Consider the following 57,671-nt stretch of genomic DNA (forward strand, 5'->3'; position numbering starts at 1 on the left):
AAAAATAAGCATGAAAATAACTTACTAAATAACCTAAAAATAATTTTATTAGAAAAGTACTTTTGAAATGTTAAATTATCATTTATCTGATCATTTTCCTCAATTTTTTTAAAAATCGGATTCAGTTTCTGAACTATTTCCTTTTGTTCTTTTAATTCCGGTATGTCGACTGTAAAATTAGACATTTCTTTCCCAGAAATTTCTTTAAAAGTAGACCCAGATGCTATTTGCTCTAATTTATCCTTACTTTTTAACATTAAATAATAGAGATATTCAGGCATTACTTTTGAAGTATTTGGTACAATGCTTTTAAAGCCTTGACTCGTAGCTAAATCTGTACCTGCCATTGCAACGTAACCAATAGGAGCTCTGGAGCTTACTAATATGCTATCAACAGGCAATAATTTAGCACTAGAATTTTTTAATCCTTCTTCAGAAATATCTTTTGCACCATGCCCAATATATTTTTTATGATAGTCACTCAGGTCTTTAGGCGTAATCCAAGCTATTCCATTTTTTGAATAATATTCAGCATGCTTAGTGGATGGAGTTCCTCCACCGACAACTTTGCCTATTTCTGATATTTTATATTTCATATCCAAGCTCCTTTAAAACGTCTTTTATTTGAGCTTGAAGTTTATCACTTTCAGCAAATTCCTTTTTTAATTCGCCAGTAAGGCGTACCATTTTAACTTCATAAGGTTCACCATCATCTTCTTGTTTGGCTAAACCAACATAACGCCCCGGAGTCAAAACATAATCGTTTTTTGCAATCTCATCTAAAGAAGCTATTTTGCAAAAGCCTGCAACATCTTCATACTTCTGCTTGTTAGTTCCACGATAGGCATGATAAGTGTCAGCTACCTTAGCAATATCCTCTTTAGAAAATTCTCGATGAGTTCGATCGACCATTTCACCAAGATTACGTGCATCGATAAATAAAGTTTCCCCTTTACGAACCCGTTCTCCTTGAGAAGCTTTATCCATGTCGATAAACCATAATGAAACTGGAATTCCTGTAGAATAGAACATCTTATCAGGCAAAGCTACAATAGCATCAATTTTATCATCTTCTAAAATTGCTTTACGAATAGCATATTCGTCCTTTGTAGAAGTCGATAGTGCGCCGTTTGCCAAAACAAAGCCAGCCTTGCCATTAGGTGCTAATTTACTAATTATGTGCTCTATCCATGCATAATTAGCATTACCGATTGGAGGTACTCCATATTTCCAACGTGCATCTTCTCTTAGCTTTTCTCCATTCCAGTTTTTAACATTGAATGGTGGATTAGCCAGAATAAAATCAAATCTTTCACCTTTATGTAGATCGTTGAGAAAAGTATCACCCTGATGAGGTCCAAGATTATTATCAATACCACGAATAGCTAAATTCATCTTAGCTAATTTCCAAGTGGTCGGGTTTGATTCTTCTCCATATACCGAAAGATCATTAATCTTTCCTTGATGTTCCTGCACAAATTTATCAGATTGAACAAACATCCCACCAGAACCACAACAAGGATCATAAATTCTACCTTTATATGGTTCAATCATTTCTACTAGTATTCGTACAATAGACCGAGGAGTATAAAACTCTCCCCCTTTTTTTCCTTCCTGCGAAGCAAACTCATTTAAAAAATACTCATAGACACGTCCCAGCACATCAGATTGCTTAGCTTTTTCGTTTCCTAAACTGATATCGGAGATTAAATCAACGACTTCGCCCAACCGGGTTTTATCTAAGTCAGGCGAGGCGTAATTCTTACTCAATACACCGCGCAAAGAATCATTATTTTTTTCTAAAGCATCCATGGCATTATCAATAATTTCACCTATTTTAGGTGATTTAGCAGAATCTTTAATCAATTCCCAACGTGCTTTTTTCGGTACCCAAAAAATATTTTCAGAAAGATACATATCAGGATCTTCTGCATCTTCTGGAAATTCCGTTTTTAATAATTCATTTCGTCTAGTTTCGAAAGCATCGGAAACATATTTTAAAAAAATCAATCCTAAAACCACATTACGATATTCAGAGGCATCCATACTTCCTCTTAGTGCGTTTGCAGTTTCCCACAGTTTATTTTCTATATTTAGTTCTTTTGTATTTGCTGCCATATAATAAATTTCCTTTTGTCTTCAACTTTAATCATTATGTTAAAAACCTTAATTAAATTATACACTTTGAATATATATGTGTGTGATGATTATTTTAATTTTATAAATTAGTAGGTATACTATAATAGTTTTTTTGATCTAATTTATATTTTTATTATTTGTATCCGCTTAATTATTTATAGTATTAAGCTTTTTAAAACTAAACATCTTAATTTTAAAATATTCAAATTTGCTTTTCTAAATACAATTAAATACTATTTCGTATTTATTAAGTCATAAAAAAAGAGCAGATGATTAATATCATTGCTCTAAATATAGTTTTTATTTTCTTAAAAATTATATTTTCCTATCTTCCCATACTAAAGCAATGGAAAAAATAATTTCAATTCCCATCATTGTCAAAGCCAAAATTGCTGGCTCAAAGTTTAGTCCAACGATTAAGGCTAAAAAGGGTATTAAAATCGACAAGACTAAATAAACCCGAGACCTATAAAGCCAACTATATGGTAATAAATGTGCGCCAAAAATAATTGCTAAAATCATAAGCATTTTTTCTGGTATAGTTGGATAAATCCACATCGCAATTAGCAAATACAGTGCTTGGTTAACAGAAAACAGTATTCCCAACTCAGTTAATGGATTACTTTTGTTTTGAAAATCAACATTAATTAGCTTAGAAACAAAATAAGATAAAGGCAATAAAACTGCAGCACAAATAAAAGTAAAAAGATTTTTCGTTAATATTGGCATAGACGAAAAGTGAATAATTGCAATGACTAGCCAAATAAAAATTGAAGCTAGTATTATATGTAGTCCTCTTTTTGTTTAAATGCACAATCTAACCTTAATTCATTAATTTCTTGCATCATCTTCATCCTTTTAAGTAAAAAACTTTTTCTTTTAAATTATACTTTAGTATATTCATGCATTCAAACTCTCTTTTTATTATAAAAGCTAAATTTCAACCAGAAAGATAAATTTTGTAACCATTTATGACACTTATTCCACCATTTGCATTAATCTGGGATAAAAGTGAAATTCATCTACTATACTTATTAACAGAAAGGAGCGCCAGGAATGAAAATTAATTGTCACATCGATCCTAATATTAGTGAAGAACACGGTGAATTATGGATCAAAAAAATGACACCAGCAATTAATGAACTTTTGCAAAAATTATCGCAGTCCGAAAATTCACTATGGTGCCATTATCAATCTCAAATTTATCCAATTCAATTTGAAGACATTTATTCACTTGAAGTTGCTAACAGAGATATTAATGTTTATACAGAAAAGCAGCAACTTACATATAATGATCGTTTATCAAATTTGAAAGTAGATCTACCGAACTATTTTATTGAAGCTTCACGCAGCGCTATATTTAATTATCAACACATCGATCACCTTGAATTACTTAATAATGGGTTAATCGATGTTGTTCTGACCAATAAGCATCGCGTACAAATATCAAGAAGAAATATTAAGAACCTGAAAGAGAGGTTAGGAATATGAAAAATATAAAAAAATTCATCAACTATATATTTAGGTTTTCAGCTGAAGGAACCCTATATGGACTGATCGTTTCTCTTTTTTTCAATTTTTCAAATAAAAACTCAGTATATTATCCCTCAGTTCCCAGTTTTTCTGCAAAATTTGCTACTCCTTTAAACGCTATGACCGTCTCAGTAATTTTATGGTCCTTAATGGGATTAGTATTCGGCTTTGGTAGCTTTGTCTTTGTTATTAGACAATGGTCCATATTAAAGAGGACAATCGTTAGTTTTATCATTTACTACATCGGGTTTACTCCGCTTGCATTTTTAGCAGGTTGGTTTCCAGCAAATATCGTTAACTTTATGATTTTTACTGGACTCTTCATCTTAATTTACGTCGCAGTATGGTTTATCAGATCTTACCGAGTTATAAGAGAAATTAGAGAGATCAACAATAAAATAAAAAAGAAATAGTTTTGAGAAGATCTAATAGCGAGACTATTAATTTTTTAATCATAATTACAAAAAAGCTGCGTAACCTACTGATTACACAGCTTTTTTTCTTGGAGACATTATCCTATTATTATTTAATACAATCTAGGAGGATTACCTTTATTTTTAGCCACAGTCCTTACATCAGCTTCCCATTCTCTCAGTAATTCCAAAAATTCATCAGAGCAAAAATAGTCACAACCATCTTCCATATTAAAAACTGACATAAAACTCCCTAGAGCTCCCTTTTCCAAAATACCATCTGCAATTACAGATTTATCTCTCAGTATTAAAACAGGCAAGCCTAATTGAAAAGCCATAGCTGGTTCAATCTGACAATATGGACTAGTCAACCATTTATCTTCTACACAATCCCAACATCCTTCCTTGTATTGGCAGCCAGTTTCAATATGAGTTTTTTTAAGTGCAATAGCTAACAAGCCATTAGATTCCATCATAATCCGTCTGATTCCTTTTAATGGTGCATTTATATCATAATCAGTTACACCTAAAGTTCTCGGTTCCAATCCTTCACTTTTCAAAAATTCAATTAGGCAATCTATAAAACATTCTTGTTCTTTACAAATTGGACTCGGTTTACTTAAAAAAATAGGTGTTCTCATGGTAACTACTTCTTTCTGGTATACAGCAAACTTAAAAAAATAAGCATATTTTTACAGTTATTAATTATATATTCTTTAATATCTTAATTAAAGCCCAAATTTAAAAAAATGCTCATTAAAAATATCTTTGTGATCGAAATAGTGATGATATTGATTTAGTCATTAGCCATAAGGTTATTTTTATTGAGTTAAAGAATGGTGACTTTTTCCACTTCGGATTGCCTTATTTTATTATCATGTTTGCCTGACCAATATTTTGTGATACTCAAACTAATTTTTTATATATGATAATGAAAACACAATTAGCAAAAGAACTTTAACGTTTCTGTTTTATAATAGGTTTTTCAAACTCAATAAGAGACTATAGAACTTTCATAACTTTCTTAGTAATTTCTTCTGTAATGTTTAACAGCTTTTAAATACTTAGAAAAAAGTGTTATTTAAAATATTAAGAATTTGCTTAAGTAGTATCATTCTATTATCTAAAGTGTTGAAAATGTAATTTTGTTAAATATTTCTTTCTCCGTTCTAGTGAAGAATTAGTAATACCACCAAAATTCTGCCAATAACAGTGCCGAAATCCTAATTGGCGCAAAGTTTTGTTAATAAAAATTTTCTTGATAGCATTTCCTAAAAAGAAACGAATATACCAAGTTGGAGAGGTTGAAGTGGTTAGCACATAGCAATGCTTAACATTAGTCAGCTCACCTTTCACTCCTATTTTAGTAACAGTGTGTGATAAACCATCTCCTTCTTTCATCACCTTATCAATAAAGCCTTTTAACATCCCGGGAACATCATTCCACCAGTAAGGGGTAATAAAAATCACAGTATTCGCTTGTTGACATAGTTTTAGGTATTTAGTAACTAGAGGATCGGTAGTTTGACCCTGATGGTAGAGCCGCAATTCTTCTTTTGAGTATACTGGATTAAAATGATCCGCATATAAATCAATTACTTCGTAATTCTGGTGAGCTGCACTTAAATTTTCCTTAATTACTTCGAGTTCCGCATGGTTATAACTTTGGTCATACGGATGGCAATAAATAATCATAATCATTTTTTGTTACCCCCAATCATTTCATTTAAAGTTTTTTCAACCAAAAAGGGATCATAATCAGCGACCCCGTTTATGATTAACAACGAGTACCCTTGAATAAAGGCCCAAATTTGAGTAAAGAATTGTTGATCGGTAACTCCATCATTGTTTACATGATGAACTAACCTCATTACCTGATCGTAAAATTGAAAATCATGATTGGCATTTTGGTAAAAGTGGGTCAAACTCGAATTAAAAAATAGAAAGTTGATTAGCTTCGCCTGTTCTTGGCTTAGCTGGCAAAACTTATTGGCAATTGAAAGGAGTTCATCTTTGGCGGATTGTTCTGGAGCAGTAATCAGTTGTTCAGCAAATTGCTGTGATAATTTTACCGATACTTGGTAAAACAACTCATCCTTGTTTTGAAAATATTTATAAATGGCGCCAGTGGTCATTCCTATTTTTGCTGCCAGTTTTCGCATCGATAAATTCTTATAATCATCGGTTTCAATCCATTCTATCGTTGCTTGAATGATTTTATCTTGTGTATTATCCATTTGCATATCCCCTTAGATAACAATGTTATCTATTGCTAAAAATATAACACTGTTATCTACGAACGTCAAGAAGTCTAAAAAGCGTCCTAATTCCTATTTTAAAAATTGGAATTAGGACGCTTTTTTCTATTAGAAATACTATTATACAGGCATTTTTGCTTATTTCCTAGTCCGCTCCAGCACCGTTACTGCCTCAACATGTGGCGTTTGCGGAAACATGTCAACAGGATCGATTTGATTAAAGGTATAACCTTCATTCATAAATTCCTGCAAGTCACGAATCATGGTTGCGGGATTGCATGAGATATAAACAATTTTCTTTGGACTAGTATTTACTGCTGCCTCAATAAATTCTGGCGTTAATCCTTTGCGTGGCGGGTCGACAAAGATGACATCAGCTTTCATCCCCTTAGCAGCCCACTTCGGCATCACTTCTTCTGCCTTACCAGTCACATATTTGGCATTATTGATACCATTCAACTTAGCATTATTATTGGCATCTTTCACCGCGTCAGACACGCTTTCAATTCCACGGACAGATTTAACGTGTTTAGCAACGCTTAAACCAATAGTTCCGATACCTGAATAAGCATCAATCACGATATCTTCAGGTTGCAAATCAGCTTTTTTAATAGCTAAATCATATAAACGGGGTGTTTGCAGTGAATTAATTTGAAAGAAACTTTCAGGGGAAATCTTAAACTTAACATCACCAATTTGATCCGTAATTTGTGGCTTACCGAAGATCAAGTAATCAATCTTACCTAAGATAACGTTGGTCTTCTTCGGGTTATAGTTCAAGACTAGGCTAGTTACGCCATCAATTTGCTTAATTGCCTCAGCCACTTTAGGTAGTTGCGGAAAATCTTTGTGCAAGCAAACTAAAATCACCATGATTTCACCGGTAGCCTTACTCCGACGGACATCTAAATACCGCACCTCACCCTGATTATGAATTTCATCGTATGCAGGTACGTGATATTGACGCAATGCATCCCTAACTGCAACCAAAACGCGGTCAATTTCTGGATCAGTCGTAAAGAAATTAGTCAGTGGCACCAAATCGTGCGAATGTTTTCTGAAAAAGCCAATTTCAAGCTGGCCTTTAACTTCACGCACTGGCACCTGTGCCTTGTTACGGTAGCCTGTTTCTTCAGGACTAGGCAATGTCTCTCCTACTTTTACATCATCTAAATGAGCTTTTTGCAATAAATTTACCACTTGTTTGCGCTTAAACTCGAGCTGCTTATCGTATTTGATGTGTGCTAAAGAGGCCAAGCCGGTTTGGACCCACTGGTTAAGTTTAATGTTAACCCGGTCAGGGCTTTCCTTAATAATTTGTTCGATTTTAGCAAAAGCAAAGTGTTTCTTTACTTTTAAAATCTTGGCTTCTACTGTTTCTCCCGGTAAAGCATTGTTGACAAACACTGTCATCCCTTCATAATGAGCCACACCCATTGCTTCATAAGATAAATCGGTAATTTCTAACTTAATAATTTGATTTTTTTCCATATCTTGTCCTTTTTTACAAACATAATTAATATCTCTATTTTACTAAAAATCCCGTTAAAAGTAATGTACATGCCGTATTCTTAATATTGGATTAATTTCAGCTTTTTCCCTTCACACTTACTTTAGTCTGTGTTACTTTTATTATTAATAAATTAAAGAAAGGACGTTTTTCATGAATAATTATGATACTAATTCAGATAGGCGCCAAATCCACACCATCTCCGAAACTAATACTTTTTTAACTAAAATGTATGCGCTGATGGGTGGTGCAGTGCTTGTTTCTGCATTAGCTGCCTATTTAACAATGACCGTATTCAGAAGCGCTGTGATGAACATGCCAGTAGCCATGATGTGGCTCATTTTATTTGTACCTTTTGGCTTATCAATGGGAATTAGCTTTAAGGCAGACCGTAGTCCAGTTGCCAGTTTAGTAATGTTAACAATATTATCAGTAATTTATGGCTTTGAGTTTGCCTTGATTGCCGGCTTTTATACCGGCACCCAAATCACTTCTGCCTTTGTTTCAGCAGCTGCCGTCTTTATTGCTATGGCTTTGTTTGGTACTTTCACTAAAAGGGATCTTAGCAACTGGAATGCCTACCTGAGTGCTGCTTTACTTGGTTTTGTAGTTGCCCTGATAGTTAACATGTTCTTACGCAACCCTGCCGTTAACTATGTCTTCTCATTTATTGGTGTCATTCTTTTTACAGGCTTAGTTGCCAGTGATGCTAACAAGATGAAAGCAATATACATCAATTACGGTAATCAAGTTTCAACTAATGGCTTGGCAGTACTTGGTGCATTGCAACTCTACCTTGATTTCATTAATATTTTTATGTTCTTACTAGAAATCTTTGGTGGCAGCAGCAATAGTCGCAATTAGCGCCAAACTATCAAAATAATAATAAGTAGTTCTTAAGATAGAACTACTTATTTTTTATATCAAAAAACACTCCTGATATGAAGTGCTCCTAATAGTCAGATTAATTTCTAACTATTATGGAGCACTTCAATAACTAATCAAGTTAAAAAGGAGTGTTTTTAAATTCCCGAAATTTAACTAATTATACTAAAGCCTTTAAAAGATTTCTACTTCAGTACCTACTTCAATTGTTGGAAAAGCTTTCTTTTCAACATATAAGGAACCTGGTAAATCGGCTTCTTCATCGCCCGTGAACTTAACGGCAATATGACCCAAATTACTCAAATTGGTATTAACTTCACTACCCACTGCGGTAATTTGATAATCAGTATCACCAATTTTAAGTGTCATGCCTTTTATTATTTTGGCATCTACTTTGTTAACGTCAATAATGAAGCAAGAGTCACGTAACGCACTTGGTGCTTCATCACCGAAGAAAATCAACATGTCAACGGCTTTGAAATCTTGTGCTTCTTTGCCAATTTCTCTAACTACTGTTTTAAATATAGGCTCTTTTCCCAATTTTTAGAAATCCTTTCTATTTTCCACTGTAAAGGCCGAAACTTGCAAGCCATGCTACAAATACACGTGGCACACCATTTATAAATCTTGAATATAATACTGAAGTAACTCCGACTTCAACGGTTTTTGCATCTGCGTCCATTAGACCTAAGCCAACTGGAATAAAATCACAACCATTTTGGGTGTTAATGGCAAATAATGCTGGCAGAGCGTATTGTGGTGGAATATTACCCTTGCCAATTTCTACTCCGATCAAAGTACCAATAATTTGACCAATAACTCCGCCGGGTCCTAATAATGGTGATAAAAATGGTAAGGAACAAATAAAGCCTAGAAGCATCAAGCCCCATACATTACCTGCCAGCGGAGTCATCAATTTAGCAAACCACTTACCAATACCAGAGGCATTGATAATACCAATCAGCAGCGATACAAACGCCATGAAAGGCAAAATAGTTTTAATCACCGTATCAACAGATTTTTTAGCTGCTTGGTTAAAAATCGCCACGACCTTACCAACGCCAACACCAATTTTAGCTACCCAACTACCATCATTTTGTTGCGTTAGGGTTTTATCAGTATCAATACTGCTTTCAGTTGGCTCAGTTTCCGCTGCGTTCTGAGTGCTATCTGCTGAAGCGTTTTCTTCCGTACTGGTAATTTCATCTACATTAACAGCAGATACGTAAAGTTCTGGTGTAATGAATTCTGCTAGCGGTCCTGATTTTCCTGTCGACAATACATTAATTGTTTTAATTTTCTTTTTAGGATAAATACCACACCTTAACGTACCCCCACAGTCCACAACTGCTACAGCGATTTCTGCATCAGGAATAGAGGTTTTAAAACCATCTACCGCTTTCATACCCGTTAACTTAACCAGCTTGTCAACTATTGCCGGTTTGTTGCCACCGGTAACATACAAAATTGTGTGTTTTTGTTCAGTTGGTGTAATTACTAGGGGGCCGCCCCAGCCACCAGAACCGTGAACTATTTTCACGCTTTTCCATTTGGTCATAATTTTGTCATCTCCCAACTTAATCTATTCCGCAACATTAGCTTCTTTAGACAATTTGATCCCCGTTGTCTTACATACATATTCAGTAGTAAAGTCGGTAATCCAACCGCCAATAAAGTTCATAACTAAACCGACAAGTAAGTATCTAACGGCTAAATCCATGGTATTCAAGCCTAACTTCTGGACACCAGCCGCAATTCCCATCCAGATGAAGTACTCTGCTGGGTTGATATGCGGAAACACACCATTACTCGTGTGACAAAATTGGGCACATGAAGCATAGTAACTAGGTTTGTAATATTCGGGTAAAAACTTGCCCATAGTATGTGCTAAAGGGTTACCCAACATAAATGCTGCGATAAAGGGTAAAATCATATACCTCATGAACGGATTCTTAGAAGATGCCTGAGCAAATTTGTTCATTTTCTTTTGCCCAATCATTGCAATTAAGGCATTCATGAATACGAGCATAATCAAAACTAACGGAATAATTGTGCTTACCCAATTTGCGAATTGCTTACCACCGGCTTGAAATAATCCCATAAACCAAGTGGCAAAATTAATAATATATTTCATAATTCTCGCCTTCTCCTTATTTCTTTAAATTTTCCAACTAACTCATTCTTCCACATTGAAAATACAGGCAGAGAAAGAAAATTAGTACTCGTGTCTATATCCTCTCGACTCATCTTGCCGGTTTGATAATTAATCAAATTGCGGTAAGCATTCAAAATACATTCCTGTGTGAGAGAATCGTAATTATTTAATTCTTCGTAACTGCTAGCTAGTAAAGGTAAGCAGTTACCTTCTAATGATTTTAATTGTTTAAATCTGGCAAAAATGCTTACGCCCTTCATTATTTGAGCGTGACTGATATTGCCCTGTTTATCAATATTAAGTAATAACAGAGTTCCCGCCCTAAGTTTTTTAGGATTCTTTCCAATTAAAACTTTTCCGTTTTTACACATCTTGCGAAAAACTTTGACAAAATTCTTAACTTGTAAAAAGCCGAAAAAACTTTGAAGTAGAAAAACTGCCCCTAATAACAGTGAAATAAATAAAATATTCAATTTACACACCTTCTGCTATTTGAATTAATTGTTTTGAGTCATCATATTGAGCAATGTTGTCGTATAAAATTTCGTTTCTAGAAATTAAGCTAATAAAATCATAAAGTCTTGATGTTGCGTCGATAAGTTCCTTATTTAAGCTGTTCGGAATGCCAATTAAAAAAATCAATTTTAGTTCATTCTTTTTGAATGAAATTTTATTGTCAATAATGCCAACACTAACCAGTATTCTTTCTTTGTTTGAAAAATCAATCGCGTGGGGAATTGCAATTCCATTCGTAAAAATGTTATTGGTATCTTTTTCTCTTTCAATCCAGGTGCGCTTAAAATCAGGAGTTAATTGCCCTTTTTGCACTTGATGGTCAATCATCTTGTCAACGGCGTCGTAGTAATCATCGGCTTCAAGGTGTTCTACGGATAAAATAATCTTCCCCTGCTTTATTAATTGCTCAATCACGGAAATTTGCATAATTATCGACAATGCTTCCGGTCTGAAAGCCGTGCCCACATTTACCACTTGCACATCTTTTATTTTTAAAGGCTTGTCCACAAAAACTAAGAGGAACTTGTCATTCGCTTTCTTGAACTCTGTCACATTAGCGAAAGAATAAGTTCTTAAATTCTCAAAAACGTTCAGCAACTTATTTTCGATGAACCCTTTAACGGAACTGCGAATTGAGCCGACAAAAGCCACTCTTACCTGTTCTTTGGTGTCTTCAGAAATTTCTTCCAGAAACATTTCAAAATAGACCACGTAATAATTTAATTCGTTTTTTGAAAGGCAAACTGCAAATTGAGTATTTATCCTATCAGCTAGTTTTAAACTAAATTCCAAGGCAATCGGATAGTTGTCAGAAATATTTCTGGGTAAAACCTCAATAATTTTCGTATATAAAAGTGTCCGGTTAATTGAAAATAATAAATGCCACTTAATTCTTTCATAAACTGTTTGAGCATTTAATCCATATTGCAATAGCGTACTTTTAAAAGGAACAAATAACAACTCATAATTTTGGTGAAAAGCCTGTTCCACAGTCGCTAAATTTAAATAATTATTTTTAGACAAATCTAATGGCGAAAGAATAAATTTTATTTCTGCCTTAGTAATATCCTTGATTGTCTCTTTTAACTCGGCAATTAAGTTGCAGATAGCGCTAGTTTCATCCCATAAAGGATGATAGTGTTTAGGCAAATGCTGCAGAGTATAGCCGTAATTTTTGAATACTTTAACCGCTAAGATATTGTTTAATATTTGGTGGTGAGCTTCTTTTGAAACTTCTAAGCTTTTAACAGTCTCAGAAAAGGTGGCAGTAAAACTTAACCAGCTTGATTTGGAAGTGTGATTAATGACAAAATTTCTTAATGCACAAATCTCATCGAAATTGCTGGCAAAGCTTACCTTGATTCCCTTTCCCGTCTTAGACTCAATTTCACCCTTATAAGAACTAAGACTAGCTCTAATCTGTTTTAAGTCCTTATTAATTACTTTTCTACTAACAGTTACTTTATCTGCTATATCATCAATTGAAATAAAATTCTTATTTTTAATAAGAATATCAATAATTAATGCCTTTCTCTTAACCGGATCATTTAAATCCAGCTCCCCTTTTAAAAATTGAGTTTCAATATCCAGAAATTTTGAATAGTCATTTATTATTAACTGAAATCTTTCAATGCCAGCCGAAATATGTGCTGATTTTCCTAAAATAGAATTTATTTCAGCAATACGTTTATTAGCTGTTTTAGCAGAAATATTACTGTAAGCTTCAATTTCTTGCATCGTCATTGAGCCATTTTCAATGAAGAGTTTTAAGAGTCCAAATAAATAGCTATCCATTAGTTTCCTTTCATCTAGCCTCTCGATTTTCCTCCGGCTACATTGATGGTGACGCCGGTGATGTAACTTGCTCTATCGGAGAGAAGATAAGCTACTAAATCTGCAACTTCATATAAGTGACCGCTTCTACCCATTGGAGTGGTTGAAGTACTCTTATAGCCCGCACGCAAATCATCTACGGTAATGTTTCTGGTATAAGCCAGCGCATTTTCATAAGTTGGTGTTCTTAAACCTGTTGCTTCCATGATTCCTGGCGCCACACCGTCAACTCTGACATTAAATTTGCCCAATTCCTTAGCCCAAGATCTGGTAAAGCCATTAATAGCACCCTTAGTAGCCGAATAAATGCTCTGACCTTGCGAGCCTTCTAATCCAGCCTCAGAAGACATGTTAATAATTACACCGTGTTTTTGTTTTACTAAAAAGCGACCGACTGCTTGAGACATAAGCATTACACTTTTAACGTTTACCGTAAACATTTTTGCCCAGTCATCTTCGGTCATTTCATATTGACTTTCAGGCTCTTCATCATCTACTAAAAGCCGGGGCAAGTTAATACCAGCATTATTTACAACACCATCAATTCGACCATATTTTTCAACTGTATGTTTGACTGTTTGCTCCACTTCCTTTTTATTTGTCACATCGGTGTGGCAAAATTCCACATTCTTATTAGCATTTTTAGATTCGTTTAAGTCTGCATCGACAACTTTTGCTCCCCTATCGGCCAGCTCCTTAACAATAGCTGCTCCAATACCAGATGAGCCTCCAGTCACAATGTAAACTCTATCTTCAATATTTAACCAATCTTCCATGTTAATATTCCTTTCTGTATTCGATTACATTATCCAGTTTAATGAAATCGCTTGCAGATATTAATAACCTTATTTTCAGCATTGGCAGAAATTTTGGGTATTAAGTTAAAGATTGGGGTTAGTAAAAGCCAATAAAAAAGCATTAAGTTACTAGAAAATAGTAACTTAATGCTTAATTTCCCTTTTTGTTGTTTTATGTCAGAATCACTGATTATTTTATTCCCCAATAAAGAATTCAATGCGCTGCTGCAAATTTTTAAAGGTAACAGGACAATAATCACCGATTTCACCGTCTAGGTTAACAGGTAATTTTTCGTGTGCACTTTTACCTGTTAATTCAATTTTGAGACTGGTAGTCTTGGTATAAATAATATCAGGATCATCAACATGACGCCCATTCAGTGCCAGTGCCATTAATTTAAGCAGCTTCACCGGATCAGCAGGCTTAACAATAATTAACTGAAATAAACCGTCGCTTAATTCCGCATCTGGCATTATTTGCTCAAAGCCACCAATAGAATTGGTCATGCCTAAGAGCAGCATCGACAACTTACCTTCATATACGCCCTCATCATAAGTTAAACGCATTTCATTTTCAGTTAAATGTGGCAACATCTCAGCACCCTTGATCAGGTACGCTGTGTAGCCAAGAGCTGATTTAACTTCTGAAGGAACACCATAAGTTAGTTCAGTTAGTGAACCACAGGCCGCGATATTAACAAAATATTGGATGTCTTTAGCAAAAGTAGCTTGACCTATATCCATTTTGCGAGTTTTATTTTTAAGAATGACTTTAGTAGCTTCGGCAACGTCATTACGAGGAATATGCAGAGCACGGGCATAATCATTGGTAGTACCTGCTGGAATTATTGCCATCTTCGGTCTTTGTTCCAGATAGGCAATGCCATTCACAACCTCATTAATTGTGCCATCACCACCGGCAGCGACAATTAAGTCAAAACCTTCATTGGCAGCACGGGTTGCTTCTTTTTGCGCGCTTTGTTTTTCAGGGGTGGTTCGAAAAGCACTCGCCTCATAACCGGCACGTTCTAAAACGTCCAATATATCTGCGACATTTTTTGGCATCTGTTCGTGGCCGGAAACAGGGTTATAAATCAGTCTTGCTTTTTTAGTCATAATTTCTACCCTTTATCACTACAATAACTTACTTAGCGCTTTTGCAATTCTTCGTTCAATAATTTATTAATTATTTTTGGATTGGCTTTTCCGAGAGTTTGCTTCATCAATTGACCAACAAGGTAGCCGATTGCACGATCTTTACCGTTCTTAAAGTCTTCAACTGATTGCGGATTGTTATCAACAACTTCCTTTACCATTGGCGCTAATACACTGGTATCGGACAACTGCACCATGCCTTTATCTTCCACATACTTCTTAGGGTCAGTACCATTAGCAATAGTTTCCGCAAAAACTTTTTTCGCAATCTTAGAAGAAATTGTGCCATCCTTGATTAACTTAATCATAGCTGCCAAGTGTTCAGGGGTCAACTTAATATCAGCTAAAGAAACACGATTATCATTTAAGTAACCGTTAACTTGCGTATTCATCCAATTGGCAGCAAGTTGCGGATCAGCACCAGCTGCAACGGCTTGATCATAAAAGTCTGAGCTTTCTTTAGTTTGCAAAAGGACATTGGCATCGTATTCTTTTAAGCCAAACTCATTAACATATTGGTTATAGCGTTCTTCCGCAGAGCGTGGCAACGAAGCCTTAATTTCATCAATCCACTCTTGGCTAATATGATCGGGAGCAATATCCGGTTCTGGGAAGTAGCGGTAGTCCGCATCGCCTTCCTTAACCCGCTCCAAAACAGTTTTACCAGTTGCCTCATCAAAACGACGAGTAGAAAGTTGGACGCGACCACCGGAAAGCAAAACTTGTGCTTGCCGTTTTTCCTCATAAGCTAGTGATTTGCGCACATGCTCAAATGAGTTCAGGTTTTTCATTTCGACCTTAGTACCCAATTCTTTTTGACCGGCAGGTCTAATGGAAATATTGGTATCAACACGCATTGATCCTTCTTCCATCTTGACGTCAGAAGCACCGGTAAATTGAACTATCTTACGCAATTTTTCGAGATAAGCGTATCCTTCATCAGGATCGGCAATTTCCGGTTCTGAAACAACTTCAAGCAGAGGCACACCCTGACGGTTTAAGTCAACATAGGAATAACCGTTTGTACCGTGAGTATTTTTACCAGCATCTTCCTCAATGTGCATTTCGTGAATACCAATACGTTTTTTCTTACCGTGAGCTTCTATTTCAACATAGCCGTCACGTGCTAAGGGTTGGAAAAACTGGGTAATCTGGTATGCCTTAGGGCTGTCAGGGTAGTAATAATTTTTCCTGTCAAAATGTGTAGTCGGTAAAATATGTGAATGGGTTGCCAAAGCAACCATGATGCCTAAACGGTAAACATCTTTGTTAACGTATGGCAAAACACCCGGCATTGCCCAATCAATGACATTAGTTTCTGTGTTGGGCTTGGCACCATAACTTACTGGCGAAGGTGAAAAAATCTTACTTTTAGTTTTTAATTCAAAGTGAACCTCGAACCCAATTGTTGATTTAAAATTCATCAGTTAATCCTCCATTCCAGTTGGTGTTTTTTCATAAAACTTGTTAGTACGTTCAATAAAGTCAGCCACTTGGAAGATGCTGCCTTCATCAAATCTTTTAGCCATAATTTGCAGACCAACAGGCATACCGTCTACTAATCCAGCAGGAACACTGGCAGCTGGAATTCCAGCTAAGTTTGCGGAAATTGTCAAGATATCGTTGTTATACATTTTAATTGGATCAGAAATCTCACTGCCAATACCAAAAGCAGGTGTGGTAGTAGTTGGTCCCACAATAACGTCATTTTCAGCAAAGATTTTATCGAATTCTTCACAAATCAGCGTTCTGACCTTAGAAGCTTGTCTAAAGAAACGATCATAAGAACCAGCTGAAAGTGCAAAAGAGCCGAGCATAATTCGTCTTTTTACTTCTTCACCAAAGCCCTCTGAACGTGACTTAACGTAAACATCTAATAAATTCTTAGTATCTTGAGCACGATAACCGTAACGAATACCATCAAATCTTTGCAAATTCGATGAAGCCTCACTTGAAGCAATGATGTAATAATCTGGAACAACGTACTTAGTTAAAGGTAACGATACTTCACTGATAATTGCGCCTGCTTTTTCCAAAGCATCGATTTGTTCTTGGATAGCTGCACGCATATCACCATCAACGGCAGCCATATATTCTTTTACTACTGCTACGCGTAATCCCTTGACATCTTGACCAATGTATTTGGTAAAGTCAGGAACTGCCCTAGTTGACAAGGTCGAATCATGACCATCACTACCGGCAATAACATTTAAGACTTGAGCAGAAGTTTTGGCACGCTTACTCATGACGCCAATCTCATCTAAAGACGAGCCAAATGCTATTAGACCCCAACGTGAAACCCGACCATAGGTTGGCTTGATACCGAAAATACCATTAAATGCAGAAGGTTGTCTAATTGAACCACCAGTGTCAGAACCTAAGGCGGCAACTACTTGACCTGAAGCAACTGCGACTGCTGAACCACCAGAGGAGCCACCTGGCACTTTATCTAAATTCCACGGATTGTGAGTTATACCAAAATAAGAGTGTTCCGTAGATGAACCCATCGCAAATTCATCCATATTGGTTTTACCCACAAAAGTCACTTGCGCTTTTTTCAATCTTTCAATTACTGTTGCGTCATAAACTGGAATGTAATTATCCAAAATATGACTAGCGGCAGTAGTCTTAACGCCTTTAGTAATAATATTATCTTTAATGGCGATTGGAATACCTGCTAATTTATTATGCTCAAAATCCAAGTCATTTGCTGGTTTAGCATCATCTTGGATTGTGATCCAAGCATTTAACTTGTCATCAGTTTTTTTAATATTTTCAACTGTATCTTGCGCTAATTTGTCAGCTGACAAAGTGTTTTGGGCAAGTTTTTTATTCAAAGAGTCTATATCTTCATTTAAATAATTCATTACTCGTCCTCATCCTTATTAATAATTACAGGCACCTTAATGAAGCCATTGGCTTGGTCAGGAACATTTTTCATTAATTCATCTCTGTCTTGCCAGTGTTCCGGCTTATCTTCTCTGAAAACAGTATCGCGATCAACAACTTGAACAGTTTCTTTAACTCCATCAGTATTAACTTCAGATAATTGATCAGCCATATTGATAATCGAACTCATCTGTTCAGTTACTTTCGCAATATCTTTTTCATCAATTTCAAGTCGCGACAAAACCGCAACGTGCTTAATTGTATCTTCTGTGATTTTCACGCAAATATACCTCCTTATTCGCCACCATAAATATGAACTTGATAACCACTATCTCCCGTTTCCTTAGCAACTAGTGCTTGAATATCACTAACAGAGCCAATTTTGATTTCAATCGGCACATTATTTGCCAGATATTTCTTTGCGGTTGATAACACTAACCTAGTAAAACTTTGAATTTGTTCATACCCATAAAATTGAGTAGTAATTGAAATGTTTTCCTGAGCTAATTTACCATTCTCGTAGCGTAATGTTGCCGTTACCCCGCTAACGTTAGGGAAATAATTTTGAATAGATTCCTTGAAACTATTGAAGCTTGAGGCATCACTGCTGTTGATTGCTTTTTTATTGCCAACCGTAGGCAATACTTCTGCTTGCGTATCAATAGTTTTCCATTTAGTTATTTTACTACTATTGGCAACCGCTGTCCCGCTTAAAAAGTAAGTTCCTGCTACTAATGAGTCTTTACTTTCTTTAGCAAAAAGACCTACAGTAATTGGAACTTTTTTTAAAGCCTTTTTCTTGCGCAGGCGGGAGACAATTTTTTCGGCTGCTTGTTGACCAAATTGCTTTTGCTGAGAACGGGAAATTTCAGCTTGATATTCGGGGCCATCCTTTACCTTTTGGTAGTAGTCAATTGAGTTAATTGCCAAGCCAATACTAATGCCACCAATATGATAATTCGGACCAGAACCTGTTAAATAATCCTGTTCAAAAATTTCTTCTAGATAATAGGGCCGATAATTTTTCTTAGTCCCTGCTTCAGGATTAAGTCCACTTGGATTGTTTTTAGATTTTCGACCAAGCCACTCATTTGCCATATTGGCAGTGATGTACTGTCCTTCTTGGAAAACATAAGAATTAGTTGAATAGACGCCTTTAGAAATATCTACTAAACCGCGCTCCAGCTCGCGTGAATCAACTGAATTATTATTATTAGTTGCAGTCAGACCAGCTATCGGACTTGTAACATAATGCCCATTTTTGAGCAAAACAGTATAGCCATTATTACCTGTTTCAGTAGTTTGATAACTTTTTGCATTAGAATTTGAAGAAGTTTTCGCGTTGTTGGCCAAGTCGGAATTTTTTAAATTTCCACATGCCGTCAAACAGAGCGATGTTCCCAGAAGTGCTAATATTTGCAAGTATTTTTTCACTTTAAACGTTCCTTTATTTAACTTTGGCAATCGCTTCTTCTTCAGTCAATAATTGCACGCCTAGCTTCTGTGCTTTTGTAAACTTGGAACCAGCATCTTGACCATAGATAACATAATCAGTTTTACCAGAAACAGAACCAGTTACTTTTGCGCCAAGGGATTGTAACTTCTGAGTAAATTGACTTCTGGTATAGTGTGCCAGAGTACCAGTCAAAACAACGGTTTTACCTTTAAAATCGTTATCAGGAATAGCTGCCGCTACAGCTTCAGGGCTTTTACCCAAATAATCCATATTAACCCCACTGGCTTTAAGTTCGTTAACTAATTCCACCACTTCATTTTGGGCAAAATAGGTAGTCAAAGATTCTGCAATTGTCATGCCTATTGTAGCGATTGAAGCTACTTCTTGCACGTCTGCTGACATAATCTTTGCCATATTTTTAAACTTTTGTGCTATCAAACGAGCAGCTTTGGCGCCAACATGATCAATGCCTAATCCCGTCAGTAGCAATTCAACAGAATTACTCTTTGAGTTATTAATCGCATTCAATAAGTTGCTAATCGCTTTGTCTTTGAAATGATCTAATTTTTCTAAGTCTGCAGCTTGTAAATGATACAAATCAGCTACATTATGGACCAGATCATTTTTAATTAACTGTCTGACAATTTTTGGTCCCAAACCATCAATATTCATTGCGGGCCTGGAGGCAAAGTGGGTAATACCTTCCTCAATTTGTGCTGGGCAAGAAGGATTAACACACCGCAGCGCCACTTCATCTTTTAAGTGAATTAATTTTTCACCACAGGATGGACAAGAAGTAGGAATAGGATATGGTTGTGCATCCTTAGGTCTTTTAGCCAAAACTACTTCTGAAATTTCAGGAATAATATCGCCCGCTTTGTGCAACATAACGGTGTCCCCAATGCGAACATCCTTTTGCTGTAATAAATCGGCGTTATGCAAAACAGCATGTGAAACAGTTGTACCAGCAAGTTGCACCGGATCCATGATTGCAGTCGGCGTTACGACACCTGTACGACCAACTGTCCACTTAATTTCATGAACCACTGTTTGTTGCTCCTCCGGCGGAAATTTATAAGCTATTTCCCAACGTGGTACTTTGACCGTATTACCCAAATCTTGTTGTAAATTCAGAGCATCAACCTTTAAGACGATCCCATCAATACCATAATCCAGAGAATTTCTCTTTACCGTATATTCATCAATAAAAGCGAAGATTTCAGACATTTTAGCAATTCTTCGACCAGTTTGATTAGTATGAAAACCCAGCTGGGTCATTTTCTCAATTGCCTGATGCTGGCTTGTGATTTCTTGCGGTGGATTAACCCAAGTATAAATAAATGTACTTAAATGCCGGTGCTTAGTGATACTTGCATCCAGTTGCCGTAAAGAACCAGCAGCAGCGTTACGGGGGTTGGCAAAAACCGATTCACCTTTTTCGTCGCGTTCAGCATTAAGTTTAGCAAAAGGCTCTTTACCCATATAGCACTCACCACGAACTTCTGTGGTCAATTTTTCTGGTAGGGTTTGCGGAATATCTGAAATAAATTTGGCATTGGGAGTAACATCTTCACCGACTTGACCGTTACCTCTAGTAGATGCCCTAGTTAATTTACCATCAGTGTATTCTAACGCAATCGATAAGCCATCGATTTTTAATTCCACATTATAAGCAACTTCATGACCAATTTGTTTTCGAACACGATTATCAAATTCTTGGAGTTCTTCTTTAGAAAAGACGTCGCCCATTGAAAGCATTGGAATCTCATGGGTTACTTTGGTGAACTGGTTGTCAATTTGTCCACCGACTTTTTGCGTTATGGAATCTTGCGACACCAGCTGAGGAAATTCCTGCTCTAATTGAACTAAGCGATTATAATTTTTGTCATACACATTATCTTCTACCTCTGGGGTATCCTTGGTGTAATACGCGTTGGCCCATTCGTCCAACTTATCTCTCAGCGCAGCAACTTCTTTTCTGGCTTCATCAAGAGTTAAATCAGCCATTTTCTTCCTCCCGATTAAAAAATATATTTAAACTTCTATTTTTATTATACCTTTTTAATTGGTGCAAATGCTGCAAGAAGCCGTTTGATTCCTTTACCACTAAATGCAATATCGAGCTCCATATCTTCACCTTTACCGTTAACTTTGGTGACAACGCCTTTACCCCAAGCTTTATGTTCAACTTGGTCTCCAACGTTCCAGCCCTTCTTCTCGGCGCCAACGGCTCCAGATGGTTTGACTTTGGGTGTATATACCTGTGCTCGAGCACGCTCATCACTATTAGCAAATGGTGCTGTTGTAGTTTGAAAATTGGTACTAGTTAAGTCAATTGGCACAGAATTTTCGGTGTTCAAATCTTCTTGATCAATTTCTGCCAAAAATCTTGAAGGCAGGTTATTTTGCATCCGCCCGTACATCATCCGTGAATATGCGTTAGTTAAAAACAACTCTTGTTTAGCCCTGGTAATGCCAACATAGGCCAGTCGTCTTTCTTCTTCCAGCTGGTCGTCTTCCATTAAAGACCTTGACAAAGGAAAGAGCCCGTCTTCCATTCCGACTAAAAAGACCACTGGAAATTCCAACCCTTTTGCCGCATGCAAGGTCATCAATGCTACTTGATCATCATTATTGGCCAAATCATCTTGATCACTTAAAAGAGACACTTCAGCTAAAAAATCGCTAAGTGCGTTGTCATCTGCAGCACTTTCTTCATATTCATCATCAAAACGCTTTGTTACCGATAGAAATTCATCAAGGTTTTCCAGTCTGGTTTCAGCCTCAATAGTATGTTCAGCCTTAAGCGCAGCTGTATAACCAAAATCCTGCAAGACTTTTTCAGTTAGACCGGTAACGCTATGACCTGCAGCATAACTAATTGCATCACGTAATTTAGCTCCGAAGTCGCTTAATTTGGCGGCGGCGCGAGGTGAAACTCCCGACATATTTAGATGATTAAACGCTTCGAGAAGCGTCAAATTATTTTCTTGGGCAAAATCCAAAAAGCGGCGTACGCTCACTGGTCCAATACCTCTTTTGGGAGTATTAATAATCCGGTTAAAACTCATTGTGTCACTCGGATTAGCTACCAGCTTCAAATAAGCCATAATGTCCATAATTTCTTTTCTATCATAGAATTTATGACCACCAACTATTTGATAGGGCACATTTGACTTTACAAAAGACTCTTCTACAGTTCTGGATTGCGCATTTGTACGGTATAAAACCGCAAAATCATTGTAAGACCGCTTTTTAGTTTTAACTTCTTCCTGAATTTTAGCAATAATAAAATGGGCTTCATCATCGCCGCTTTGAGCACGATAATATGTTACTTTGGCACCCTCACCTTGATCAGTCCACAAGTTCTTAGCCTTGCGGTGACTGTTATTCTTAATAACCGCATTCGCAGCTGCTAAAATATGACCTGTTGAGCGATAATTTTGTTCAAGCTTAACTGTTTGAACACCGGCATCACGATAGTCCTGCTCAAAATTCATAATATTTTCCATATTAGCGCCGCGCCATCCATAGATAGACTGATCAGCATCGCCCACAACACAAATATTTTTGTATTGGGCTGCCAGTGCGTGACATAACTCGTATTGGGCTTGATTAGTATCCTGATACTCATCTACCAAGATGTAGCGAAACTTGTTTTGATAATAATGTAAAACCGTACTATCGCTCTTGAATAAAACCAAAGTCTGCATAATCAAATCATCAAAATCCATAATTTGATCGTGCTTTAAGCGTCTCTGGTATTCCCGATATACCCTTGCAGTTATCTTTTCAAAAGGTGAAGCCGCACTAGCTGCATAGGCATCTGGCGTGAGCAAATCATTCTTTCCGTTAGAAATTGCCGCTAAGACTCTTCTAGGTTCATACATCTTCGGGTTAATATTTTGCTCTTTTTCAATGTGCTTAATCAACGTAAGCTGCTCTGCAGAATCAGCAATTGAAAAATTACCAGTATAGCCGATTTTTTCAGCATCCCGCCTTAAGATACGTACACAAAGAGCATGAAAAGTAGACATCCAAATGCTATCGGCACGGGCACCCAGTAATTTCTGTTCTCTTTGTCTCATTTCACTAGCTGCTTTATTAGTGAAAGTAATGGCTAAAATATTCCAGGGCGCAACCTCTTTTTCAGCAACCAAATAGGCAATTCGGCGAGTTAACACAGATGTTTTGCCAGAACCGGCTCCTGCAACAACCAATAATGGTCCTTCCGTAATCTTAACTGCCTTTTTTTGTTGTGGATTTAATCCTGTCAAAATTGATTCTGTGTTCATTCTGAATCCTTTCACCCCGAAAATTTATAACTATTTTATTGTACCAAAAATCATGACCATCTTTGGAGTTGATTGCACTCTATTTGTCAAAACGGTCAAGGTTGTATTCTTCAATTAATTTGATTAATTTATCAGCATAATTAGGGTCAGTGGCATAGCCGTCTTTAACCAAAGCGCGTGCCTGTGCCCGATAATTTTTGGCAGCTAAAACATGACTGTATTGGTTAGCATCCCAGCTGGTGCCTTTTTGAAACAGCCGCGCATGGGCCCTGATAGAAGCCTCATAAGAGTCATAAATTTGAAAGCGGGCTTTAACGATAATCCACTTACCCTTTTCAAATTCTTTAGTTTTTAAAACAGCCGAAGTATTGGGATTATTGCCCTTGACACCAAATAAATTATTATATTTTTGCGAAAGGTCACTTTTGCCATAATCGCTTTCAAGACAAGCTTGAGCTATTGTAATGCTGGGTAATAAATCAAAGGACTTATCAACTTCCTTGGCTATTGGTCCAATCTCCCTAATAAAAGCTTTATGCTGCCTGATTATTTTTTGTCTGGCTTCTTCGCGAGCAAGTTGCTCTTGTCTAATTTGCTCTGACTGAATTGCCTGACGACGATAATAGCGAAAAGCTGCAAACGCAACAATAAGTGCAAATAAAATAATAAACGTGCGGATAATGATCGCTGTGTTAGATAATTTTCTGCTTTTTCGTTTTCTCGCCATAGATTTTCCCTTGCTTTAAAAAATTCTCTTAATTAAGTATAACCTCTATTGGCTGTAAATTATGCAATGTAATTAATTTTTAAAATAAAAATAGTAAAAATTATACTTTCTTTGGTTCTTTAAATTAGGGCACAAAAAAAGGAGCTTCAGCTCCAATAAGTTTTATGCGGGCAAGAAGACTCGAACTTCCACGATCTAAAAACGATCACAAGATCCTTAGTCTTGCGCGTCTGCCATTCCGCCATGCCCGCAACACATTCAATACTATAACCCAAAATTAACTTTAACACAAGACTTTTCTTACTCATTTTAGCTAAAAATGGTTTAATTTACCATTTGCTCATTGACATACCGGGCATACAGGCTGTGATTTTGCATCAATTCATGGTGAGTACCGTGACCTGTTATTCTACCATGCTCAACAAAATAAATTTGGTCGGCATTAACAATTGTAGCGAGCCTGTGAGCAATGACCAACGTGGTGCGGTTGACCATCAATTTGTCAAGTGCCTGCTGTACTTTGCCCTCTGATTCTGAATCAAGGCTGGCAGTAGCTTCATCCAGCATCAATATTTTAGGATTTCTTAAAAAGGCACGGGCAATAGCTAAGCGCTGCTTTTGTCCGCCTGATAGTTTAATTCCTCGTTCGCCAATTTCAGTTTCCATTTGGTCAGGAAATGCCCGCACAAAATGATCAGCATAAGCCAGAGCAAGTCCATGCCACAGCTCATCGTCAGTTAATTTTTGATTTAACCCATAAACCAAATTATCACGGATTGTTCCAGAAAATATTGCACTGTTTTGTGAAACATACCCTATTTGGTTACGCCAGTTAACCAAATCAATATCCTGAATATTTTGGCCTGCAATAGTAAATTGACCGCTAGCCGGTTGGTAGAAACGCTCTAATAAAGAAAAAATGGTAGATTTACCGCCGCCACTTGGTCCTACAAAAGCGATTACCGAGTTAGGTTTAGCAGTAAATGAAATTGATTGTAAAACCGGTTCACCTTTTTTGTAACTAAAACTAACTTTTTGAGCAGTGAGAGTTTTATTAGTTAAATCGCAACTTTGATGCGACAAATTTTGTTCAGGCTTAATCTTTAAAATTGCCTGAATACGTTCGGTTGATCCTAAAGCCTTTTGAATTTGAGAAAAGAAAGTTGCAAAATTGGCAACCGGTGCAATTACATTAAATAAATAAAGCAGAAAAGCCACTAATGAACCACTTGTTAATGAGCCTTGACCCACTCTAATAATGCCAAAAGCTAAAATACCAGCGAAGGCAGCCATCATCAAGGTCATGATAATTGGCTGCAATACAGCTTCGACCCGCGCGTCGAGCACCCCGATGCCAAAGATTCTTTGGATCATTTTATTGCCCGCTTTTTGTTCGCACTCTTCACCATTACTGGATTTTATCAAACGGACTTCGGATAGTTTTTCACTGACAGCGCCATTAAACTCGGCAGTTGCTGATTGCAGCTTGCGTCCTAAACGCACCATTATGCGCCCCACTGGTAGTAAAATGATTACCACAATGGGCACGACCGTAAACATGAGTGTTGCCATTTGCCAATCCATGACTACCAAGATAATTAGTGAAAATAAAAGCTGAATAGCACCGGTAATAAAATTGGGAAATTGTGAGGCCAGTAAGTCTTTAATAATTCCCGTATCATTCACTAGCCGAGAGCTGCTTTCGCCGACTTTGTTTTCATCAAAATAAGTCACTGGCAGTTTAAGCAAATGCTCCCAAAGGCGTTCACGCAAACTCTTAACTACGCTCTCGCCAAAATAACGCAAAACATAGCCGCCCAAAGTTCCCAGAATTAACTGCAAAACAAAAACAACGATAATAATTATTAAACTTGAATAATTAAAACTATCCCATTTGCTTGTGTCTACCAGCACCTTAGTCAGCAAAGGCAAAGCCAAATTAGCAACACTGGTAATTAAACTAAGTATTAATCCGAGTGCAAATAATGATTTTTTAACGTTTAAGCTTTTTAAGAGTTCTAAAAAATCACTAAGTTTAACCATTTGCTTTTTATCTTGTCGTGACTTGAATGCCATCTAGGATACCGGCTTTCTGAATTTAGACTAAATAAAAAGTCTTTCAATTATCTATTGAAAAACTTTTTATTTTCTAATTATAAATCTTCATTTTCATTATGCCAGCATTTAGGGTAAAAGTCGCGGTTGTATTTGCGCATTTTAACAAATCTACAATAATTCCGCACACAATCATCATCCATATCAAAATCAGGGCGACAATGATGGTGTTTTGGCATATGTTTACACATTTTATGTAGCTCCTCTTTAGAACAATCATGATCTGCCGCATATTTACACCATTTCTTAAACTTTGCCATGCAGTCTGCCGGATCAACCATTTCCCCCATTTTTTCTTTGAAATCGTCATCCCAATTATTGCTTATTTTTTCTAATAATTGTCTTAGTTGCTTCTGTTCTTCCTCTGTTAGACCAGCAAAAAATGGTTCGGTATCCCGCTTATCTACCCACAGCTTTAATTTGTTAGCCTTTTCTCTTCCAGAATCAGTTAAATAAACCCGTTTTACCCTTTTATCTTGGTCATCAGTTTTACGGGTAATATCGCCTTTTAGTTCCATTTTTTTCAATAATTCAGCAAGAGAACCCGGTTTAAGAGCCAGAATCTCCGCTAAGTAATTTTGCGATAAGCCATCTTCAAGTTTTAAGACAGCTAAAACCCGTTTTTGCCCTGATATTGGTCCCTTGTTCTGATATAAATAATAACGACTGGCACGCATTATGTAATGAAGCTGTCTCATTAAATCATCACTTAATTCACTCATAATTAATCTCCTTTAAATTAAAAAAGTTAGGTACCTAATATTTATAATTTCATTATAGTTTGGTACCTAACAAAAAGTCAAATTATAGCAAAAGATTTTTAGTGTAAATTAATGGCTAAATTCTGCTTCAACAATTTTAATTTTCCCCCGCATCTGCCACAGGCAAAGCGCCGCAAGTTAAGCCGCCGGACACGTAAAAACTCTTGGCCGCATTTGGTGCAAACATATAAATATTTTGCTTTCCTAGTCCTTTTTAAGCCAATATCCGGTGCATAGCGCGAGCCTCCTACTGCACTAAGCAAAGTTTTAAAATCTTGATCTTGATGACGGTAGCCTTGATGACTTAAATGCAAGTGATAATGGGTTAATTCGTGTTTAATAATGCCAATCAATTCCCGGAAATATTGCGGTGCTAAAAAATGGGCGTTAATCTCAATATGATGATCGTCTAAATGATAGCGACCACCGGTTGTGGTCATCCGGTAATTAATTTTTACTTGGTGGTTAAATTGCCTGCCAAAATACCTGAGAGAAACTTGCTCCACTAAATTTTGCAATTCTGCTGCAGTCATATTATCTGAAAAGTTTGGCATAAAGAGCTGCCTCTTTTTTAGTCTTAATCCTGACTTTAAGAGCCGTAACCAATTTTCTTTTTAAAGGTTTAGCACCTTCCATCCACGTGCCGGTAAACACATGAATAGTTTTTGATTGTGCTGACGGATTACAAAGAATACCATCAGGATAAACATGGATTCCTGCTTGCAACTCCTGCTCTTGGTTATTTGGTTGGGCACCATACTTATTTTTTAAAATATCAGACATAGAAACCGTATTAACACCTGCCAGTTGGTCTTGCTTATCAAAGGTAAAATTGCGGTCATCATAATAAGAAAGCATGTCCTGAATGAGAGGATGTCCCTTTTCAGCTCCAAAGACTGCCGTAAACGGATTCTCTTTATTTTCAAAGCCAACAAATGCCTTATTATTTAATAAATCATGCAAATCATCCAGCACCAAGACATCAGTATCCATATAAATGCCGCCCATTTCGTAAACGGCCTTAGCCCTGATATAGTCGGAAACAAATGCCCATTTTTTTGCTTGATAAGCCTGCTCAACATATTTATTTTCGTGAATGTCAAAATTATGCTCATTCCACTCAATAATCTGATAGTCTTGCAAATGTTTTGACCAAGTTTTCATACAGCGCTGAATATTCTTGGGTTTGGGATTGCCGCCTACCCATACATAATGAATTATTTTCGGAATCATAACTAACCTCGAGTAAAAAACTTTTTCAATAACAATATTATGTCTTGGTTAAAATCAAGTTTAAACAAAAACATCAAAGCAATGTACAAAACAAACATAATAATTGATTTGAATAACATATTAAGAAAAGCAGATGCAAACATTTGTGGTAAAAAGAGCCCGACTGCTAAAACAATAATAGCAATTATAAAATATTTGGGAATTTCACGAAAAGAGTATTTAAAATCATAGCCATCGCGAACTATCCATAAACGCAAGACTAATACAATGAACTCGGTGATTAAGATCGCAATCATTGCCCCCGTGGCGCCGTAAAGCTGATCTAGAAAGTAGCTCAATACCACTTCTAACACAGCGCCGACTATCACTGGAATAGCATAGTCACGATCTCGGTGATTAGCAAGTGCAAATTGATTGGCAAATACCCCGCCTGTAGGAATCATAATGATTGTCAACGCAAAGAAAAACATCAGCGGGGTCATAGGAATAAATTTATGACCAAAAAAGAAGGGCACAAATTCTTTAGTATTAGCCATTATGATGACTGCAAACAATGTTCCCAGCATCACGGTTGCTTCCAAAGACTTTTTTAAAATGACCCTTTGTTCTTTTTTACCTTCACCCGCCATTTTAGGCATGATGACTAAAGAGATACTGGTAACAATTCCTAAAACCATATTGGAAATTCGTTGCGAATTATCATAATAAGCAACTTGGGTCGAATTTTGAAACAGTCCTAATATCGGTTTATCAAGCGAGGTATAAATTTGGGTGGCAATTTGCGGAATTAAAAGGGTAATGATTGCTTTAACAGTTGCGCGGTATTGATAAAAATGCTTGACGGGTCCACCAACATAGCGGTGAATGTCAAACCAAAAAACAAACGATCCTAGCATTGTAGAAACTGACATAATCAACATGTATTTCCACAAGTCACCCGGATTTTTTACTAATAGTAAGATTAAAAAAACAGATACTAATTTAACAGCAGTATTTTTCAAAACTACCCGGCCGAAATCTGCCAATCCCTGAAAAAACCAGGAAATATCTACTTGAGCTGAAATCAGATATGGCACCATTAACAATAAATATTGACCGTACTTAATCTTAAAAAAGCTGGTCACAGCAATTAAAATACCAATAGTTACAATTCCGGCAATTGCTTGAAAATACCATAAGCCCCAGAATGCCTTAGTCAAATCTTGCTGATTGCCAAAGGCCCTGATTTGAGAAATTGTCCGCATTCCAATATAGGAGACAGAAAGCGTACAAAAAATCATCAAAAACTGCACAATGTTGTTAACATTGCTGTAAATACCGTAAGTTTTAGGACCCAGAATTCTAGAAAGATAAGGAACCGTTATTAAAGGTACTAATACTAGAAATATTTGGTAAACCGCATTATATAGAATATTTAAAAAAGTTCTTTTCACAATTCTCCCTCTAGTATTTTTTTGTCATTAAAGTGAAAACCTGCTCACAATATGAAGCAGACTGCACCTCATTGGTTAAATTGCGCCAATATTGTCTTTTAGCTTGGTAATGGTCTGGAGCAGCAACTGCTTCTAATAATTGCGTTTGCGTATTAACACATTTACCGGGAACCACCTCTTTAAATGGTCCAAATAGCAGCCCTCGAGTTTTTTCATATTGCTCAAGATACGCGGTTATAAAAACAATAGGCTTATTCAAATTGAGATAGTCAAAATAAATTGAAGAAAAGTCAGTAATCAGAAAATCAGTGCTGCCCAGCAATTCGTACAAATCATAGTCATGCTGGTACAAAAAATCGTTGTTAAGAAAACTGATATTTGAAAAATGACTGTGCTGCTTTTTGAATAAACGCATTTCGTAGGGATGCAATTTAACAATTAAAAATTGGTTTTTGGCCTTTAAACTGGCATTCAGCTTTTCCACATCAAAATCGGGTAATGCCAAAAAATTACCGTCCTTAATGCGATTCATAATTTCTTCATCCGCCATTTCATAGCGAAATGTGGGCATGAAAATTCCAATTTGTGCCTGAACATCATCTTGGCCAAATAATTGCTGTAAAAGTTCTTTTTTCGTCACTGCCGGTCTGGTTAAGGCGTCAAGACGGGGAAAGCCAACTTGGCGATACTTATTGGTTTCAATACCAGTGCACGCACTCATCAGAGTTTCATAGAAATCAGAACTGGAACAAACCATATCGGCATTTCGCCGCCATAATCTGGCATTGCGCTCATCAGTTTTATAATCAGTATTATTAGCCATGATGCCCATTCTCTTGAGTGGAATACCATGCCAAAACTGGATGCTAATTTGCTTACGGTGAATTTTAAACGGTTGGTGTGTCGTAAAAATGTATTTTGCTGCACCAATTTGTCTCCATGTTTTAAGTGGTAAATGTGAGGATGGCCAAGGTTCCACCAAAGCAACATCATATTCCGGATGGTGCTGTCTTAAATATTTGGCAAACAGATAGCCGTTAGACCCGGAACGGCCGGCACCATTCAAAATTACCACCTTATTTTCCTTGATCCTTGTAAGTTTAGCTCCGATTCTCATTAAATTGAGATATAGCCGAAATAAAATATTTTTCATTATTTAACTTCCCAAATTCTTATTCATTATAAGAGTACAGAAAAAGCCTGAGAGAACTCAAGCTTTTTTGCTTTATTTTTCTGTTTTTTAATGATTATCACTCAGTAAAACTTCAAAAACGTTCATTCTGGTAACAAAAAGCAGTTTGCAAATCTATTATTTACTATTAGAATATGAAATGTTAAATAGAGCTTAAACAAAGGAAAAAAATGAACACCAAAAATTCCGTTTCTAACAAAGTTATAGTAATATATCTCGTCATCTTTTACATTTGGTGGACGATTGAAGAACTCGCATATTGGAGTTATACCAGCAACACTTTAGCACAGGTTTTACTAAGTTCATCAGTCAAATTACTTACTTGGAGTATCCCGGCATTTATTTTAATTAAAAAATATTCTCATCAACTCAAAATCGGGTATCCCCAACTATTCAAAAATCGTTTTAAGCCATCGCCATATTTAGTTGGTATCTTTATTATGGTAACCTATTTGGCTATTATACTTTACTTTGAAAACGGCGGTTTTAAAATTAATCCTAATTTTAGAGCCAGTGATTTCATTGATAAATTTTTAGTGGTTGGAATTACTGAAGAATTAGTGTTTCGCGGTTGGCTTTTAAATGCTCTGCTTAAGAAAATGTCAACTTGGCTGGCTCTCATCGTTAACAATTTACTCTTTTTGTGTATTCATTTGCCAATTTGGTATCAGACCCATACTTTGGTAGCTAATTTTACCTCGGGTGGTTTTATCAGTGTTTTTATTTTGGGCTTGATATTCGGGCTGCTATTTATCAGAAGCAAAAACATCTGGGTTCCGATTGTTTATCATATGCTTTGGGACATAATCGTGACGATTTTTTAAAAACAAAAAAGACAGTGAATATTCACTGTCTTTTTCTTAATAAATAGCTAATGGTTCCTTATGATCCGGCTTAGGATAAGCATGTTCTAACTCCTGTAAATCTGCAGCAGACAATTCAATATCCAAAGCTTTCATATTTGATAACAGGTGAGTTGAACTACTGCTTTTTGGAATGGCTAATGTTTCGTCCTGTTGCATTACCCAAGCTAACAAAATCTGGTATGCACTGGCATGATGCTCAGCCGCTACTTCTATGACAGCCTGATTTTGCATCATGGTGCTACCCATCTTGGGTCCACGACCTAGCGGACTATAAGCTATGAGAGGAACACGATGCTTTTTTTGCCACGGAAGCAAACTAAACTCAATTCCTCTGGTTTCTAAATTATAAAGATCCTCATTAACCGCGCAGTTTTTACCATGTGGCAGTTGCCATAATTCTTGCATATCAGCAATATCAAAGTTTGATACGCCCCAAGAGCGAATAAGACCTTCATCTTGTAAAGACTGCAGTTCTGCCACGGTTTCTGTTAAAGGGACCATGCCCCGCCAATGATAAAGATATAAATCCAGATAATCGGTTTGAAGTCTCTGCAAACTTGCAGTCAAACTTTGACGCATTCTCTTTGCAGAAGCATTCTGTGGCAGCACTTTGGAAATTAAGAAGATATCAGAGCGCTGATAGTTTTTTATAGCCTTGCCTACCAGTAATTCAGAACGCCCATTGCCATACATTTCGGCGGTATCAATTACCTTTAATCCAGCATCAAGACCAGCACGGATAGCTTTTATCTCCTCATCTTGTACTTCTGGATCATCTCCCATTTCCCAAGTGCCAATACCTAGTGCTGGCAGAACTTGGTCGTTAATTGTGACACTTTTCATAAGAAACCTCCTTATGAACAACACCCAACTTTATTTGTGTATATATAACTGATGATATGTAGGTACATGATTTACATTATAATAAAACATATTCTAAACATTTATACCTGCTAGAACCAATTGTAACACCACTCGCCTGCTTTATGCGCGAATATGTCCCGTATAATGCCTATACATCTCTCTTTTAATGTGACGCCACTTTACTTACTTGATAATGTCTTTTTATGTGAAAGCGGAGTAATTGTTTTTTATTTATTATCAGTATAAAATCAAACTTAAAGAGGTAAATTATAATGGTAAATAATTTCAAAAATTCAGATAAATTATCTGGACAAAAATGGTTGATAATACTACTGGCAAATGTAATAGCCTATTGTTGCTTGATCATGCCTGGTATACAAGTACCGGAGTTTTTAGTTTTTGATGAAAATCATCCTACTTTAGTAGCCGCCGGTTTTCAAATTTTGGTAGTAACTGTCTTTTTACTAATTCAAATTATCGGTGTACAAATTGCTACTGGACGAAAATGGCATGAACTTTTTCATATTCCTCACGCTAAAGAATGGCTGTGGGTATTAATTTTCTTTATTTTTGCTTACATAGTTTCTGTTTTATCAGGAATGGTTTCGCAAAAGCTATTTGGCTCGGTGTCAGGTAATGCCGCTGCCGGACTGACAATGAACACCCCCAATGTTTGGCTAATCTTTATCTATCAGCGCTTTAGCAGTGCAATTCAAATTATGGGCGAAGAATTCTTAGCAATCATGCCGCTTTTAGCAGTCACGCAATTAGTTAGTGCAATACACTGGCCCCATCCGTTACTCTGGGGCAATATCGCCTCGGCTTTAATTTTTTCATTACTACACTTATCTACTTATGATTATAATTTAGGCTATGTTATCTTGGGGTTAGCATTCACACGTTTAGTATTAAACTGGGCTTTTATCAAAACAAACAACATGTGGGTGAGCTTTTTAGTTCACTTTCTATTTGACACTTTAGCTTTTTTAATGTTGCTACTGGTAACAAAATAATTACTAAAACTTGCTTTTAGTTTATATCATAACTGCTAATTAAAGTGGCAGTTATGATTTTTTATTTATTCGGAAATTTAACCAGCAAGCTTGATATTTAATGCAACATTATCTATTAAGAAATCAAATGTCAAATGCTTATTTTTAATAGAATTACAACCAAATAAAAAAGCCGCTAGCACCACATGCTAACGGCTTGATCTTATTTTTTCTTTAATGAACGCTGAAATTTACGCAATTTCTTTAACGCCCAGTCATAATGACTAGAAGTGTTCGCAATAAAGTATGTAGCTAAAGCATTATTTCCAGTCCACGGAAAAACTTTCTTTTGAAAAAGTTGCTCTTCAGAAAAAGTGTCTAGCAATTTCATTGTTTCTTTATGGCTTTGAGCTAATAACTTTTCTGCCTCTGGCAAAGAAGTAGTTTGGTGTTTTTGCCAAAATTGCTGGTTCATTTCACCATAATTGCGCCAATTATACCCTGCCGGCAAGAAATCCTGCTCTTTACCAGATTGATTATTTTTAATCCAGTCTAACAGCAACCTTTGCCATTCATATAAATGGACCAATACGTCGCGCACATTATGATCTCGCTTCCAGTGAGCTTCTTTTAGTTTGCTCGTGTCGAAGTTAAAGTCTTCAGACCGTGCTTCTTCAGGAAGATTAGCAATCAAATCAACAATCTTTTGATATGAAGAATTACTAGCTTCAATCAATTCTGTTTTTGTTTTTGGTCGTGGCATATTTTTACCCTTTATTAAAATCCCAATTTTTTCAACTTTTATCATTTTAGCATAGAGTATTTATTTCTTGGAAAAATTTTATTAATTTGCACTAATTATGCAAAGACAACTTGGTAATAAAAAAAGCATAATACTAAATTGTAGTATTACGCATTTTATTCTTATTAATTTACGATAAATGCTTACCAATAGCACTACCAATAATTGATAATGTAAAGCACACAACAAAATACAGGACTGCCAAAGCAGCAAACATCGGTAAGATGTAGTTTGCATTTTGCCCATAAATCACCTGCGCATGTTGCATCATTTCCGGCACAACAATGATCGTCGCAAGTGAAGTATCCTTAATCAGAGAAACAAACTGACTGATAATTGTCGGAATCATGTTTTTATAAGCTTGAGGTAGAACCACATGCCAGAGCGCTTGAACAAAAGACATGCCAGTTGACCGTGCACCTTCCATTTGCCCGATAGAAACTGATTGAATACCTGAACGCACAATTTCAGCAATCATACAAGATTCAAATACCGTCATCGCTATTATTGCCGCAGGGATTGTCTCTGGTCTTAAACCAAAGTTCGGTAAGCCAAAATAAGTAAAGAAGATAATCAACAGCAAAGGAATATTTCGAATAATATCAATAATAAAACCTACAAAAGCCGAAAGATACTTAATTTTAGTGTATCTGATTATTCCTAAAATTGAACCAATAATAAAACTTAAAACAACTGAAATTACAGATATGTAAATAGTTACCCAGAGGCCCATTAACAAAAAGCGCACATTAAGCCATGAAAAGGCATTAATCCAATTTTGCATTTTCTAGTACCTCCTTTTAACCTAATTTCTTTTCTAAGTGTCGCATATAATAGCTAAGCGGCAATGTCACTATTAGGTATAAAACCCCTACAACCAAATAACTGTTAATGGTATCAAAGGTAGTAGATGCAATTGAGTTTGCCTGATACATTAAATCGAATCCAGCCACAAAAGCTAAAACCGATGAATTTTTAACCAAGTTAACAAACTGGTTACCTAATGGTGGAATGACTATTTTAAATGCCTGAGGTAAAATAATGTAACGCATTGCCTGCCAATAAGTCATGCCAGTTGACCGCGCACCCTCCATTTGTCCGCCAGAAACAGATTGAATTCCTGACCGAATTGTTTCTGCAATAAAAGCGGAAGTGTAAAGTGTTAAGCCAATAGTTCCCGCAGTAAAACCATTTATTTTGACCACATACATAGGAATTACTAAATAGAAAAACATAGTAATTACAAGCAAAGGAATGTTACGCATAATTTCCACATAAGCATGCCCAATTACACGCATTACTTTACTTGGAACAACTTCCATAATTGCAAAAATTGTTCCAATTATTAAACTGAAAAATAGAGCAATTACACTGGATAATACTGTCCAGCCCAAGCCAATAAACAGCTGGGTGCTGAATTTTGAAAAAATATTAATCATCGGCGATACAGCTCCTTATACTTAAATCCTGGAACATCGCCAAACCACTTTTTAATTAAGCGATTGTATTCACCGTTATGCTGCATTTCAAGAACTGCCTTGTCTACAGCTTCAGTAAATGAGGTTTGTCCCTTATTAACCGCAACACCGTATGGTTCAACAGTAAAGGTACCGCCACGAACTTCGTAGCCCGGATTTTGCACCGCTAAACCAAATAAAATCCCGTTATCAGTAGTTAGAGCATCTCCTTGATGTGACTTCAATGCATTCATTGCTTGAGCGTAATCCTGCAATTCGATCACTTTTGCTTTAGGAGCTACCTTTTTAATGTTTGCAACCGAGTTGGCACCCACAACACCGATAACTGTCTTACCATTTAGATCCTTGGTACTCTTAATTGGAGAGTTTTTAGGAACTAACAGAGATTGACCGGCATCAAAGTATGATTTTGAAAAAGAAATAATCTTTTTACGTTCTGGCGTAATTGACATAGTGGCAATTACGGCGTCGACATTACCATTCTTTAACAGTGGGATTCTGGATTGAGAGGTAGTAGTGACAAACTCTGCCTTGCCACTAGGTCCCAAAATATGTTTGGTAATATGTTTAGCCATATCAACATCAAAGCCCTTTTGCTGTCCGTCTTTAACATCAATTAAGCCAAAAAGCTTAACGTCACCTTTAACACCCCAAACAATAGTATTAGATTGCTTAGCATTTTTTAAAACGGATTGATCATTAACGCTTTTACCACAGCCGGTTAACATTAAAATACATGCTAATAAAGGAAGTAGCCAAAATTTCTTTTTCATGATTGGCCTCCTTAGTGAGAAATGATTTTACTCAAAAATTGTTGTGCCCGCTCCGTCTTAGGCTGTTTAAAGAAGCTCTCGCTATCGTCATCCTCAACAATCCGACCTTGATCCATAAAGATAACTCTGTTAGCTACCTCTTTGGCAAAGCCCATTTCGTGAGTAACAATTAGTGAAGTCATTCCACTTTCATTAGTAACTCGTTTCATAACTTGTAAAACGTCATCAATCATTTCCGGGTCAAGAGCAGAGGTTGGTTCATCATATAAAATAAGCTTTGGCTTCATTGCCAAGGTCCGCGCTATCGCGACACGCTGCTTTTGACCACCGGAAATCTGTGACGGCATATTATGTGCCCATTTCCGCAGTCCAACCATATCAAGTAAGTCTAAAGCCTGTTTTTTATTTTCATCTTCAGGAATATGACTTACTATTCTAGGCGCCAACATGATATTTTCAAGCACATCTTTATTTTTATATAAATTAAAGTGCTGGAAAACCATGCCAACATCACTACGTAAAATATTAAGATTGGTCTTAGGATCTGACAGATCGTGACCGTTAACTATTAACTTACCTTTCTGGATTGTTTCAAGGCCGTTTACGGTACGTACCAGAGTACTCTTACCGGAACCAGATGGTCCAATCAAAACCACCGTCTCACCTTGATCAATCTCTAAATTAATGTCGTGCAATGCATGAAAATGGCCATAAAATTTTTGCACATTATGGAATTCAATCATCGACATTGTCATCGCCCCTTTCATAATCAATGCATGAAATAATAAGTTATAGAAACCATTTTACTATACCAGTTAAGAATTTTAAAAGTTATACACGTTTTTTAATAAAAATTTATAGAAGCACATGTTTAATTCACATTATCTCAAAAGTGAATTTTGCACTGCTATATCAACAAATTTAAAGTTTTTGCAAAACTTTTTATGTTCATTAATAATATTTTACCGGTAAAAGTTGCCAGTAATAATTAAAATTATCTGGTAAATAAACTAGCTCTATTTGCATATTACCACTTTTAAATTCAAACAAGCTGGATTACACTTTTTAGAAAGGAGATTTTTATGAAAAAAAGTGAAAATTATCAACTACTTTATAAACAAGCTCAAAGTCTGCTGCAAGATGAACACGACTTAATAGCCAATATGAGTAACATCAGTGCTTTGCTTTATAACGGCTTAAAAGATGTCAGCTACGCCGGGTTTTATCGTTATCAAAAGCAAGAGTTAATTTTAGGACCCTTTCAGGGCCCTGTCGCCTGCATGCATATTACACTCGGAAAAGGGGTTTGTGGGGTAGCAGCAAAAACGCGCAAAACTCAAATTGTGCCTGATGTCCACCAATTCTCTGGTCATATCGCCTGTGATGCCAATACAAATTCTGAAATTGTAATTCCTGTTTTAAAAAATAATAATCTTATTGCAGTGCTTGATCTTGACAGCAATAGCTTTAGCAGATTTGATCAGGTGGATGCAGATTACTTGTCGCAAATTGCCGCTCTTATTTTAAACTAAGCAACTCACTTTCAAAATATACACAAAAAGATGACAAATTTGGTTAATTAAACCCAAATTTATCATCTTTTTTTATAAGATATTAAATTTTAGTTGTGCTATTTTTTACCAGCTAAACGCTGACATAACTTAACGATTTCAACAATCAAAATCATGCAAATTCCAGCCCCTAAAACTATCAACCATTGAGTTGAATTTAATTCAGTCACATCAAAGAACTTGGTCATGAAAGGCAATTCAACAGCTGCCATGACAATAGCAGAAATCAGTATTGCCCAGTTAAACCATTTATTAGCAAAAGTTCTCTGGGAAAAGATTGATTGGTGAATGTATTTAGAATTAAAGGCGTGAAACAGTTGTATTAACCCTAAGGTGAGAAAGGCCATTGTCAAAGCATCAGCATGTTGTAAATTGGCATTACCCATGTGAGGACCAAAATTCAAGCCCAACTGGTAAGTAGTTAAAACAATACCCCCTTCTAAAATTCCTTGATAAATAATTGAACTCGCAACACCACCGCTAAAGAAGTTGGATTTTTTACCACGCGGTGCCCGTTTCATGATGCCTTTTTCAACAGGTTCAAGACCTAAGGCAATAGCAGGCAAAGTATCGGTTACTAAATTAATCCATAATAACTGTACTGGAGCTAAAATATCCCAGCCTAACATAGTCATCATAAATACTGTTAAAACTTCACCGACGTTACAGCTCATTAGGTAAAGAATGGCTTTTTGAATATTGCTAAAGACTTTACGTCCTTGCTTGACAGCTTCAACAATAGTAGCAAAGTTGTCATCTGCTAAAACCATGTCACTAGCGCCCTTTGATACTTCAGTACCGGTAATACCCATGCCAATGCCAATATCAGCTTGCTTTAAACTAGGTGCGTCATTAACTCCGTCGCCTGTCATAGCTACAATTTTGCCTTGAGACTGCCAAGCCTTGACAATGCGAACTTTATGCTCGGGTGAAACTCTGGCGTAAACATCAAAGTCAGTCACATGTTTTTCTAAATACTCATCGCTAAATTCATCAAGCTGAGCACCGGTGACTACTCGTTCATCTTGTCCCGGCTTTAAAATTCCCAGCCTTTCCGCAATTGCCTGTGCAGTTACCTGAAAGTCACCTGTAATCATAACAGTTCTAATACCGGCATTATGAGCTTCCACAATTGCCTTTTTGGCTTCTGGCCGTTCAGGATCAATCATCCCTACCAAACCAGCAAAAATTAAATCCTGCTCGACGTTATCAGTTGTAGGGTCATCATATAGCTGCTTAACAGGTTTATAAGCCAAACCTAGAACACGTAAGGCATTTTGTGCCATGTTTTGGTTTGAAAGCATAATTTCTTCTTTTTGTTTTTCGGTGATTGCAGTGACGTTACCGTCAAGATCAATGTGTGTAACACGCTTAAGCAGTTGATCAGGAGCACCTTTGACAGCTACGAAATATTGACCATTATTTTCGTTCACAGTACTCATCAACTTGCGCCCAGAATCAAATGGGACCTCTTGCACCCTTTTATGCTTGGCAATTAAATTATGCACATTAATTTTTTGATCAAGCGCATACTGAACTAGAGCAGTTTCAGTTGGATCACCCAAAAGTTTATTATTATCATCCAACTTGGAATCATTAGCCAAAACCATCGCCATTAGCGCATGATTATCCTGACTGATACCAGCAGCTGATTTATGGACTTCATTGTCGTAATATACCTGCTCCACTGTCATTTTATTTTGAGTTAAAGTCCCGGTTTTGTCGGAACAAATAATATCAGTAGCTCCCAAGGTTTCAACGGCAGGCAGCTTACGTACAATCGAATTGTGCTTAGCCATTACCTGTGTACCTAAAGCTAAAATGATGGTTACAATGGCAGGCAAGCCTTCAGGAATTGCCGCAACGGCAAGTGAAACTGCTACTAAGAACATATCAATTGCGAGCTTGTTAGTAGGCTCCGTTCCCTTTTTAGTAAAAAAGCCCACCACAAACACCACAGCGCAAATGAGTAAAATCATAATAGTGAGTGTCTTACCCAATTGGTTGAGGTTACGCTTTAATGGTGTATCCGTTTCGTCAGTGTTATTAAGCATAGTAGCAATTTTACCGACTTCGGTGTTCATACCAATCTCAGTAACGATACCTTCACCGCGCCCATAAGTGACATTAGTATTGGCAAATGCCATATTATCTTGATCAGCTAATGCTACTTTTTCTTCGTCAATAGTGGTTGAAACTTTGTCAACTGGAACAGATTCACCAGTTAAAGCTGATTCTTCGATTTTAAGGCTCTTAGTTACCGTTAACCTTAAATCAGCCGGTACTACATCTCCTGCTTCAAGCAAAACAACATCGCCGGGCAGTAATTCTGTACTTGGGATCTCCATAATTTGACCGTCACGGCGGACATGAGCATTAGGTGTTGCCATTTTCTTTAAAGCATTAATAGCTTCTTCTGAACGGGTTTCTTGAAAAACACCTAAAACGGCATTTAAAATGACCACGATCATGATAATAGCAGCATCTGTCCATTCTTGTGCCACAAAGCCTGACAGCAGTGCAGCCACAATCAAGACAATAATCATGAAATCTTTAAATTGCGCTAAAAATCGTTGCCAAATACTGGTTTTCTTTTTACTGGCCAAACTATTGGCGCCATATTTTGCGCGCAATTCACTAATTTGACTTGTTTTTAAACCTTGACTTTTTGATGTAGCTAACTCTTGAACTACATCATCAATTTTTTGATTGTAAAAATTCTGGGGCATTTTTACCTCCTAATAACAAAAAAGAGACTTATATGTACAACACACACAAGTCTCACTATTTAAGATAAGTCCAGAAGTATTTCTTCGGGTGTTGGGCTTATCGCAAGTAATTGCTGTTACTCCCTTATGATCATATCTATTATAAATAACTTTTTTATTTTTAACAAGAATTAGACCGTTAAAATTATTTAAACAAAAAAGAATCTGGGAAAAGTGCTCTTTGAAGTTAAATAAAAAATTTCACAATTTAAAAAGACCGACAAATCAACATTTTATTGACGTGATTTATCAGCCTTTTTAGTTATGTTAGAGCTTTTTTCCAGACTCTTTTTTACTTGTTTGAATTGTTATTATTTTAAGCCTGTCCATTTCCATTCAGTAACTTCAGGCATATCTTTACCATTGTCGCGGATGTATTGGTGGTGTTTTGCAAGTAATCTGTCCATTTCTGCTACAAAGCCTGCACTTTTATCTGCATAACGCGAAACGCTTAAAATAGCATCTTTTGCCAAGTGGAATCTGTCAAGTTCGTTAACCACCCGCATGTCAAACGGTGTAGTAATATCTCCTTCTTCTTCATAGCAATGAATATGAACATTGCTGCGTTTGCGGCCAAACCAGATTGACTGCATCATCGCTTTATAGCCATGCCATGCAAAAATCACTGGCACATCACTTGGGAACAATTGCTCAAATTCAGCATCTGAAATTGCTTCCGGATTGTCTTTGGTATTCATCAACTTCATCACATCAATGACATTGATGTAACGAAGTTTGAGATCAGGAAAACTCTTGTGCAAGAGGTCGATCGCTGCTAACGATTCCATTGTTGGTTCAGTTTCAGTTGAAGCAAACACAACATCTGGTTTGGCATTTTGATCAGTTGATGCCCAATCAATATATGATAAGCCGTGATTTGCAATACGAGTTGCTTCATCAATTGAGAACCATTGAGGTCTTTCTTGTTTAGAAGTAACCAGAATATTGATACATTCACGATCTGTAAAAGCTTTTTGCGAAACTGCCAGCAAGGAGTTGGTATCAGCAGGCAAATACTCATGAACTAAATCAGGACGATTCTTTTCATACATGTGAGTCAATACACCTGGGTCTTGGTGAGTGTAACCGTTATGGTCTTGTTGGAACACAGTTGAAGTTGCAATAAAGTTAAGTGATGGGTAATCTTTGCGCCAATACTGTTCCTTAGCTTTTCTTAACCACTTCATGTGCTGAGTTAGCATCGAGTCAACTACCCGACCAAATGATTCGTAAGTAGCAAAGAAACCATGACGACCTGATAAAACGTAACCCTCAAGCCAACCTTCAGCTTGGTGTTCTGATAATTGAGAATCAATTAAACGGCCGCTTGGTGCCAAGTTTTCATCATTAGGTGTATGAACAGAGCTTTCCCATTGCCGTTTTTGTTCATCAATAAACTTAAATAAGCGGTTAGACTTAGATTCATCTGGTCCAAAACCACGGAAAGTATCGGGATTAAGTTCAGCAATTTCGTTTAAATATTTAGCCCATTCCGTCATGTCTTCAGCCTCAATTGAACCTGGTTGATCAAATTTTAAGGCATACTTACGGTAATCGGGCAAACTAAGACGCTTAGCTTTCTCTCCACCTGCGTTAGTGATTGGATTCATAGCCATTCTACTGTCACCAGTAACGTTATCTGCTGTTACCAATTCAGTCGGAACACCATTTTCATCAAACAATTCTTCTGGCTTGTAACTCTTAAGCCAATCAACCAGCATGTCTTTATGTTCCATATCATCTTGAGTAACTGGAATCGGAATTTGATGAGCTCTAAATGAGTTTTCAATTGGGTTACCATCAAGATCCTTCTTTGGACCTGTCCAGCCCTTTGGTACACGGAAAATGATCATTGGCCAGTGTGGCAAAGTTTCATCATTATTTTCACGAGCATTCTTTTGAATAGCCTTAATTTCTTCAATTACAGTGTCCATTAATTTGGCCATTTCTTCATGAATTTGCATGTGATCTTTATAGCCGTCAAACTCGCCACCGTTATAAGCGGAAATAATATAAGGATGCCAGCCCATGCCTTCAAAATACTTGGTCAATTCTTCATCTGACATTCTGGAAACAATTGTCGGATTTGAAATCTTGAAACCATTAATTTGCAAAATTGGCAAAACTGCCCCGTCTTTGATCGGATTAATAAACTTGTCACTAAACCAGCTGGCTGCAAGTGGACCAGTTTCAGCCTCACCATCACCAATTTCAACTGCGGCGATCACATCAGGATTATCCAAAATTGCACCTGTACCATGAGAAAGAGAGTAGCCTAATTCTCCACCTTCGTGCATGGAACCAGGAGTTTCTGGTGCGGCATGTGAAGCTGACCCACCTGGAAAACTAAAACGTTTAAAGAGTTTAGCCATGCCCTTTTCATCTTGTTGAATTTCAGGATAAAGTTCACTATATGAGCCGTCAAGGTAGGAATTAGAAACCATCACTTGGCCGCCGTGACCTGAACCTTCAATATAGAACATGTTTAGACCATATTTTTTGATAACTCTGTTTAAATGGGCATAAATAAAGTTTTGTGGTGAAATGGTGCCCCAGTGTCCAATTGGCTTAGGCTTAACTTCACTTGCCTGCAAATCATGTTTTAATAATGGGTTGCTCATCAAAAAGAGCTGACCAACAGATAAGTAGTTTGCGGCACGCCAGTGGGCATCAACACTTTTTAAAAATTCTTTTGAATCATAATCAACTGCCATTTTAATTCTCCCTTTTTACTGTTTGCTAAAATTCACTTGATAAACATATTATAGCAAGTTTTCATCTTAGTTCAACCATTTTACAAATTGGTTCGTTCCAATTTTAAAAATCAGTGAATGCTTATTCAAAGTAAAAATTTATACCCTATAAAAAGGCATTTTGGGTTTACTATTCAGCATTTTTATGTTCAAATACTGATAAATACTGATAATTATATTTGAAATACTGAATTATCGTTAAATAAAAGAAAAAATAATGGTAAATTGTTAGCGGGAGAAGCAAGATGACACAAGAAGCTAGAATTCAACAAATCAAACGATTGCTTAACAAAAAACATCATTTGATTACACGAGAATTAGCGGATTATTTTAATGTATCATTTGATACGGCACGACGAGATGTTTTGCGGCTAACTTCAACTGGACAAGCCATTCGCGTTCATGGTGGCTTAATAGCGGTCGACCAAGATGATGTACCTAATTTTTTAACTAGAAGCTCTATTGATTCACCGGTTAAAACCAAGATGGCTCAGAAGGCTCAAAAATTTGTTCACCCCAATCAGTTCGATTTCATTGGCCCATCTACCATTTTGAAAAAGCTATGTGAGTTAATTAACGGCATGGACTTGCAAATAGTTACTAATTCCATAGATAATTCTTTGGCATTAATGCAATCTAAATTACCAAACGTTCGACTTCTAGGGGGCAAAGTTGATAAAGAACATAGGTTTAACTACTCTGTCACTTCGCTTGATACTTTAAGACGTATGACATTCAACACGGCTTTTATAGGTACTTCAAATGTTAAAAGTGATGGCATCTATCTCACTAGAATGAGCGATTCAGAGTTAATCAGGGTTGCAGCATCTAGAGCAAAACAAGTTGTGGTTGTAGCTGAAAAATACAAATTCAATAGTCAAAATACTTCTCCTTTTATGTCAATTCCTTTAAGTCAGGTTGATGTAGTTATTACTGATGAACCTTTGGCTCAGAAGATAAAAGAACATTTTGCGCCGAATACTCAGTTTATTTCGGTCTTAAGGAAGTGAGGCTATGCTTAAATTTTTTAACAATTGCTCAAATAAGAATGACAAATTGATTGCAGATGTGTATCAGGACTTAGATCTGTTTTATAATAGTTTCTTTGATAATATTTATAATGAATTAAATATTACCAAATATAAGCAAATTCGTGATGCCGTAGGACTCGTGATGCGTAAATTTGATAGTCACGATCATCCACTGGCATATGCTGGTAAATTAGTCATGTATATTCAGTCACGAGTTGTATTGCAGCATTTACATCTAACTTCCTTTCAACAAAAACTATTGAATAATATCAGTGACAAGACTAAGCACATCGATCTGAATTTCGTCTATTCTGGACCTATCACAGACATGCAGCAATTTCGCACATATTAAATTTTTTCTTTTTATAGAATGTATCTAAAAAGCAGGCAAAAGCCTGCTTTTTTATTTATTTAAATTAACAAAGGTATTAAAACGCATGTATTGGTAATGAATACGCATTGTCGATACCTCAAAAGGCGTACCATCATCCAAAAAGAAAATACCTTCCATTACTCCCACTGGTTCGTTTGCTCTTAATTTGAGTCGACTCTGGTCTTCATCATTTGACGGTTCCACCGTAATATTGAGAAAGGCTTTAGTTACGACCTTATTTTGCGAATCTTCTAAATAATTAAAGAGCGACTTTTGCAAGTGCTCCGGTTTTAGTTCGGGAACAATTTTAATAGGCAAATAACCTGTTTCAATTAAAAAAGGTTGTTGATCTAAAAAACGCAGTCTTTTGAATTCATAAACAAAATCATTTTCTTTAAGAAATAAATCTTGCGCGATACTTGATGGCGCTTTAATGACATTAAAATCAAGCAGCCTGATACCCTGCTTTTTACCCGGAACCTTAAGACTATCAGTCAAACCTAAGTTTGAGCCTTCATAACGAAACAGAGATTGATTTTTTAAATACAAAGGGTTGATGAAAGTGCCACTACCACGTTTTTTAAAAACAATTCCCTGTTGAGACAAAAGTTCCATCGCTCTTTTCATTGATGAGCGGCTAACTTGATAATGCTCAGCAAGACTCCGTTCATCTGGAAGACGCATGCCATCATATTTATTATCTAAAATTTTTTGTTTAATATCACGCATCACTGTGCGATAAACAAAATCTGCCATTTTTTACCTCAGTTATCAGCTTTTTCAATTTCAGCAACAAGCCACTCGGCGAATTTTTCTTGATTAATCTTAACACCCACCTGAGCATTAGTTGGTTGGTCAAAAAAGCCGTCAAAATCAATCATCGATGCGCCATAAGCATTAGGGCTCTTCGTATCTACTACAACATAGGCTGGCTTAAAAGTATACATTTCAGGTTTGATTAACATCCCCGCCGCCAAAGCATCATACACTTCACGGCCATTACTATCCGTATGATCATGTAAATTGGTCATAATACGATACAACATATCACCAATTTTACCCGTATTTTTAATTCTTTCCAGAGTGGCCTGCGTGATATATGCCTGATGTCCTAATTCAAGAGGTGCAAGTAAAATTTTGACACCACTTGAGAAAACTATCTGAGCTGCTTCTGGGTCGCCTGCAACATTATACTCTGCATAAGGACCCCAATTACCGCGGCCAATAGCACCACCCATTATTACCAATTGTTCAATTTTAGGCAGATCTTCTGGAAACTGCCTGAAATAGAGCGCAAAATCAGTTGCTGGCCCTATCTGCATTAAGGTTACCTTTTCAGCGCTCCTTTTGACTACATCATGAATAGCTTCTGCAGCGATTCCCGGTTTTAATAAGGTCTTGTCTGGTTCAGGGAAATCAAATCCAGCCAGACCACTTTTTCCATGAACATCGGAAGCATCTATCTGGTTACGCAATAACGGTCTTACCGCACCACTTACCACTGGTACTTTTGTACCTAAAAATGCTTCTAATTTTAATGAATTTGCCAAGGTTTTTGCGAGAGGAACATTGCCCCAAGTAGCAGCTATTAATTTCACGTCTAGCTTTTGCGAAAATAAGGCAATAGTTAGTGCCACTACGTCATCAATTCCCGGATCAGTACTAATTATCAATGGTTTTTTTAACATAAGTATCCTTCTTTTAAAATAGTTATAGAATAATGATACCAAATTTAAGCATTACTTGCTGGCAAAAAAAAGACTAACTCGTTAAAGCAGTTCAAGTTAGTCCCTAAATTTTATTTTTGACGATCTTCTATTGTGCCATCAGAATGTGCAATAATTGCTTCCTCGCACATGTCTAGGAAAAGTCCATGTTCCACAACACCTACCGTGTGATCAAGATAAGCGGCTAATCCTTCCGGAACAGGCACCGGATCAACATTTAAATCTACAATATAGTTACCATAATGCGTTATCAAGCGTTCTTTCCCCGACATACGCCATTGCGGGTTTAAGCCTGCGTTTTTAAAACGCTGAAAATTTTGTTCACAAGAAATTGGCAATACTTCAACTGGCAACGGAAAACCACCGAGGCGGTCTACGACTTTTGATTCATCAACAATCCAGACTACTTTTTGCGAATTAACAGCTACGTTCTTTTCCATAGTCAAAGCTCCGCCACCACCTTTAATACCATCAAAATTGGCAGCTAACCTATCAGCACCGTCAATGGTCAAGTCAAGTTTAGTAACAGATGATAATTCGTCTACCTTAAAACCCCATTCTTCCATTTGTTTTTTGCTTCTACTTGAAGTGGTGACAACCGCCTTTAACTTAAGTCCTTCTTCTTTTCTGCGCCTACCCAACTCATCAATTAGAAAGGCTACAGTTGAACCGGTTCCCACGCCTAACTTCATACCAGACTTAACCAAGCCTGCTGCTCTAACTGCTGCCTGCTTTTTTAATTTATCTTGTTCTTCTTTATCCATGATCCTTGCTTTCTCTAAATAATTAAACGAATGTTAAATTAAATTCATTATAGCAAAAAGAAAACTAAATGAAGACACAAAAAAAGCAGTTATTATAACTGCTTTCTCATCAAAATTATTCTGGATCAAGTTCTGGAGCTTTATTAATTTCACCTGACATCATCCAGATCCGCTTTTCAACGTCTGAATGGAAGCCGGTTAACAAATCATTAGTGGAGTAATCTCCTTCTTCATCACTAACCTTGATACCTTCTTCATAAAGCTGATCAAGATAATGATAGCCGTCAATAATCTTTTGGTACCGCTCATCAATGGTTTCATTCCAATTTCCTTTTTCATCAGGAATTTTAGTCTTTGCAGCGATTTCACTTAATGTTGAAACTGGAGAGCCATCTAGAGTAATCAAACGTTCAGAAACTTCATCCAACTGATCGGCTAATTCGTCCATTACTTTGTCTAAATATGGGTGCAACTTCAAAAAGCGGTTGCCACGCATATACCAGTGATGTTGATGCACAACCATATGTAATTGTGTCAAATCAGCAACCAGTTGGTTTAAAACTTCTTTAGTCTTTGGATATTTCATATAAAAGTGCCTCCAAAATTACTTAATATTGTTACACTTTTATTATAGCGAGTAAGCGCTATTAATACTAAAATATTGTTTTATAATTTTTATTATTCAATCACTCTGATTTAAGCAAACTGACCCATAGCAATATTGTGCTTAATTAGGTGTAAAGCCTCATGAGTTTTTTCAATTCCCTGATCATGATGATCGGCTTTTTCTCTAGCTGTAGAAATATGCAGTTTGTCACCATTATCAAGTTCTAGTTCAATGCCATAAGCATTTTTAATTGTAGCCATTTTCCCGGCAAAAAGACCAATAAAAACAAAATCAGCTGCTAGAGCAGGAAGTTGTGTGAGATCTTCTTTTCCATACCGCTTAGCGCTCTTAATGCTGCTCATTGGAACTGCCTTCATAGGACTAGCAGGTCCTTTAAAGACCATCATCACCTTTTGCCAGTAATTACTAAAATCATAATATTTAATCTGGTCCTGTGAAATCTCATAATAATTATAGCCGTACTGTAGAATTAACGGGTAATATACTGCCACCATTAATATAAAAAATAGGACTGCAGGTAATAATGACCATAAAATCAAATTAGGTGCAACAAAATTAAAAAGAAGGCAGAAGGCTAAACCAATAAATACAGATAAGCCTAAAGATAAAGATAAAGGCCAAAAGTTCATCTTTTTACCAAAAGTAAACATAATTACCATCCCTCCTAAAAACTAAATTTCAATTCACTATTATTTTAATCCCTTTTTAATTTTTTTGAAAGCTCTAACATTACTTTTTTGCATTTTCTGCAAGAACTAATAAATAAAATTATCATATTTAAAATAACTGGAGCTTTGTATGTTCAGAATAACTGGTGCAAAAAGATTATTTGTTATAAAATATTTTTGTTAACGCTATCATATTGGATAAGGGGAGATAAAAATGTTTTCAGCCAAAATGCCAGACGGATTTTTATGGGGTGGTGCCGTTGCTGCTCATCAATTAGAAGGTGCATGGAACGAAGACGGTAAGGGCATGTCAATAGCTGACGTGATGACAGTTGGCTCTGCCACTCAACCACGTGAAATTACAGACGGTGTCATTACCGGCAAAAATTACCCTAATCACAGTGCCATAGACTTTTATCATCACTATCAAGAAGATATTAAATTGATGGCAGAAATGGGATTTAAAGCCTTCAGAACTTCTATTGCGTGGACTAGAATTTTTCCTAATGGCGATGATGAAAAGCCCAATGAAGCAGGTCTAAAGTTTTATGACGACTTGTTTGATACTTGCCACCACTATGGTATTGAGCCGGTAATTACCTTATCTCACTTTGAAATTCCTTTTAATTTAGTAAAAAAATACAATGGCTTTACTAATCGTAAATTAATTGATTACTTTGTCCGCTTTGCGACAGTTTGTTTTAAACGTTATCGGAATAAGGTTAAGTACTGGATGACTTTTAACGAAATTGATAACCAGTCAGCTTATACCGAAGATTTTTTGATGGCTACCAATTCTGGAATTATTCTCGATGGTATGAGTGACAAGGAAAAAGAAGCGGCGATGTACCAAGCAGCTCACTATGAGTTAGTTGCTTCGGCTTTAGCTGTTAAAATTGGTCATAAGATCAATCCTGATTTTCAAATCGGTTGTATGATTAATTATTCGCCAGTTAGACCACTAACACCTTCTTCAGATGATGTGCTGCTAGCTGATAAGTTCGAACAACGCCGTGACTGGTTCTCTGACGTTCATGTCTTTGGTGAATATCCCCAAGAAGTTGAAGCCTATATTGAACGAAATGGCTATCGTCCTGACATTAGTGATGAAGACAGAATTGTTTTAAAAGAAGGTACAGTTGATTACGTTGCATTTAGTTACTACCAAACAACGACTGTTTCAGCCCAGAATGTTAAACCTGATAAATTAAACGATTTAGCTCAAGCGATAGCCGTGAATCCCACCTTAGTAAGAAGCGATTGGGGCTGGGAAATTGATCCTACAGGCTTAAGAATCGCCTTAAATCACTTAACCGATCGGTATCATAAACCTTTATTTATTGTTGAGAACGGCTTGGGGGCTTACGATAAAGTGGAAAAAGATGGCGCTATTCACGACGATTATCGAATTGATTATTTAAGAAAACATATTTCAGAAATGGAAAAGGCAGTTGCAATGGACGGCGTAGATTTAATGGGTTATCTACCTTGGGGACCAATTGATTTAGTGTCTGCAGGAACAGGACAAATGGATAAACGGTATGGCTTTATTTATGTTGACAAAAATGATGCTGGTCAGGGTACCTTAAAACGCTCACGCAAGGATTCTTTTTACTGGTATAAAAAAGTAATCAAAACTAATGGTCTAGATTTAAATTAACAAAAAAAGTGGAGCTGCAAATGCAGCTTCACTTTTTTAATTAGTTCTTGTTAATTTTGAGATTCTTTTTGCAGTGCATTTGCCTGATAAAGTTTCTCATAAAGGTCAACTATCTCTCCTGCCAGGTCTCTAAAAGTGATAGCATTCATCAAGTGATCCTGTGAATGAACAACTAAAAGAGTAACTTTGGTATGTTCGCCTTGGGCTTCCTTAGTAAGCATACCAGTTTGAGAGTTATGCGCATCATTCAAAGATTCGTCTGATTCCTTTAACTTGGCACGGGCTCCAGTAATATCACCTTTTTTAGCTAACCGAATTGCTTCAAAAGCAAGACTCTTAGCATTACCGCCATTTGCAATCAGACCCATAGCAGCTTCTAATGTTTCTTGTTCTTTTTGAGCAGAGGTTTCTTGTTCAGCCATTTCAACCACCTTTAACCATTAATTAAATCTTCAGCCTGTTGCAAAACTGTTTTGCCGTCCATCATGCCATACGCACGCATTTCGATTACTCCCAGAGGAATATCTTTGCCATCTTTGCCCTTACCTTTAACTTTGTTTTTAAAGTCATCTTCCATATAACGAACTTGTGGCCCAAGCAATACACAATCAAGTTCGTCTTGTTCAATATGCTGATCAGCTTCTGCAGCTGGACAGGCAAAAATTTTTGCATCAATGCCTTCTTCTTCAGCTGCTTTTTGCATTTTAGTTACTAGTAACGAAGTACTCATTCCTGCACTGCAGTTGAGCATAATTGTTTGTTCAGCCATAATAATCCTATTCCTCCTAAAATGTATCTTATGATTTGTCTTCTCCATTATAGCACTATTAAAATAGCGCTTACTAATACGAATATTATTTTTTCATAAAAAAAGATAATAGCTTTAATGGATGTGAACAGTCCATTTTATTATTACCGCCAATGGCTAAGTCAAATCCCACTAATAATTCATCATTGCCTTCAATTAACCTTTTATTACATGTATCACAATTTTCCTCATCAAAATTAGTCTGGCAAATAGCAGTAAGCATGGCAGCGTCTCTTTCAAAGCCCTGCAAAAATGAATGCGCAACAATTTTTTAAAATGAGGAGCCGGATGATGCCAAATCATTCATTTTGCACCTACTATTAATTAGCTTATATTACCTTTTTCACATTTTATAATATAAAAATTAAGTCGCATTTTAAACCATATTTTTAAAAAATTGGCGAGAATAAGTAAATTCACGTTAACTGTTGGTAATTAAAGACAAAGTAAAGTAAAATGTTTAAGGATTAAAAAGGGAGTGGCATAATGTCTAGACTTGAAAAGCCTGTTGTGATTGGTATTACTGGTGGCTCAGGCAGCGGAAAAACTACCATTGCACAAAAAATCGTTGCTCAAATGCAAGAAGATGAACACGTTTTAATTATGACGCAGGATTCTTATTATAAGGATAACACCGGCATCCCCATGAGTAAGAGGATGAATATTAACTATGATCATCCTGACGCCTTTGATGTTCCTTTACTTAGAAAACAGCTAAGTGATCTCTTGAATTATCAACCCATTGAAATGCCTGTTTATGATTTTAAAGAACATACTCGCAGCAAAGAAACTGTCCACACCGAACCTGCTGATATTATTATTCTTGAAGGAATTTTAGTCTTAGCTAATAAAGAAATACGTGATTTAATGGATATCAAAGTCTATGTCGATACAGATGATGATATTCGTTTTATTAGAAGACTAGAGCGGGACTTAAGTGAACGTGGTCGTTCTATTGATTCAGTGATTGAACAATATTTGAATACGGTCAAGCCCATGTATCATCAGTTCATAGAACCCACTAAGCGTTATGCTGATATCATTGTACCTGAAGGTGGCAAAAACGATGTGGCAATTGACATGTTAACTACAAAGGTGCATTCAATTTTAAGTCAAAAGGAAAAATAAAAAAGAGTAATTGCTTTTTTGAAGTGACCCCAAATTTGTCCTAAATTTGGGGGTTACTTTGCTCGCAATACTCTTTTTTTATTAACAAATTAACTAATCAATTTTTGGTTTTAAAGCGTTGTCAAATAAATTAGTAATCAATTTAACCAAAACTCCGTCAAAAACTAGGGCTGAAATAATATTGGTAATAAACATTACAATTTGAACTTGCATGCTGAACTTGCTCCAGCCGTATAAAATATATGAAGGTATAAAACAACCAAATGAAGCAAAAAATGCACCAGTCAGAACACTTTTCCAAGTGAATTTTTGGTAACGTTCCTTTTTAGGAAAGAAGCCAATTTCATTGGTAGCACCTTGGATAACTCCTGATAAAATGGTTGTGGCTCCCCATTGGCCCCCGATTGCCATTTCCACAACGGCAGCCAATAATTCGCCAACTGTACCAGAACCCACTGTAGGGACAAAATACATTGCTAAAGGTCCTGCCATAAGCCATAAACCTGAAAAGACAGTGTCTGTGACCGGGGCAAAGCCAGTTGGAACCAGTAACATTTTAACTAAATTAAATGCCCAATTAAAGCCATAGGTATAAATGACACCCATAATAATTCCAATCAGTGCAATTAAGATGATTGACTTTACATTCCACTTTGATGATCTTGTAAACATAAAAATACTCCTAACTTAACATGTCATTAGGAGTATCATCATTAACTAATTGAACACTTCCCTAGCGCAGGTATTATCCCGTTCAGGTTCGGAGGGTATTTCTCAGCTTTTTGGCACCCCTAGTGACTTATTTAATTTTTATTAGTATAACACAAGTTAAATAATTTTTCTGGTCAATTTTGAAGATAGTTTTTTTAGACTGATTAAAATTGACTAAAACTAGCTAATTTTTCCTTAGTCAAATCACGGATAATGGCTACTGTCAGATCAACAGCAGCTTTAAAATCGCTATAGGCGCTAAAGCAATATGGCGAATGTTCATAACGCACTGGAATGCCGATAACAATTGTCGGGGCGCCATTTTCATAGTAAATCGCAGCACCATCTTGACCGCCACCAGTTCTAACAGAACGAGTATACGGAATATGATTTTGATCAGCCATAGCACAAGCATACTGTTGAAACTTAGGGTTTGGTAAAAATGACGTATCCATATCACGCAGCATCGGACCACGTTTTAATCCTGTTTGTGACAGCCAATCTGGTGTAAATGTATCATCTGCTGGGCATGATTCAAGGACAATTGCTAAATCTGGCTTGATAGCTCTGGCAGTCACATAAGCTCCGCGCAAACCAACTTCTTCCTGACTTGAAAGTGCCGCTACGACATTAAAATCGGTTTCTTCACCGTTTAAATTATCAAGGACATCTGCCATGGCAGCAGCGCCAAAGCGATCGTCAAAGTCTTTACCGAAAAATAAGCCGGTTTTTTCATTGTATTCACACTTCACATCAACAAAAATAGGACAGCCAGTGTCAATTTGATAGTCATTAATAGTTTCAGCACGAGAACTGGAGCCAACATCGATTGACATATCAGCTACATCAGGGACATTATTTCTTTCTTCTTCTGTCATAAAATGCGGTGGTTTAGTAGCAACCACTCCCGGCACATATTCACCAGCACGGTTCTTAATCTTAACGCGTAAAGCTGGGATATTATACTTTACCCAACCGCCAAGTGGTACAAACTTAATCATTCCGTTGGGACGAACTGCTTGCGTAATAAAGCCGACAGCGTCAGAGTGCGCATCAAGCTGGATAACTGGTCGATCCGGCTTATTCTCTTTTTTACTGGCATACACATTGAGCATGCCGTCAACCTTGACATTAGCAAAGTCATGTACAGTTTCAGTAAAAAGCTTAACAAATTCCTCTTCAAATCCTGATGTTGAATTAGCGTTTGAAAAAGCTTTAAGCATCTTTATTTCTTGTTTTTTATCCATTTTATTCGGCCTTTCACTTAAAATATCTTATCTTTCATTGTACCAAAGTCACAGTTAATTAAACTAGTGCTTTAAGTTGATTTGCAAATAATCCTACTGCTTTTAACAATATATATACTTTTTGTACGTAATTAGCTCCATAAATTACGTAAATTGACAAAAATAATCTGTTTTTTTGACCAAAAAATGATATAATCAAATTTATTAGGAATTTAGATTGTTTTAAATGAAGGGTAGATAAATGCCAAAAACCGACAACATTAATAATATTATTGATCACAAATTGTTTACTGAAGAAGACATCCATAATATGTGTGTTAAGCTGGGCAAACAGCTTACTGCTGACTATGCTGGTAAGAAGCCTTTAATTGTAGGTGCACTTAAGGGAGCTATTTTCTTTTTAACCGATTTGGTTAGAGAAATGGATGTCAAAGCGGAAATTGATTTTCTTGATGTTTCCAGCTATGGCGATGAAATGGAATCATCTGGAGAAGTTAAACTTATTTCAGATTTGGCTGCTGATGTTAAAGATCGTGACGTTTTAATTGTTGAAGATATTGTTGACACCGGTCTTACATTGGAATACATGAAGAATTTGCTCAAAAAACGCGGAGCTAAAAGTGTCAAGTGTTGCGTTTTGCTTAATAAAGAAGCCAATAGGACAAGTGACGTTGAAGTCGAATATTATGGTTCAAAAGTTGGCAATGAGTTTGTTGTAGGTTATGGTTTAGACTTTATGAATTATTACCGTAACTTGCGTTACATTGGTGTACTAAAACCCGAAATTATTAAATTAGTTAATAATAAATAAAAAAAGGAGTTGGCATTACGTCAACTCCTTTTTAACGTCCTATTCTTCTTTTGGGGCTTCTGCTTTTTTGCCTAGGTCTTTAACAATAAACCAACGCATAAAGCCCTGCTCAATATCGTCAAGTTTAAACTCAAAGTTCTCCAACTCAACTTTATCGCCTTTTTTGAGATTAGGATAATGCTCCATCATATAACCACCAATAGTTATAATATCGCTATCCTGAAAACTCTTGATGTCCGTTCTAAAATAACGGGCAAAATCATAAAGAGTAGTTTTACCAGAAACATGGATATTATTTTGCTTGTCCTTGATTATATAGTCATCAGAAACATCATCAATTTCGTCTTTTACAGTTCCAAATAATTCTTCGTAGATATCTTTATCTGTGACAATACCGCTGGTACCACCGTATTCATCTACAACCAATACAATGGGCGTATGTTTCTTAATCATTAACTGCAGAATATCCTGAATAGGCATTGACTCTGGTACCGTGATCATCGTGCGAATAATACGAGTGACAGGGACTTGCTCATCAATCTTACTCTGCTGAACAACATCGAACGCATAAACGTATCCTACAATATCATCCTTATTGTTATCTCGAACAACGGGAATCCTGCTTTGTCCCTCATCAAGATACAACTTTAACGCCTGTTTAATAGTATCCGTTGAATTAATGACAACTAAACGGGTTCTATCAGTCATGATGTCTTTGGCAATCTTATCGTTCAGCTCGAAGGCACGCTTCATGTAGGTTAAATCGTTTTTATCAAGAGAGCCGCCGTGGACAGCCTTACGAGATAATTTAATTATTTCTGACTGGGAATATACTTGATTTTCCTCATCAGCTGGATCAAAACCTAACATCTTTAGTAAGCCGTTTGAGCTGGTATTGAGCAACCAAACAAAAGGATAAACTAAAGTATGAAATAATTGTAGCGGAGTAACAATATTAAGCAATATTTTTACTGGCATATCAATTGCAATGTTCTTGGGAACAATTTCAGTAACTACAACTTCTAAATAAGTCAGAAAGATTACCCCTAATATTGCACTGATTGAACGGATAACTGAATGATTAAGCTCCATCATATTAAACGCCCGTTCAAACAAAGCAGCCAAAGTATCAGCTGAAAACCAGCCTAAAACAACTCCGACCAAAGTTGTACCTACTTGGGTGGTAGAGAGATATTCATTTAAATTATGGGTCATATGCAAAGCGCGCTTTACTTTGCGCTGGCTGCCGATCTTATTCGACAACATATCCTCAAGTTGGCTTGGTCTTGTTTGAACCAAAGCAAATTCTGCAGCTACAAAGAAAGCCGCAAAAACAAAGATCACTAAAGTTGCTATTAGATTAGTAACTATTTGGGACGTACTCAAAATTTATATCACCTTTAATTAATTATCACCTTTTAAATTTCTTATTTAACATTTTATCATTAATAGCGCTTTATTTTAATAAATTACTTCTCTATTTAACTAATTTGTATATTTTTTCAAAAGGCAAACGGTCCGGATAAAACTTGGGGTCATTCACTTCAGCAGCATTGTCCTGATAGCCCAGTCCAATTGCCATGCCTACCAATTCATCTTCTGGAATTTTGCCGTATTTGCGGACTAATTCCGGATATGACACCATTGAGTGTGCCGGCATAATTGCTAATCCGGCATTAAGTGCCAGCAACATTATACTTTGAGAAAAAATACCTAAATCATAAACAGACCAAACCGGAGATGTTCTGGGAATAGTAAGAAAGGCAATGTCCTGAGCGTTAAACATGTTATCATTAGCTTCGGAAAAGAGTTCCATCTTATTATTAAAAAAATAAGGTTGTGATGCACCGACTGCAGCCATATTTTGACTAGGATAAGAATCCCAATCTAGCGATAACATTTTAACGAAATCTTCATGAGGCTCAACATTATTATCAATCTGAGCCTTTACTT

The 57,671-nt window shown here is 36.5% G+C and carries 58 protein-coding genes, 1 tRNA gene and 1 riboswitch (1 of these 60 running past the window's edge); of the genes, 11 read left to right on the forward strand and 48 right to left on the reverse strand.

The genetic code is table 11. The features are described 5' to 3' along the window. From H3T47_RS08260 to H3T47_RS08270, 3 genes are all read right to left on the reverse strand, one after another. Nucleotides 1–596, reverse strand: a 596-nt coding sequence (locus H3T47_RS08260; RefSeq protein WP_199283147.1) for a restriction endonuclease subunit S, incomplete at its 3' end; no start/stop codon positions are given. Next, the gene (locus H3T47_RS08265) at nt 586–2,118 is read right to left on the reverse strand and encodes a class I SAM-dependent DNA methyltransferase (RefSeq protein ID WP_199283148.1); all 1,533 of its coding nucleotides are present in this window, start codon (nt 2,116–2,118) and stop codon (nt 586–588) included. The genes H3T47_RS08265 and H3T47_RS08260, both read right to left, overlap by 11 nt. Before the next feature lie 336 nt (nt 2,119–2,454). Continuing rightward, nucleotides 2,455–2,868 carry a hypothetical protein gene (locus H3T47_RS08270; protein WP_233335887.1) on the reverse strand — a complete coding sequence of 138 codons (414 nt, stop codon included), beginning with the start codon at nt 2,866–2,868 and terminating at the stop codon, nt 2,455–2,457. A gap of 327 nt (nt 2,869–3,195) precedes the next feature. Between H3T47_RS08270 and H3T47_RS08275 the strand changes: the two genes are divergently transcribed. Then, nucleotides 3,196–3,630, forward strand: coding sequence for a LytTR family DNA-binding domain-containing protein (locus tag H3T47_RS08275; RefSeq protein WP_109918138.1), 435 nt, complete (start codon nt 3,196–3,198; stop codon nt 3,628–3,630). After that, complete coding sequence (locus H3T47_RS08280) at nt 3,627–4,085, forward strand: DUF3021 domain-containing protein (RefSeq protein ID WP_199283149.1); 459 nt, start codon at nt 3,627–3,629, stop codon at nt 4,083–4,085. Before H3T47_RS08275 ends, H3T47_RS08280 begins: the two co-directional genes overlap by 4 nt. Before the next feature lie 113 nt (nt 4,086–4,198). On the opposite strand, the gene H3T47_RS08285 is transcribed toward H3T47_RS08280, so the two are convergent. The 4 genes from H3T47_RS08285 to rlmD all read right to left on the reverse strand — a co-directional run bounded on the left by H3T47_RS08285 (nt 4,199) and on the right by rlmD (nt 7,834). Next, nucleotides 4,199–4,726, reverse strand: a complete 528-nt coding sequence (locus tag H3T47_RS08285) for a hypothetical protein (protein WP_199283150.1) — start codon at nt 4,724–4,726, stop codon at nt 4,199–4,201. A gap of 478 nt (nt 4,727–5,204) precedes the next feature. Next, nucleotides 5,205–5,786 carry an NAD(P)H-dependent oxidoreductase gene (locus H3T47_RS08290; protein ID WP_199283151.1) on the reverse strand — a complete coding sequence of 194 codons (582 nt, stop codon included), beginning with the start codon at nt 5,784–5,786 and terminating at the stop codon, nt 5,205–5,207. Next, entirely contained in the window at nt 5,783–6,322 is a 540-nt protein-coding gene (locus H3T47_RS08295) for a TetR/AcrR family transcriptional regulator (protein WP_199283152.1), read from the reverse strand. Before H3T47_RS08295 ends, H3T47_RS08290 begins: the two co-directional genes overlap by 4 nt. 159 nt (nt 6,323–6,481) lie before the next feature. Beyond that, nucleotides 6,482–7,834 carry a 23S rRNA (uracil(1939)-C(5))-methyltransferase RlmD gene (gene rlmD / locus H3T47_RS08300; protein WP_199283153.1) on the reverse strand — a complete coding sequence of 451 codons (1,353 nt, stop codon included), beginning with the start codon at nt 7,832–7,834 and terminating at the stop codon, nt 6,482–6,484. 172 nt (nt 7,835–8,006) lie between these two features. Between rlmD and H3T47_RS08305 the strand changes: the two genes are divergently transcribed. Then, entirely contained in the window at nt 8,007–8,717 is a 711-nt protein-coding gene (locus H3T47_RS08305; RefSeq protein ID WP_199283154.1) for a Bax inhibitor-1/YccA family protein, read from the forward strand. 195 nt (nt 8,718–8,912) lie between these two features. Here the strand turns inward: H3T47_RS08305 and H3T47_RS08310 are convergent, their stop codons facing one another. The 21 genes from H3T47_RS08310 to H3T47_RS08410 form a co-directional block, all read right to left on the reverse strand. Next, entirely contained in the window at nt 8,913–9,278 is a 366-nt protein-coding gene (locus H3T47_RS08310; protein ID WP_038521685.1) for a PTS glucitol/sorbitol transporter subunit IIA, read from the reverse strand. Nucleotides 9,279–9,294: 16 nt separating this feature from the next. Beyond that, nucleotides 9,295–10,296 carry a PTS glucitol/sorbitol transporter subunit IIB gene (locus H3T47_RS08315; protein ID WP_109918130.1) on the reverse strand — a complete coding sequence of 334 codons (1,002 nt, stop codon included), beginning with the start codon at nt 10,294–10,296 and terminating at the stop codon, nt 9,295–9,297. Between the two features lie 24 nt (nt 10,297–10,320). After that, complete coding sequence (locus H3T47_RS08320; protein ID WP_038521683.1) at nt 10,321–10,872, reverse strand: PTS glucitol/sorbitol transporter subunit IIC; 552 nt, start codon at nt 10,870–10,872, stop codon at nt 10,321–10,323. Next, entirely contained in the window at nt 10,869–11,366 is a 498-nt protein-coding gene (locus H3T47_RS08325; protein WP_052059640.1) for a transcriptional regulator GutM, read from the reverse strand. The genes H3T47_RS08320 and H3T47_RS08325 overlap by 4 nt, the downstream gene beginning before the upstream one ends. Before the next feature lies 1 nt (nt 11,367). After that, entirely contained in the window at nt 11,368–13,203 is a 1,836-nt protein-coding gene (locus tag H3T47_RS08330) for a PTS sugar transporter subunit IIA (RefSeq protein ID WP_199283155.1), read from the reverse strand. Nucleotides 13,204–13,217: 14 nt separating this feature from the next. Continuing rightward, nucleotides 13,218–14,018 (reverse strand): SDR family oxidoreductase, encoded by an 801-nt coding sequence (locus H3T47_RS08335; protein ID WP_187159208.1) that lies wholly within the window; start codon nt 14,016–14,018, stop codon nt 13,218–13,220. Between the two features lie 216 nt (nt 14,019–14,234). Next, a complete protein-coding gene (locus H3T47_RS08340) occupies nt 14,235–15,155 on the reverse strand; it encodes a diacylglycerol kinase family lipid kinase (protein WP_109918128.1) in 921 nt (306 codons plus the stop codon). Nucleotides 15,156–15,187: 32 nt separating this feature from the next. Further along, nucleotides 15,188–16,618 carry an Asp-tRNA(Asn)/Glu-tRNA(Gln) amidotransferase subunit GatB gene (gene gatB / locus H3T47_RS08345; RefSeq protein ID WP_199283156.1) on the reverse strand — a complete coding sequence of 477 codons (1,431 nt, stop codon included), beginning with the start codon at nt 16,616–16,618 and terminating at the stop codon, nt 15,188–15,190. A 3-nt stretch (nt 16,619–16,621) separates the two neighbouring features. Next, nucleotides 16,622–18,061, reverse strand: coding sequence for an Asp-tRNA(Asn)/Glu-tRNA(Gln) amidotransferase subunit GatA (gene gatA / locus H3T47_RS08350; RefSeq protein WP_199283157.1), 1,440 nt, complete (start codon nt 18,059–18,061; stop codon nt 16,622–16,624). After that, on the reverse strand, nt 18,061–18,363 hold the full coding sequence (gene gatC, locus H3T47_RS08355) for an Asp-tRNA(Asn)/Glu-tRNA(Gln) amidotransferase subunit GatC (RefSeq protein ID WP_038521665.1): 303 nt from the start codon (nt 18,361–18,363) through the stop codon (nt 18,061–18,063). The genes gatA and gatC overlap by 1 nt, the downstream gene beginning before the upstream one ends. A 14-nt stretch (nt 18,364–18,377) precedes the next feature. Next, on the reverse strand, nt 18,378–19,517 hold the full coding sequence (locus H3T47_RS08360; RefSeq protein WP_199283158.1) for a CamS family sex pheromone protein: 1,140 nt from the start codon (nt 19,515–19,517) through the stop codon (nt 18,378–18,380). A 13-nt stretch (nt 19,518–19,530) separates the two neighbouring features. Beyond that, nucleotides 19,531–21,546: an NAD-dependent DNA ligase LigA gene (gene ligA / locus H3T47_RS08365; protein ID WP_199283159.1), complete on the reverse strand. Its 2,016-nt coding sequence runs from the start codon at nt 21,544–21,546 to the stop codon at nt 19,531–19,533. Between the two features lie 44 nt (nt 21,547–21,590). Next, nucleotides 21,591–23,834, reverse strand: a complete 2,244-nt coding sequence (gene pcrA / locus H3T47_RS08370) for a DNA helicase PcrA (protein WP_199283160.1) — start codon at nt 23,832–23,834, stop codon at nt 21,591–21,593. 79 nt (nt 23,835–23,913) lie between these two features. Continuing rightward, nucleotides 23,914–24,561, reverse strand: coding sequence for a glycoside hydrolase family 73 protein (locus H3T47_RS08375; RefSeq protein WP_038521656.1), 648 nt, complete (start codon nt 24,559–24,561; stop codon nt 23,914–23,916). Between the two features lie 165 nt (nt 24,562–24,726). Beyond that, nucleotides 24,727–24,812: transfer RNA gene (locus tag H3T47_RS08380), tRNA-Leu, on the reverse strand. A gap of 73 nt (nt 24,813–24,885) precedes the next feature. Beyond that, entirely contained in the window at nt 24,886–26,637 is a 1,752-nt protein-coding gene (locus H3T47_RS08385) for an ABC transporter ATP-binding protein (RefSeq protein ID WP_199283161.1), read from the reverse strand. Nucleotides 26,638–26,714: 77 nt separating this feature from the next. Then, nucleotides 26,715–27,398, reverse strand: a complete 684-nt coding sequence (locus H3T47_RS08390) for a MarR family winged helix-turn-helix transcriptional regulator (protein ID WP_199283162.1) — start codon at nt 27,396–27,398, stop codon at nt 26,715–26,717. A gap of 98 nt (nt 27,399–27,496) precedes the next feature. Further along, nucleotides 27,497–27,970, reverse strand: coding sequence for a SprT family protein (locus H3T47_RS08395; protein ID WP_199283187.1), 474 nt, complete (start codon nt 27,968–27,970; stop codon nt 27,497–27,499). A gap of 1 nt (nt 27,971) precedes the next feature. Further along, nucleotides 27,972–28,670, reverse strand: coding sequence for a glycosyltransferase family 32 protein (locus H3T47_RS08400; protein WP_199283163.1), 699 nt, complete (start codon nt 28,668–28,670; stop codon nt 27,972–27,974). A 2-nt stretch (nt 28,671–28,672) separates the two neighbouring features. Continuing rightward, nucleotides 28,673–30,103: an oligosaccharide flippase family protein gene (locus tag H3T47_RS08405; RefSeq protein ID WP_199283164.1), complete on the reverse strand. Its 1,431-nt coding sequence runs from the start codon at nt 30,101–30,103 to the stop codon at nt 28,673–28,675. Nucleotides 30,104–30,113: 10 nt separating this feature from the next. Continuing rightward, complete coding sequence (locus H3T47_RS08410; RefSeq protein ID WP_199283165.1) at nt 30,114–31,256, reverse strand: CDP-glycerol glycerophosphotransferase family protein; 1,143 nt, start codon at nt 31,254–31,256, stop codon at nt 30,114–30,116. Nucleotides 31,257–31,465: 209 nt separating this feature from the next. On the opposite strand from H3T47_RS08410, the gene H3T47_RS08415 reads away from it, so the two are divergent. Continuing rightward, nucleotides 31,466–32,119, forward strand: coding sequence for a CPBP family intramembrane glutamic endopeptidase (locus H3T47_RS08415; protein ID WP_199283166.1), 654 nt, complete (start codon nt 31,466–31,468; stop codon nt 32,117–32,119). Between the two features lie 36 nt (nt 32,120–32,155). Here H3T47_RS08415 and H3T47_RS08420 read toward each other — a convergent pair whose 3' ends face one another. After that, entirely contained in the window at nt 32,156–33,004 is an 849-nt protein-coding gene (locus tag H3T47_RS08420) for an aldo/keto reductase (RefSeq protein ID WP_199283167.1), read from the reverse strand. Between the two features lie 293 nt (nt 33,005–33,297). Between H3T47_RS08420 and H3T47_RS08425 the strand changes: the two genes are divergently transcribed. Then, a complete protein-coding gene (locus H3T47_RS08425) occupies nt 33,298–34,038 on the forward strand; it encodes a CPBP family intramembrane glutamic endopeptidase (protein WP_199283168.1) in 741 nt (246 codons plus the stop codon). Between the two features lie 202 nt (nt 34,039–34,240). On the opposite strand, the gene H3T47_RS08430 is transcribed toward H3T47_RS08425, so the two are convergent. The 5 genes from H3T47_RS08430 to H3T47_RS08450 form a co-directional block, all read right to left on the reverse strand. Then, nucleotides 34,241–34,780, reverse strand: coding sequence for a ClbS/DfsB family four-helix bundle protein (locus H3T47_RS08430; RefSeq protein ID WP_199283169.1), 540 nt, complete (start codon nt 34,778–34,780; stop codon nt 34,241–34,243). A gap of 169 nt (nt 34,781–34,949) precedes the next feature. Further along, nucleotides 34,950–35,603, reverse strand: coding sequence for an amino acid ABC transporter permease (locus H3T47_RS08435; protein ID WP_199283170.1), 654 nt, complete (start codon nt 35,601–35,603; stop codon nt 34,950–34,952). A gap of 16 nt (nt 35,604–35,619) precedes the next feature. Next, the gene (locus H3T47_RS08440; protein ID WP_046326835.1) at nt 35,620–36,258 is read right to left on the reverse strand and encodes an amino acid ABC transporter permease; all 639 of its coding nucleotides are present in this window, start codon (nt 36,256–36,258) and stop codon (nt 35,620–35,622) included. Further along, the gene (locus tag H3T47_RS08445; protein WP_187159223.1) at nt 36,255–37,070 is read right to left on the reverse strand and encodes a glutamate ABC transporter substrate-binding protein; all 816 of its coding nucleotides are present in this window, start codon (nt 37,068–37,070) and stop codon (nt 36,255–36,257) included. The genes H3T47_RS08440 and H3T47_RS08445 overlap by 4 nt, the downstream gene beginning before the upstream one ends. Before the next feature lie 11 nt (nt 37,071–37,081). Further along, complete coding sequence (locus H3T47_RS08450) at nt 37,082–37,819, reverse strand: amino acid ABC transporter ATP-binding protein (RefSeq protein WP_038521630.1); 738 nt, start codon at nt 37,817–37,819, stop codon at nt 37,082–37,084. Nucleotides 37,820–38,152: 333 nt separating this feature from the next. On the opposite strand from H3T47_RS08450, the gene H3T47_RS08455 reads away from it, so the two are divergent. Further along, on the forward strand, nt 38,153–38,602 hold the full coding sequence (locus tag H3T47_RS08455; protein ID WP_199283171.1) for a GAF domain-containing protein: 450 nt from the start codon (nt 38,153–38,155) through the stop codon (nt 38,600–38,602). A 98-nt stretch (nt 38,603–38,700) separates the two neighbouring features. On the opposite strand, the gene H3T47_RS08460 is transcribed toward H3T47_RS08455, so the two are convergent. Together H3T47_RS08460 and H3T47_RS08465 are read right to left on the reverse strand one after the other, a co-directional pair. Beyond that, entirely contained in the window at nt 38,701–41,370 is a 2,670-nt protein-coding gene (locus H3T47_RS08460; RefSeq protein ID WP_199283172.1) for a calcium-translocating P-type ATPase, PMCA-type, read from the reverse strand. 350 nt (nt 41,371–41,720) lie between these two features. Further along, nucleotides 41,721–44,123, reverse strand: a complete 2,403-nt coding sequence (locus H3T47_RS08465; protein ID WP_199283173.1) for a phosphoketolase family protein — start codon at nt 44,121–44,123, stop codon at nt 41,721–41,723. Between the two features lie 284 nt (nt 44,124–44,407). On the opposite strand from H3T47_RS08465, the gene H3T47_RS08470 reads away from it, so the two are divergent. Continuing rightward, a complete protein-coding gene (locus H3T47_RS08470) occupies nt 44,408–45,172 on the forward strand; it encodes a DeoR/GlpR family DNA-binding transcription regulator (RefSeq protein WP_046326830.1) in 765 nt (254 codons plus the stop codon). A gap of 4 nt (nt 45,173–45,176) precedes the next feature. Continuing rightward, complete coding sequence (locus H3T47_RS08475) at nt 45,177–45,545, forward strand: bacteriocin immunity protein (RefSeq protein ID WP_199283174.1); 369 nt, start codon at nt 45,177–45,179, stop codon at nt 45,543–45,545. Nucleotides 45,546–45,596: 51 nt separating this feature from the next. On the opposite strand, the gene H3T47_RS08480 is transcribed toward H3T47_RS08475, so the two are convergent. The 5 genes from H3T47_RS08480 to H3T47_RS08500 form a co-directional block, all read right to left on the reverse strand. Continuing rightward, a complete protein-coding gene (locus H3T47_RS08480; RefSeq protein WP_199283175.1) occupies nt 45,597–46,322 on the reverse strand; it encodes a GntR family transcriptional regulator in 726 nt (241 codons plus the stop codon). 8 nt (nt 46,323–46,330) lie between these two features. Continuing rightward, nucleotides 46,331–47,254, reverse strand: a complete 924-nt coding sequence (locus H3T47_RS08485; RefSeq protein ID WP_199283176.1) for a nucleoside hydrolase — start codon at nt 47,252–47,254, stop codon at nt 46,331–46,333. A 110-nt stretch (nt 47,255–47,364) separates the two neighbouring features. After that, complete coding sequence (gene rpiA, locus H3T47_RS08490) at nt 47,365–48,057, reverse strand: ribose-5-phosphate isomerase RpiA (protein ID WP_199283177.1); 693 nt, start codon at nt 48,055–48,057, stop codon at nt 47,365–47,367. A gap of 115 nt (nt 48,058–48,172) precedes the next feature. Continuing rightward, nucleotides 48,173–48,643 (reverse strand): DNA starvation/stationary phase protection protein, encoded by a 471-nt coding sequence (locus H3T47_RS08495; protein ID WP_046326825.1) that lies wholly within the window; start codon nt 48,641–48,643, stop codon nt 48,173–48,175. Between the two features lie 110 nt (nt 48,644–48,753). After that, on the reverse strand, nt 48,754–49,335 hold the full coding sequence (locus H3T47_RS08500) for a hypothetical protein (protein WP_199283178.1): 582 nt from the start codon (nt 49,333–49,335) through the stop codon (nt 48,754–48,756). Between the two features lie 232 nt (nt 49,336–49,567). Here H3T47_RS08500 and H3T47_RS08505 point away from each other — a divergent pair, with 232 nt between their 5' ends. Next, nucleotides 49,568–51,013 (forward strand): 6-phospho-beta-glucosidase, encoded by a 1,446-nt coding sequence (locus H3T47_RS08505; RefSeq protein ID WP_199283179.1) that lies wholly within the window; start codon nt 49,568–49,570, stop codon nt 51,011–51,013. 50 nt (nt 51,014–51,063) lie between these two features. Here the strand turns inward: H3T47_RS08505 and H3T47_RS08510 are convergent, their stop codons facing one another. From H3T47_RS08510 to H3T47_RS08520, 3 genes are all read right to left on the reverse strand, one after another. Continuing rightward, on the reverse strand, nt 51,064–51,435 hold the full coding sequence (locus H3T47_RS08510; protein WP_038521599.1) for a PTS lactose/cellobiose transporter subunit IIA: 372 nt from the start codon (nt 51,433–51,435) through the stop codon (nt 51,064–51,066). Nucleotides 51,436–51,446: 11 nt separating this feature from the next. Further along, nucleotides 51,447–51,782, reverse strand: coding sequence for a PTS sugar transporter subunit IIB (locus H3T47_RS08515; protein WP_038521596.1), 336 nt, complete (start codon nt 51,780–51,782; stop codon nt 51,447–51,449). An 85-nt stretch (nt 51,783–51,867) separates the two neighbouring features. Continuing rightward, nucleotides 51,868–52,044: a hypothetical protein gene (locus tag H3T47_RS08520; protein ID WP_199283180.1), complete on the reverse strand. Its 177-nt coding sequence runs from the start codon at nt 52,042–52,044 to the stop codon at nt 51,868–51,870. 263 nt (nt 52,045–52,307) lie between these two features. Between H3T47_RS08520 and udk the strand changes: the two genes are divergently transcribed. Next, a complete protein-coding gene (gene udk / locus H3T47_RS08525) occupies nt 52,308–52,949 on the forward strand; it encodes a uridine kinase (protein ID WP_109918106.1) in 642 nt (213 codons plus the stop codon). Between the two features lie 93 nt (nt 52,950–53,042). On the opposite strand, the gene H3T47_RS08530 is transcribed toward udk, so the two are convergent. Both H3T47_RS08530 and H3T47_RS08535 read right to left on the reverse strand, forming a co-directional pair. Then, nucleotides 53,043–53,621: an ECF transporter S component gene (locus tag H3T47_RS08530; protein ID WP_046326819.1), complete on the reverse strand. Its 579-nt coding sequence runs from the start codon at nt 53,619–53,621 to the stop codon at nt 53,043–53,045. Between the two features lie 41 nt (nt 53,622–53,662). Next, nucleotides 53,663–53,752, reverse strand: a riboswitch (TPP riboswitch). 72 nt (nt 53,753–53,824) lie between these two features. After that, entirely contained in the window at nt 53,825–54,907 is a 1,083-nt protein-coding gene (locus H3T47_RS08535) for a M42 family metallopeptidase (RefSeq protein ID WP_038521577.1), read from the reverse strand. 241 nt (nt 54,908–55,148) lie between these two features. On the opposite strand from H3T47_RS08535, the gene hpt reads away from it, so the two are divergent. Continuing rightward, the gene (gene hpt / locus H3T47_RS08540; protein ID WP_187159236.1) at nt 55,149–55,718 is read left to right on the forward strand and encodes a hypoxanthine phosphoribosyltransferase; all 570 of its coding nucleotides are present in this window, start codon (nt 55,149–55,151) and stop codon (nt 55,716–55,718) included. Nucleotides 55,719–55,757: 39 nt separating this feature from the next. On the opposite strand, the gene H3T47_RS08545 is transcribed toward hpt, so the two are convergent. Further along, nucleotides 55,758–57,104 (reverse strand): hemolysin family protein, encoded by a 1,347-nt coding sequence (locus H3T47_RS08545; protein WP_199283181.1) that lies wholly within the window; start codon nt 57,102–57,104, stop codon nt 55,758–55,760. Between the two features lie 91 nt (nt 57,105–57,195). After that, nucleotides 57,196–57,671 carry the 3' portion of a nitroreductase gene (locus H3T47_RS08550; protein ID WP_199283182.1) on the reverse strand. Its footprint extends 181 nt past the window's final position, so only the last 476 of its 657 coding nucleotides appear in the window; its start codon lies beyond the right edge, outside the window — the gene reads right to left on this strand; its stop codon occupies nt 57,196–57,198.

This window comes from Lactobacillus sp. W8093 (assembly GCF_016100925.1).
Taxonomy (GTDB): domain Bacteria; phylum Bacillota; class Bacilli; order Lactobacillales; family Lactobacillaceae; genus Lactobacillus; species Lactobacillus helsingborgensis.

Coding starts and splice junctions, on each gene's coding strand:
- H3T47_RS08265 (WP_199283148.1), bottom strand. CDS start 2,118: ATGGCAGCAAATACAAAAGAACTAAATATAGAAAATAAACTGTGGGAA.
- H3T47_RS08270 (WP_233335887.1), bottom strand. CDS start 2,868: ATGCCAATATTAACGAAAAATCTTTTTACTTTTATTTGTGCTGCAGTT.
- H3T47_RS08275 (WP_109918138.1), top strand. CDS start 3,196: ATGAAAATTAATTGTCACATCGATCCTAATATTAGTGAAGAACACGGT.
- H3T47_RS08280 (WP_199283149.1), top strand. CDS start 3,627: ATGAAAAATATAAAAAAATTCATCAACTATATATTTAGGTTTTCAGCT.
- H3T47_RS08285 (WP_199283150.1), bottom strand. CDS start 4,726: ATGAGAACACCTATTTTTTTAAGTAAACCGAGTCCAATTTGTAAAGAA.
- H3T47_RS08290 (WP_199283151.1), bottom strand. CDS start 5,786: ATGATTATGATTATTTATTGCCATCCGTATGACCAAAGTTATAACCAT.
- H3T47_RS08295 (WP_199283152.1), bottom strand. CDS start 6,322: ATGGATAATACACAAGATAAAATCATTCAAGCAACGATAGAATGGATT.
- rlmD (WP_199283153.1), bottom strand. CDS start 7,834: ATGGAAAAAAATCAAATTATTAAGTTAGAAATTACCGATTTATCTTAT.
- H3T47_RS08305 (WP_199283154.1), top strand. CDS start 8,007: ATGAATAATTATGATACTAATTCAGATAGGCGCCAAATCCACACCATC.
- H3T47_RS08315 (WP_109918130.1), bottom strand. CDS start 10,296: ATGACCAAATGGAAAAGCGTGAAAATAGTTCACGGTTCTGGTGGCTGG.
- H3T47_RS08320 (WP_038521683.1), bottom strand. CDS start 10,872: ATGAAATATATTATTAATTTTGCCACTTGGTTTATGGGATTATTTCAA.
- H3T47_RS08330 (WP_199283155.1), bottom strand. CDS start 13,203: ATGGATAGCTATTTATTTGGACTCTTAAAACTCTTCATTGAAAATGGC.
- H3T47_RS08335 (WP_187159208.1), bottom strand. CDS start 14,018: ATGGAAGATTGGTTAAATATTGAAGATAGAGTTTACATTGTGACTGGA.
- H3T47_RS08340 (WP_109918128.1), bottom strand. CDS start 15,155: ATGACTAAAAAAGCAAGACTGATTTATAACCCTGTTTCCGGCCACGAA.
- gatB (WP_199283156.1), bottom strand. CDS start 16,618: ATGAATTTTAAATCAACAATTGGGTTCGAGGTTCACTTTGAATTAAAA.
- gatA (WP_199283157.1), bottom strand. CDS start 18,061: ATGAATTATTTAAATGAAGATATAGACTCTTTGAATAAAAAACTTGCC.
- ligA (WP_199283159.1), bottom strand. CDS start 21,546: ATGGCTGATTTAACTCTTGATGAAGCCAGAAAAGAAGTTGCTGCGCTG.
- pcrA (WP_199283160.1), bottom strand. CDS start 23,834: ATGAACACAGAATCAATTTTGACAGGATTAAATCCACAACAAAAAAAG.
- H3T47_RS08375 (WP_038521656.1), bottom strand. CDS start 24,561: ATGGCGAGAAAACGAAAAAGCAGAAAATTATCTAACACAGCGATCATT.
- H3T47_RS08385 (WP_199283161.1), bottom strand. CDS start 26,637: ATGGCATTCAAGTCACGACAAGATAAAAAGCAAATGGTTAAACTTAGT.
- H3T47_RS08390 (WP_199283162.1), bottom strand. CDS start 27,398: ATGAGTGAATTAAGTGATGATTTAATGAGACAGCTTCATTACATAATG.
- H3T47_RS08395 (WP_199283187.1), bottom strand. CDS start 27,970: ATGACTGCAGCAGAATTGCAAAATTTAGTGGAGCAAGTTTCTCTCAGG.
- H3T47_RS08400 (WP_199283163.1), bottom strand. CDS start 28,670: ATGATTCCGAAAATAATTCATTATGTATGGGTAGGCGGCAATCCCAAA.
- H3T47_RS08410 (WP_199283165.1), bottom strand. CDS start 31,256: ATGAAAAATATTTTATTTCGGCTATATCTCAATTTAATGAGAATCGGA.
- H3T47_RS08415 (WP_199283166.1), top strand. CDS start 31,466: ATGAACACCAAAAATTCCGTTTCTAACAAAGTTATAGTAATATATCTC.
- H3T47_RS08420 (WP_199283167.1), bottom strand. CDS start 33,004: ATGAAAAGTGTCACAATTAACGACCAAGTTCTGCCAGCACTAGGTATT.
- H3T47_RS08425 (WP_199283168.1), top strand. CDS start 33,298: ATGGTAAATAATTTCAAAAATTCAGATAAATTATCTGGACAAAAATGG.
- H3T47_RS08430 (WP_199283169.1), bottom strand. CDS start 34,780: ATGCCACGACCAAAAACAAAAACAGAATTGATTGAAGCTAGTAATTCT.
- H3T47_RS08435 (WP_199283170.1), bottom strand. CDS start 35,603: ATGCAAAATTGGATTAATGCCTTTTCATGGCTTAATGTGCGCTTTTTG.
- H3T47_RS08440 (WP_046326835.1), bottom strand. CDS start 36,258: ATGATTAATATTTTTTCAAAATTCAGCACCCAGCTGTTTATTGGCTTG.
- H3T47_RS08445 (WP_187159223.1), bottom strand. CDS start 37,070: ATGAAAAAGAAATTTTGGCTACTTCCTTTATTAGCATGTATTTTAATG.
- H3T47_RS08450 (WP_038521630.1), bottom strand. CDS start 37,819: ATGTCGATGATTGAATTCCATAATGTGCAAAAATTTTATGGCCATTTT.
- H3T47_RS08455 (WP_199283171.1), top strand. CDS start 38,153: ATGAAAAAAAGTGAAAATTATCAACTACTTTATAAACAAGCTCAAAGT.
- H3T47_RS08460 (WP_199283172.1), bottom strand. CDS start 41,370: ATGCCCCAGAATTTTTACAATCAAAAAATTGATGATGTAGTTCAAGAG.
- H3T47_RS08465 (WP_199283173.1), bottom strand. CDS start 44,123: ATGGCAGTTGATTATGATTCAAAAGAATTTTTAAAAAGTGTTGATGCC.
- H3T47_RS08470 (WP_046326830.1), top strand. CDS start 44,408: ATGACACAAGAAGCTAGAATTCAACAAATCAAACGATTGCTTAACAAA.
- H3T47_RS08475 (WP_199283174.1), top strand. CDS start 45,177: ATGCTTAAATTTTTTAACAATTGCTCAAATAAGAATGACAAATTGATT.
- H3T47_RS08480 (WP_199283175.1), bottom strand. CDS start 46,322: ATGGCAGATTTTGTTTATCGCACAGTGATGCGTGATATTAAACAAAAA.
- H3T47_RS08485 (WP_199283176.1), bottom strand. CDS start 47,254: ATGTTAAAAAAACCATTGATAATTAGTACTGATCCGGGAATTGATGAC.
- rpiA (WP_199283177.1), bottom strand. CDS start 48,057: ATGGATAAAGAAGAACAAGATAAATTAAAAAAGCAGGCAGCAGTTAGA.
- H3T47_RS08495 (WP_046326825.1), bottom strand. CDS start 48,643: ATGAAATATCCAAAGACTAAAGAAGTTTTAAACCAACTGGTTGCTGAT.
- H3T47_RS08500 (WP_199283178.1), bottom strand. CDS start 49,335: ATGTTTACTTTTGGTAAAAAGATGAACTTTTGGCCTTTATCTTTATCT.
- H3T47_RS08505 (WP_199283179.1), top strand. CDS start 49,568: ATGTTTTCAGCCAAAATGCCAGACGGATTTTTATGGGGTGGTGCCGTT.
- H3T47_RS08510 (WP_038521599.1), bottom strand. CDS start 51,435: ATGGCTGAACAAGAAACCTCTGCTCAAAAAGAACAAGAAACATTAGAA.
- H3T47_RS08515 (WP_038521596.1), bottom strand. CDS start 51,782: ATGGCTGAACAAACAATTATGCTCAACTGCAGTGCAGGAATGAGTACT.
- H3T47_RS08520 (WP_199283180.1), bottom strand. CDS start 52,044: ATGCTTACTGCTATTTGCCAGACTAATTTTGATGAGGAAAATTGTGAT.
- udk (WP_109918106.1), top strand. CDS start 52,308: ATGTCTAGACTTGAAAAGCCTGTTGTGATTGGTATTACTGGTGGCTCA.
- H3T47_RS08530 (WP_046326819.1), bottom strand. CDS start 53,621: ATGTTTACAAGATCATCAAAGTGGAATGTAAAGTCAATCATCTTAATT.
- H3T47_RS08535 (WP_038521577.1), bottom strand. CDS start 54,907: ATGGATAAAAAACAAGAAATAAAGATGCTTAAAGCTTTTTCAAACGCT.
- hpt (WP_187159236.1), top strand. CDS start 55,149: ATGCCAAAAACCGACAACATTAATAATATTATTGATCACAAATTGTTT.